At 59.9% G+C, this 43,948-nt stretch carries 41 protein-coding genes and 1 other RNA gene; 28 read left to right on the top strand and 14 right to left on the bottom strand.

Going from position 1 to position 43,948, the window contains the following annotated elements; translation table 11 throughout:
* Positions 1–74 precede the first annotated feature (74 nt).
* Positions 75–743 (bottom strand): isoprenoid biosynthesis glyoxalase ElbB, encoded by a 669-nt coding sequence (gene elbB / locus QMX93_RS13070; RefSeq protein WP_077574995.1) that lies wholly within the window; start codon positions 741–743, stop codon positions 75–77.
* Between the two features lie 115 nt (positions 744–858).
* On the opposite strand from elbB, the gene QMX93_RS13075 reads away from it, so the two are divergent.
* On the top strand, positions 859–2,094 hold the full coding sequence (locus tag QMX93_RS13075) for a sterol desaturase family protein (RefSeq protein WP_282356441.1): 1,236 nt from the start codon (positions 859–861) through the stop codon (positions 2,092–2,094).
* Here QMX93_RS13075 and QMX93_RS13080 read toward each other — a convergent pair.
* Entirely contained in the window at positions 2,075–2,725 is a 651-nt protein-coding gene (locus tag QMX93_RS13080) for a DedA family protein (RefSeq protein WP_282356442.1), read from the bottom strand. The genes QMX93_RS13075 and QMX93_RS13080 overlap by 20 nt on opposite strands.
* Positions 2,726–2,932: 207 nt before the next feature.
* Here QMX93_RS13080 and hemB point away from each other — a divergent pair, with 207 nt between their 5' ends.
* Positions 2,933–3,946, top strand: a complete 1,014-nt coding sequence (hemB, locus tag QMX93_RS13085; RefSeq protein ID WP_212550199.1) for a porphobilinogen synthase — start codon at positions 2,933–2,935, stop codon at positions 3,944–3,946.
* An 18-nt stretch (positions 3,947–3,964) separates the two neighbouring features.
* Positions 3,965–6,190, top strand: coding sequence for a polyphosphate kinase 1 (gene ppk1 / locus QMX93_RS13090; RefSeq protein WP_053124923.1), 2,226 nt, complete (start codon positions 3,965–3,967; stop codon positions 6,188–6,190).
* 253 nt (positions 6,191–6,443) lie between these two features.
* On the opposite strand, the gene ppx is transcribed toward ppk1, so the two are convergent.
* Complete coding sequence (gene ppx / locus QMX93_RS13095; RefSeq protein WP_282356444.1) at positions 6,444–7,946, bottom strand: exopolyphosphatase; 1,503 nt, start codon at positions 7,944–7,946, stop codon at positions 6,444–6,446.
* Between the two features lie 415 nt (positions 7,947–8,361).
* On the opposite strand from ppx, the gene QMX93_RS13100 reads away from it, so the two are divergent.
* The 4 genes from QMX93_RS13100 to QMX93_RS13115 all read left to right on the top strand — a co-directional run bounded on the left by QMX93_RS13100 (position 8,362) and on the right by QMX93_RS13115 (position 12,761).
* Positions 8,362–9,030 carry a DUF1120 domain-containing protein gene (locus QMX93_RS13100; RefSeq protein WP_282356445.1) on the top strand — a complete coding sequence of 223 codons (669 nt, stop codon included), beginning with the start codon at positions 8,362–8,364 and terminating at the stop codon, positions 9,028–9,030.
* Between the two features lie 133 nt (positions 9,031–9,163).
* Positions 9,164–9,871 (top strand): fimbria/pilus chaperone family protein, encoded by a 708-nt coding sequence (locus QMX93_RS13105; protein ID WP_282356446.1) that lies wholly within the window; start codon positions 9,164–9,166, stop codon positions 9,869–9,871.
* Between the two features lie 3 nt (positions 9,872–9,874).
* Positions 9,875–12,256, top strand: coding sequence for a fimbria/pilus outer membrane usher protein (locus QMX93_RS13110; RefSeq protein WP_282356447.1), 2,382 nt, complete (start codon positions 9,875–9,877; stop codon positions 12,254–12,256).
* Complete coding sequence (locus QMX93_RS13115; protein ID WP_282356448.1) at positions 12,246–12,761, top strand: hypothetical protein; 516 nt, start codon at positions 12,246–12,248, stop codon at positions 12,759–12,761. Before QMX93_RS13110 ends, QMX93_RS13115 begins: the two co-directional genes overlap by 11 nt.
* 4 nt (positions 12,762–12,765) lie before the next feature.
* Here QMX93_RS13115 and QMX93_RS13120 read toward each other — a convergent pair whose 3' ends face one another.
* The 4 genes from QMX93_RS13120 to QMX93_RS13135 are packed head-to-tail and all read right to left on the bottom strand — an operon-like array spanning position 12,766 to position 15,618.
* The gene (locus QMX93_RS13120) at positions 12,766–13,503 is read right to left on the bottom strand and encodes an amino acid ABC transporter ATP-binding protein (protein WP_159814353.1); all 738 of its coding nucleotides are present in this window, start codon (positions 13,501–13,503) and stop codon (positions 12,766–12,768) included.
* Complete coding sequence (locus QMX93_RS13125; protein WP_159814351.1) at positions 13,490–14,140, bottom strand: amino acid ABC transporter permease; 651 nt, start codon at positions 14,138–14,140, stop codon at positions 13,490–13,492. The genes QMX93_RS13120 and QMX93_RS13125 overlap by 14 nt, the downstream gene beginning before the upstream one ends.
* Positions 14,137–14,811: an amino acid ABC transporter permease gene (locus tag QMX93_RS13130; RefSeq protein WP_053124909.1), complete on the bottom strand. Its 675-nt coding sequence runs from the start codon at positions 14,809–14,811 to the stop codon at positions 14,137–14,139. The genes QMX93_RS13125 and QMX93_RS13130 overlap by 4 nt, the downstream gene beginning before the upstream one ends.
* Positions 14,812–14,832: 21 nt before the next feature.
* On the bottom strand, positions 14,833–15,618 hold the full coding sequence (locus tag QMX93_RS13135) for a transporter substrate-binding domain-containing protein (protein WP_053124906.1): 786 nt from the start codon (positions 15,616–15,618) through the stop codon (positions 14,833–14,835).
* A gap of 256 nt (positions 15,619–15,874) precedes the next feature.
* Between QMX93_RS13135 and QMX93_RS13140 the strand changes: the two genes are divergently transcribed.
* From QMX93_RS13140 to QMX93_RS13170, 7 genes are all read left to right on the top strand, one after another.
* Positions 15,875–16,582: an FCD domain-containing protein gene (locus tag QMX93_RS13140; protein WP_282356450.1), complete on the top strand. Its 708-nt coding sequence runs from the start codon at positions 15,875–15,877 to the stop codon at positions 16,580–16,582.
* Between the two features lie 120 nt (positions 16,583–16,702).
* Positions 16,703–17,032, top strand: coding sequence for a thioredoxin TrxA (trxA, locus tag QMX93_RS13145; protein WP_003206727.1), 330 nt, complete (start codon positions 16,703–16,705; stop codon positions 17,030–17,032).
* A 249-nt stretch (positions 17,033–17,281) separates the two neighbouring features.
* The gene (rho, locus tag QMX93_RS13150) at positions 17,282–18,541 is read left to right on the top strand and encodes a transcription termination factor Rho (protein WP_003229334.1); all 1,260 of its coding nucleotides are present in this window, start codon (positions 17,282–17,284) and stop codon (positions 18,539–18,541) included.
* A gap of 196 nt (positions 18,542–18,737) precedes the next feature.
* Complete coding sequence (locus QMX93_RS13155) at positions 18,738–20,735, top strand: acyltransferase family protein (protein ID WP_282356451.1); 1,998 nt, start codon at positions 18,738–18,740, stop codon at positions 20,733–20,735.
* A gap of 69 nt (positions 20,736–20,804) precedes the next feature.
* Positions 20,805–22,271 carry a 4-hydroxy-3-polyprenylbenzoate decarboxylase gene (gene ubiD / locus QMX93_RS13160; protein WP_034151998.1) on the top strand — a complete coding sequence of 489 codons (1,467 nt, stop codon included), beginning with the start codon at positions 20,805–20,807 and terminating at the stop codon, positions 22,269–22,271.
* On the top strand, positions 22,271–23,239 hold the full coding sequence (locus tag QMX93_RS13165) for a CDP-6-deoxy-delta-3,4-glucoseen reductase (protein WP_282356452.1): 969 nt from the start codon (positions 22,271–22,273) through the stop codon (positions 23,237–23,239). The genes ubiD and QMX93_RS13165 overlap by 1 nt, the downstream gene beginning before the upstream one ends.
* 209 nt (positions 23,240–23,448) lie before the next feature.
* Entirely contained in the window at positions 23,449–24,117 is a 669-nt protein-coding gene (locus tag QMX93_RS13170; RefSeq protein ID WP_282356453.1) for a gamma-glutamylcyclotransferase, read from the top strand.
* Here QMX93_RS13170 and glpT read toward each other — a convergent pair.
* A complete protein-coding gene (glpT, locus tag QMX93_RS13175) occupies positions 24,093–25,442 on the bottom strand; it encodes a glycerol-3-phosphate transporter (protein WP_053124897.1) in 1,350 nt (449 codons plus the stop codon). The two genes, QMX93_RS13170 and glpT, sit on opposite strands and share 25 nt — an antisense overlap.
* A 222-nt stretch (positions 25,443–25,664) precedes the next feature.
* On the opposite strand from glpT, the gene QMX93_RS13180 reads away from it, so the two are divergent.
* Positions 25,665–26,285, top strand: coding sequence for a phosphoglycerate mutase family protein (locus QMX93_RS13180; protein WP_282356455.1), 621 nt, complete (start codon positions 25,665–25,667; stop codon positions 26,283–26,285).
* A 187-nt stretch (positions 26,286–26,472) separates the two neighbouring features.
* A complete protein-coding gene (locus QMX93_RS13185) occupies positions 26,473–27,084 on the top strand; it encodes an energy transducer TonB (protein ID WP_282356456.1) in 612 nt (203 codons plus the stop codon).
* A 150-nt stretch (positions 27,085–27,234) separates the two neighbouring features.
* Here QMX93_RS13185 and QMX93_RS13190 read toward each other — a convergent pair whose 3' ends face one another.
* The gene (locus tag QMX93_RS13190; RefSeq protein ID WP_053124892.1) at positions 27,235–28,212 is read right to left on the bottom strand and encodes an NADPH:quinone oxidoreductase family protein; all 978 of its coding nucleotides are present in this window, start codon (positions 28,210–28,212) and stop codon (positions 27,235–27,237) included.
* 150 nt (positions 28,213–28,362) lie between these two features.
* Here QMX93_RS13190 and QMX93_RS13195 point away from each other — a divergent pair, with 150 nt between their 5' ends.
* Positions 28,363–28,770 carry a flagellar basal body-associated protein FliL gene (locus QMX93_RS13195; RefSeq protein WP_053124890.1) on the top strand — a complete coding sequence of 136 codons (408 nt, stop codon included), beginning with the start codon at positions 28,363–28,365 and terminating at the stop codon, positions 28,768–28,770.
* A gap of 92 nt (positions 28,771–28,862) precedes the next feature.
* Here the strand turns inward: QMX93_RS13195 and QMX93_RS13200 are convergent, their stop codons facing one another.
* Positions 28,863–29,312, bottom strand: a complete 450-nt coding sequence (locus QMX93_RS13200) for an EVE domain-containing protein (RefSeq protein ID WP_053124888.1) — start codon at positions 29,310–29,312, stop codon at positions 28,863–28,865.
* A 197-nt stretch (positions 29,313–29,509) separates the two neighbouring features.
* Between QMX93_RS13200 and QMX93_RS13205 the strand changes: the two genes are divergently transcribed.
* A complete protein-coding gene (locus tag QMX93_RS13205) occupies positions 29,510–29,665 on the top strand; it encodes a hypothetical protein (protein ID WP_008081430.1) in 156 nt (51 codons plus the stop codon).
* Positions 29,666–29,699: 34 nt separating this feature from the next.
* Here the strand turns inward: QMX93_RS13205 and QMX93_RS13210 are convergent, their stop codons facing one another.
* The 4 genes from QMX93_RS13210 to QMX93_RS13225 all read right to left on the bottom strand — a co-directional run bounded on the left by QMX93_RS13210 (position 29,700) and on the right by QMX93_RS13225 (position 31,117).
* Positions 29,700–30,305, bottom strand: a complete 606-nt coding sequence (locus tag QMX93_RS13210) for a 5-formyltetrahydrofolate cyclo-ligase (RefSeq protein ID WP_159814336.1) — start codon at positions 30,303–30,305, stop codon at positions 29,700–29,702.
* A 79-nt stretch (positions 30,306–30,384) separates the two neighbouring features.
* Positions 30,385–30,563, bottom strand: a non-coding RNA gene (gene ssrS, locus QMX93_RS13215) — 6S RNA.
* Between the two features lie 30 nt (positions 30,564–30,593).
* Positions 30,594–30,911, bottom strand: coding sequence for a cell division protein ZapA (locus QMX93_RS13220; RefSeq protein WP_008081434.1), 318 nt, complete (start codon positions 30,909–30,911; stop codon positions 30,594–30,596).
* Positions 30,908–31,117: a TIGR02449 family protein gene (locus tag QMX93_RS13225; protein ID WP_007911197.1), complete on the bottom strand. Its 210-nt coding sequence runs from the start codon at positions 31,115–31,117 to the stop codon at positions 30,908–30,910. Before QMX93_RS13225 ends, QMX93_RS13220 begins: the two co-directional genes overlap by 4 nt.
* 130 nt (positions 31,118–31,247) lie before the next feature.
* Between QMX93_RS13225 and QMX93_RS13230 the strand changes: the two genes are divergently transcribed.
* The 10 genes from QMX93_RS13230 (at position 31,248) to gcvP (ending at position 43,855) form a co-directional block, all read left to right on the top strand.
* Complete coding sequence (locus QMX93_RS13230; protein ID WP_053124884.1) at positions 31,248–31,808, top strand: YecA family protein; 561 nt, start codon at positions 31,248–31,250, stop codon at positions 31,806–31,808.
* Positions 31,809–31,835: 27 nt separating this feature from the next.
* On the top strand, positions 31,836–33,170 hold the full coding sequence (gene pepP / locus QMX93_RS13235; RefSeq protein WP_102901403.1) for a Xaa-Pro aminopeptidase: 1,335 nt from the start codon (positions 31,836–31,838) through the stop codon (positions 33,168–33,170).
* Positions 33,167–34,354, top strand: a complete 1,188-nt coding sequence (gene ubiH, locus QMX93_RS13240; protein WP_212550186.1) for a 2-octaprenyl-6-methoxyphenyl hydroxylase — start codon at positions 33,167–33,169, stop codon at positions 34,352–34,354. Before pepP ends, ubiH begins: the two co-directional genes overlap by 4 nt.
* Positions 34,347–34,832, top strand: coding sequence for a DUF4442 domain-containing protein (locus tag QMX93_RS13245; RefSeq protein WP_282356461.1), 486 nt, complete (start codon positions 34,347–34,349; stop codon positions 34,830–34,832). The genes ubiH and QMX93_RS13245 overlap by 8 nt, the downstream gene beginning before the upstream one ends.
* A gap of 9 nt (positions 34,833–34,841) precedes the next feature.
* Positions 34,842–36,071 carry a 2-octaprenyl-3-methyl-6-methoxy-1,4-benzoquinol hydroxylase gene (locus tag QMX93_RS13250; RefSeq protein WP_282356466.1) on the top strand — a complete coding sequence of 410 codons (1,230 nt, stop codon included), beginning with the start codon at positions 34,842–34,844 and terminating at the stop codon, positions 36,069–36,071.
* A gap of 213 nt (positions 36,072–36,284) precedes the next feature.
* Positions 36,285–37,289 (top strand): extracellular solute-binding protein, encoded by a 1,005-nt coding sequence (locus tag QMX93_RS13255; RefSeq protein ID WP_008081441.1) that lies wholly within the window; start codon positions 36,285–36,287, stop codon positions 37,287–37,289.
* Positions 37,290–37,443: 154 nt separating this feature from the next.
* Positions 37,444–39,060: an iron ABC transporter permease gene (locus QMX93_RS13260; RefSeq protein WP_282356462.1), complete on the top strand. Its 1,617-nt coding sequence runs from the start codon at positions 37,444–37,446 to the stop codon at positions 39,058–39,060.
* Positions 39,061–39,215: 155 nt separating this feature from the next.
* Entirely contained in the window at positions 39,216–40,298 is a 1,083-nt protein-coding gene (gene gcvT, locus QMX93_RS13265; protein ID WP_282356463.1) for a glycine cleavage system aminomethyltransferase GcvT, read from the top strand.
* Positions 40,299–40,346: 48 nt separating this feature from the next.
* On the top strand, positions 40,347–40,730 hold the full coding sequence (gene gcvH / locus QMX93_RS13270) for a glycine cleavage system protein GcvH (RefSeq protein ID WP_053124868.1): 384 nt from the start codon (positions 40,347–40,349) through the stop codon (positions 40,728–40,730).
* Between the two features lie 251 nt (positions 40,731–40,981).
* Positions 40,982–43,855, top strand: coding sequence for an aminomethyl-transferring glycine dehydrogenase (gene gcvP, locus QMX93_RS13275; protein ID WP_282356465.1), 2,874 nt, complete (start codon positions 40,982–40,984; stop codon positions 43,853–43,855).
* The last annotated feature ends 93 nt before the right edge of the window (positions 43,856–43,948 follow it).

Genomic DNA, 43,948 nt, shown 5'->3' on the forward strand with positions numbered 1-43,948 from the left:
CCGTCGATCATTCAACAGATATGTTGCCTGACACACCGCCATCGCGAGCAGGCTCACTCCTACAATAGACCGTGTCAGGCGTCGTTTTCGTGGGTCAGTTCGAGCACGCGATCAACCAGTTTGTTGATCCCCGAAGCCGCTTCGCTGATGTTCTGCGCCAGCATATAAGCCGGGGTCGTCACCAGTTTGCGCGCCTTGTCTTCGATGATTTCGGTCACTGCGCAATCTTCATGCGTCGCGCCCATCTTGTTCATCGCCGTGGCCGTGTCGGTATCGTTGCCGATGGTGCAGGTCACGCCCGGGCCGTAGATCTTCGCGGCCAGAGCCGGCGAAATGCACATCAAACCCACCGGTTTACCCGCTTCGGCAAACGCCTCGGCCAGCGCCAGCACTTCAGGCTGTACGCTGCAGCCGGCGCCTTCGACAGCAAAGTTGGAAAGGTTCTTTGCCGCACCAAAACCGCCGGGCACGATCAGCGCATCGAAGTCATCGACGTCGGCTTCGCGGATGTCCTTGATGTTGCCACGGGCAATCCGTGCCGACTCGACCAGCACGTTGCGGGTCTCGGGCATTTCTTCGCCGGTCAGGTGGTTGATCACGTGCAATTGCGCGATGTTCGGGGCGAAGCACTGTACCTGCGCGCCGCGTTGATCAAGGCGCAGCAGGGTGATGACGCTTTCATGGATCTCGGCGCCGTCGTACACGCCACTGCCGGACAGGATCACTGCAACTTTTTTGCTCATGGGTTTCTCTCCAGATTCATGGCGCTAAATGTCCACTAAATTGTCGCGCGTTGCCATAGGGTAAACGGGCGGCTACACCTAGGATCTGTTCATACGATTGCGAGCAGGGCGCGTCATGGACTTCATTCTGTATGCGGTGCCGCTTTTCTTCGTGTTGATTGCGCTCGAACTGATCGCCGACCGCTGGCGCGGGGTGAGCAACTATCGCCTCGCCGATGCGGTGAACAGCATCAGCACCGGCGTGTTGTCGACCACCACCGGGCTGCTGACCAAAGGTGTCGGGCTGTTGACCTACGTCTTCGCCCTCGAGCATCTGGCGCTGTTCAAACTGCCGGCAGACAGCGTTTGGGTCTGGGTGCTGGCCTTCGTCCTCTACGACTTTTGCTATTACTGGCTGCACCGCATGGGCCACGAACGCAACATCCTCTGGGCCGCGCATTCGGTGCATCACCAGAGCGAGGAATACAACCTCTCCACCGCGCTGCGCCAGACCAGCACCGGGTTTCTGCTCGGCTGGATTTTCTACTTGCCGATGGCCGTGCTCGGCGTGCCGTTGCTGGTGTTCGTCAGCGTCGCGGCGCTGAACCTGCTCTATCAATTCTGGGTCCACACCCAACACATTCCCAAGCTCGGCTGGTTCGAGTGGTTCTTCGTCACGCCATCCAATCATCGGGCCCACCATGCACAGAACGCTCTCTACATGGATCGCAACTACGGCGGAGTGTTCATTCTTTGGGATCGTCTGTTCGGCACGTTTCAGGAAGAGGACGACAACGAGCCGGTGATTTTCGGCGTGACCAAGCCGCTGGCGAGCTGGAATCCGTTGTGGGCCAACCTGCAGTTTTATGCGCAATTGTGGGACGACGCGCGTCGGGCCGAGTGCAAGTGGGACAAGCTGCGCATCTGGTTTATGCGCACCGGCTGGCGCCCGGCGAACGTCGCGGCGAAATACCCGATGAGCAAGCCGGATCTGGCGCAGTTCCGCAAATTCGACGTGCCGTTGAAGCGTCGCCAGCAATGCTACGTGGCGCTGCAGTTTTGCGTGTACATCGCGCTGGGCAGTTATCTGATGAATCTGGAGCGCAGTCTGCTGACCACCGGATTGATACTCGGCTGGGGCGCGGTGGCGTTCGGGGTGTTTGCGTTGGGCGTGAGCCTGGAGAATCGCCCGTGGGCGTTGAAGGTCGAGCTGTTGCGGCTGGGGTTGAAAGTGCCGCTGGTGTGGCTGGCGCCGCTGGTTGGATTGTGGCCGGCCAGCCCGATGATCTGGGCTGGTTTGCTCGGGTACAGCCTGCTCAGCGGCATCGGGCTGTATAGCTGCCGTCAGCGCGTTACTCGACTGGCGGTTTAGGTTCGGCGGACTTGGCTGGCTCGGCGAGTTGCAGTTGCTCAGCCTTGGCAGCTTGTTCATCCTCGTAGATCTTCTTCGCCAGACGCGCATTCTTGAAGCGGCGGCGCAGCCACAGGCCAACACCGAGCACCAGCAAGGCGCCAAGCACCCACAGCTCATATTTCTTGATGCTGCCGAGCATGCCTTCCAGCACCGCGCCGAAGTGGTAAGCCGCAGCGGCCAGCGCAGTGGCCCAGATCGCCGCGCCAATGCCGTTCAGCAGCAGGTAGCGTCCCGGCGGATAACCCGACAGGCCGATCGCCACCGGCATCACCGTGCGCAAGCCATAAACGAAGCGGAAGCTCAGCACCCAGATGTCCGGGTGCCTGCGAATGTGTTCCAGCGCGCGGTCACCCATCATCTGCCAGCGCGGTTTGCGCGCGAGCAATTTGCGCCCGTGCTTGCGCCCCATGAAGTACCACAGCTGATCACCGGCATAGCTGCCGAAGAACGCCACGACCACCACCAGGTTGATGTCCATGTATCCACGGAACGCGAGGAAGCCCGCGAGCACCAGGATGGTTTCGCCTTCGAAGAACGTGCCAAGAAACAAGGCAAAGTAGCCGAAGTCATGCAGAAATTGTTGGAGCATTGTCTGGGTGCTGGCGAAATGAACGCGCAGCCTAACCCTTCGGACACATTCATGAAAGTGTCCAAATGTGTCTCGACGTGAACAATTCCTACAATAAGAATGGAATCCGTCACCGTGCCACAGGCCTCACACAACTGTAATCTGTTCGTCATAATGGCCGTCTATAACTGTCACGCTCGCCCGTTTGCGCGGGCTCAGGAGTCCGCCGTGAGCTTTACCCCTGCCAACCGTCTGTTCCCCGCCACTCGCTTGCGTCGCAACCGCCGCGATGATTTTTCGCGTCGGCTGGTAAGGGAAAACGTACTGACGGTTGATGATCTGATCCTGCCGGTGTTCGTGCTCGACGGTGAGAACCGCCGCGAAGCCGTGGCCTCGATGCCCGGCGTAGAGCGCCTGAGCATCGACCTGTTGCTGGAAGAAGCCGCCAAGTGGGTCGAACTGGGGATTCCGGCGCTGGCGCTGTTTCCGGTCACACCTCCTGAATTGAAATCCCTCGACGCCGCTGAAGCGTGGAACCCTGAAGGCATCGCCCAGCGCGCCACTCGCGCCTTGCGTGAGCGCTTTCCGGAACTCGGCGTGATCACCGACGTTGCGCTCGACCCGTTCACCACCCACGGTCAGGACGGCATTCTCGACGAAGAAGGCTACGTGCAGAACGACATCACCGTCGACGCACTGGTGCGTCAGGCGTTGTCCCATGCCGAAGCTGGCGCACAGGTGGTGGCGCCGTCGGACATGATGGACGGTCGCATTCAGGCGATTCGCGAAGCGCTGGAAATCGCCGGCCACGTCAATGTGCGGATCATGGCCTACTCGGCCAAGTACGCCAGCGCCTACTACGGCCCGTTCCGCGATGCCGTGGGTTCAGCTTCGAACCTCGGCAAAGCCAACAAAGCCTCTTATCAGATGGATCCGGCCAACAGCGACGAAGCGCTGCACGAAGTCGGTGCAGACTTGTCTGAAGGCGCGGACATGGTCATGGTCAAACCGGGCATGCCGTATCTGGACATTCTTTTCCGGGTAAAAGATGCCTTCAAAGTGCCGACCTTCGTCTATCAGGTTAGTGGCGAATACGCCATGCACATGGCGGCGATCCAGAATGGCTGGTTGAGTGAAGCGGTGATCCTCGAATCACTGACCTCCTTTAAACGTGCCGGTGCAGATGGCATCCTGACTTACTTTGCTGTCCGTGCCGCTCAATTGTTACGAGAGCAGAAATAGCCCTCCCAGGAACATTCGATGAATACCGAAGGACTCACTGAAGTTGCAGTAAAAGAAGCTCAGCCGGTGGTGGAGCAAATCACCGAGACCCCGCCGGAACTGGAGCCAGCGCCACCCGCGCCGGTGGCCGAAACCGCTGTGGCGGTGCCGGCGATCACCATTCCGGGTCTGGATGACAGCAGCCTGTACATCCACCGCGAGCTCTCGCAACTGCAGTTCAATATCCGCGTGCTGGAACAGGCGCTGGACGAGTCCTATCCGCTGCTGGAGCGTTTGAAGTTCCTGCTGATCTTCTCCAGCAATCTCGACGAATTCTTTGAAATCCGTGTCGCCGGCCTGAAGAAGCAAATAACCTTTGCCCGTGAGCAGGCCGGCGCCGATGGCCTGCAACCGCATCAAGCGCTGGCCCGCATCAGCGAGCTGGTGCACGGTCATGTTGACCGTCAGTACGCGATCCTCAACGACATCCTGCTGCCGGAGCTGGAAAAGCATCAGGTGCGCTTCATCCGTCGCCGCAACTGGACGGTCAAGCTCAAGACCTGGGTGCGCCGCTACTTCCGCGACGAGATCGCGCCGATCATCACCCCGATCGGCCTCGACCCGACGCACCCGTTCCCGTTGCTGGTGAACAAGAGCCTCAACTTCATCGTCGAGCTGGAAGGCATCGACGCCTTCGGTCGCGATTCCGGTCTGGCGATCATCCCGGCACCGCGTCTGTTGCCACGGATCATCAAGGTGCCGGAAGAAGTCGGCGGCCCGGGCGACAACTATGTGTTCCTGTCGTCGATGATCCACGCCCACGCCGATGACCTGTTCCAGGGCATGAAGGTTAAGGGTTGCTACCAGTTCCGCCTGACCCGAAACGCCGACCTGGCGCTCGACTCCGAAGACGTCGAAGACCTGGCCCGCGCCCTGCGTGGCGAGTTGTTCTCGCGTCGTTACGGCGATGCGGTGCGTCTGGAAGTCGCTGACACCTGCCCGAAACACCTCTCGGACTACCTGCTCAAGCAGTTCAACCTGAGCGAGAGCGAGCTGTATCAGGTCAACGGCCCGGTCAACCTGACTCGACTGTTCAGCATCACCGGTCTGGATAGCCATCCGGAACTGCAATACACGCCGTTCACCCCGCAGATCCCGAAACTGCTGCAGAACAGCGAAAACATTTTCAGCGTGGTCAGCAAGCAGGACATCCTGTTGCTGCACCCGTTCGAGTCGTTCACCCCGGTGGTCGACCTGCTGCGCCAGGCCGCGAAAGATCCGCACGTACTCGCGGTGCGTCAGACCCTGTACCGCTCCGGCGCCAACTCCGAGATCGTCGATGCGCTGGTCGATGCCGCGCGTAACGGCAAGGAAGTCACGGCGGTCATCGAGCTGCGGGCGCGCTTCGACGAAGAATCCAACCTGCAACTGGCCAGCCGTCTGCAAGCGGCCGGTGCGGTGGTGATCTACGGCGTGGTCGGCTTCAAGACCCACGCCAAAATGATGCTGATCCTGCGTCGTGAGGCCGGCGAGATCGTCCGCTACGCGCACCTCGGCACCGGCAACTACCACGCCGGCAACGCCAAGCTGTACACCGACTACAGCCTGCTGACTTCCGACGACGCCTTGTGCGAAGACGTCGGCAAATTGTTCAGCCAGTTGATCGGCATGGGTAAAACCCTGCGCATGAAAAAGCTGCTGCATGCGCCGTTCACGCTGAAGAAGGGCATGCTCGACATGATTGCCCGCGAGACCCAGTTCGCCGTCGAAGGCAAACCGGCGCACATCATCGCCAAGTTCAACTCGCTGACCGATCCGAAGATCATCCGCGCGCTGTACAAGGCCAGCCAGTCCGGCGTGCGCATCGATCTGGTGGTGCGCGGCATGTGCTGCCTGCGTCCGGGGATTGCCGGGGTTTCGCACAACATTCATGTGCGCTCGATCATCGGCCGCTTCCTCGAGCACACCCGAGTGTTCTACTTCCTCAACGGCGGCGACGAACAGATGTTCCTCTCCAGCGCCGACTGGATGGAACGCAACCTCGACAAACGCGTCGAGACTTGCTTCCCGGTGGAAGGCAAAAAGCTGCTGACCCGCGTGAAGAAAGAGCTGGAGCTGTATTTGACCGACAATACCCATAGCTGGAGTTTGCAGTCGGATGGTCGTTACATCCGCAACACGCCGACCGGGAACCAGAACCCTAGGAGTGCGCAGGCGACGTTGCTGGAGCGGTTGGGTAGCCCGATTTTGCCGGTGAGCAGCTAAGGTCAAAGGCAAGAGCCCCTCACCCTAGCCCTCTCCCGGAGGGAGAGGGGACTGACCGAGGTGTCTCGCGCTATACACCGACCTGGCATATCGAGTCGAACTCAGATTTGAAAAGCACGAAGATCGGCCCCCTCTCCCTCGGGAGAGGGCTGGGGTGAGGGGCATCGATCTCACGCACACCACTAAATCCCAGCCGAACACCCAATAAAAAAGGCGATCCAGAAGGATCGCCTTTTTTATGCCCAATCGAGACTCAGTGGACGGTGAGGACGATGCCCACTCGCGTCAGCCAATCGGCTTCGAGGCCAAAATCTGCCTGAGTCAGCTGATTTTCATCCAGCCAGTTCTCCGGGAATTCCACGTCCAGGGTGTCGCCCTTGGCATGCAACACCACCTGCGGCATCGCCTGTGTGCCACGGATGTGGTGGAACAGAATCGCGAAACGCAGCAGCACGCACAGGCGAATCAGCTTGGCGCCGTCGTCACCGAAATCGGCAAACTTGTCCTTGGGAATGTTGCGGCGATGGCCGCGCACCAGCAGGGCGAGCATCTGTTGGTCTTCGCGGGAGAAACCGGCGAGGTCCGAGTGCTCAATCAAATAAGCGCCGTGCTTGTGGTAGTGATAGTGCGCGATGTCGAGACCGACTTCGTGCACTTTCGCCGCCCAGCCGAGCAATTCGCGCCAGATGCCGTCGTCCAGCTCCCAGTCCACCGCGACCTGATCAAAGGCGTGCAGGGCTTTGCGTTCAACCCGTGCCGCTTGTTCGACATCAACGTGATAGCGCTCCATCAGCGAAGTGAGGGTACGTTCGCGCACGTCTTCGTGATGATGGCGGCCGAGCAGGTCATACAGCACACCTTCACGCAGAGCGCCTTCGCAGTGATCCATGCGTTGCAGTTCGAGCGCATCGAAGATTGCTTCGAGAATCGCCAGACCCGCCGGGAAAATCGCCCGGCGATCAGGCTTGATACCTTCGAAATCGATCTTGTCGGCATCGCCGAGTTTGAACAGGCGACGCTTGAGCCAGGCCAGCCCTTCAGCATTCACTTCGCCGGTGCCATGCCCGCCAGCCTTCAACGCGAGGCCGATGGCGCGGATGGTGCCGGAGGAGCCGATGGCTTCATCCCAGGTCAGGCGATGCAGGGCGTGTTCGATGCTCATGATCTCCAGCCGCGCCGCCGTGTATGCCTGGGCGTAACGGGCCGGGGTGATCTTGCCGTCCTTGAAATAGCGCTGGGTGAAGCTGACGCAGCCCATTTGCAGGCTTTCGCGCAGCAATGGTTCGAAGCGCTGGCCGATGATGAATTCGGTACTGCCGCCGCCGATGTCGGCGACCAGACGTTTGCCCGGGGTGTCGGCGAGGGTGTGCGACACGCCCAGATAAATCAGACGCGCTTCTTCGCGGCCGGAGATGACTTCCACCGGATGACCGAGGATTTCTTCGGCGCGGTGGATGAATTCGAGGCGGTTGCGCGCTTCACGCAAGGCGTTGGTGCCGACGATACGCACGGCGCCGAGCGGCATACCGTTGATCAGTTGGGCAAAACGCTTGAGGCAATCGAGGCCGCGCTGCATCGATTCTTCGTTGAGCATGCGCTCATCGTCGATGCCGGCGGCCAGTTGCACCTTCTCGCCGAGGCGCTCAAGGATGCGGATTTCGCCGTTCTGGGCCTTGGCCACGACCATGTGAAAGCTGTTGGAGCCCAGGTCGATTGCGGCGATCAGGGACAAATTCTTGGCTTTGGATTGCGGCATGGTCAGGGGGTCTCGGTCGATAACCTCGACATCGTGCCACGATCAACGGCTGCCGCCAACGCACAGAGATCAAGGTTGATGCTGTAGATGGCTGATCGGATGCTGATCCGGGAATAGTGATTGCTGGGTTAGTTGATACAAAGAGTGACTTTATAAGCGGAATGTTTTCCTACGGCATATAAAGCTTTTTACCTAGGCGCTGTAGAACTTTTTCGGCAAGTGTTAATAACCTCTTCCTTCGCCATGTAAGTGTAATTTCCTACTGGCTTTGACACCGTGTCTTCTTCTTATTCGTAGGCAATGTCCTCAGACTGTGTAAGTCGGGTATGAGTGCTGGCGGTTGCCTGCTCGTACTCTTTTACAGGGATGAAGACTTCAACTGTGTTGAAGTCAATAAGCGTCAGGTGGACAAGTTATGAAAACAATAAGTGCTTTAATGGCGGCTGCAGTGATTGCCAGCGTTTCTATCAATGCTCAGGCGGCTATTGATCTACGGGTCAAGGGCACGATCGTGCCGGCCAGTTGTGTGCCGTTTCTGGAGGGCGGCGGCGTTGTCGATTATGGCAACATCGCGGCTGAAGATTTGAACCAGACTTCCTACACCGTGCTAGAGAAGAAGGAGCTCGTCTTCAACATCAACTGCCGGTCGCACACCAAGGTTGGGCTGAAGGCGCAGGACGGCAAAGGATTCAGTCAGGTTGCAGGCATTCTCGCCGCCACCATCGGCGCCGACTACACCGATAACTACAACTACGGTCTGGGTGCCACAGCGGATGGTGAGAATATTGGTGGTTACGCCGTTAACCTCAAGCCGGGCAGTTTCAACGCCTCCGGTACGCCAGTCAAAGTCATTACCTCGCTGGACAAAGGCACCAGCTGGATCGAAACAGCTACCGGTGCGGTCGGGCAAAACGACAATCTGGGGTCGTGGTCGCGCACCGTCGGATTGATCGTCCCTGTCTCTTTCATCACCCTGACTGGAGTGATGGAAGTACAGGCGGTCATCAACAAAGCGTCAGAACTAACCATCAATAATGATGTGCCTCTTGATGGTTTGGCCACTTTTGAACTCAGTTATCTCTGATTGCTTTTGATGTGTTTGACATGTTGCTCCCTCAGAGTGACATGTCGCACATGTTGTTACTTTTTAACTGACTGATTGCAAGTTTCTTGTCGCGAAGTTTATTTGCTCGTGAGGGTTTGGTGTGGCTGAAATAATGTTTTCAATAAGAACAGTGTCCGTTGCCTTCATTATGTTGTTGTTTGTTGCAATTACTTCGGTGCGCGCCGACGGCATGGTGCCGGAAACGACCGTGGTCATTCTTAATGAAGAGGACGGTGAAACCACCATCAATATAAAAAATACCGATGCGACGCCAGCCTTGTTGTACTCATCGATCGAGAACCTCCCGGAAGATCCCGAGTTTCTCGCGCTGGTAACCCCGCCAATCACCCGGGTAGAAGCCTCGGACAAACAATTGGTGCGGGTGATCGGGCAGTTCTCCGAACCGCTGAAAACCCAGCGCCTCAAACGCATCATTTTCGAAGGCGTACCGCCGAGAAAACCCGCAGACACGGCGTCCGTCGGCGTGACGATTCGGCAGAACCTGCCGCTGATCATTCATCCGCAGGGCCTGGCGAAAAATCCCACGCCGTGGACGCTGCTTGAGTGGTCGTTAGTGGGCGACGTCCTGCAAGTGCGCAATAAAAGCCCCTACGTCGTACGGCTATCCCAAGAGGTTGTGCTGACCCCGCAGAATCACGTCGCGGATATTGGTCGAACCTACGTGCTGCCGGGCGAAGTCCTGCAGCGCAAGCTGAATAAACAGCCGCAATCGGCCACGGGAGTCACGTTTTACCCGGCAACGGTTTATGGCTTCACCGTCGACAGCTACGACGCTCGCCTCAATGTCCAAGGGCCTTGAAGCATGGCCAGCGGGGTTGCCCGAGCGGTGTGTCTGGCGGCGCTCGGTGTCTGTGAGCACGTACTCGCTGCGCAACCCCGGACGGTGGAGTTCGACACCGATGTACTCGGCAGTCGCGGCATCGATCCGGCCATGGCCGAGTATTTTCGGCTGGCTCCGCGTTTTAGCGAGGGCCGGCGCGTGGTGACACTGTTCGTCAATGGCCGTCAGCAGGGCTGGGCCGAGGCGCAGTTCGATACTGCCGGTGAGCTGTGTTTTACCCAGGGTCTGCTGGACAAGGCAGGATTGCGCAGCCTCGATAAAAGCACCACCGACAGCCAGGGTTGTCTCGCTTTCCAGGCGCATTACCCACAGACACAAGTGACCCTGCGGCCGAATCAGCAAGAAGTGCTTCTGCTGGTGCCAACCCATGCACTGGCCGATGTGGCGCAAACGACCACAAATTTCACCCGTGGCGGCACCGCCGGGATGTTCAGCTACGACTTGTTGGGACTGGATAACGCGTCTTCGGCCGGCAGCAGTCGCTACATCTCGGCCTCCACGCTGGCCGGTTTCAACACGGCCGACTGGATCGTACGCAGTCGTCAGCAGTGGAATTCCGGGCAGCAGACTGGCGGCGTCGAACACCTCTACAGCTATGCCCAGCGCGATCTGCAACGGCTGGATTCAACGTTGCAATTGGGCCAGATCAACACCAGCAGTCCACTATTTGCCGGTGTGCCCATCACTGGCGCGCAGCTTTTTCCAGCCCAGAGCGCTGTGCGGCCAAGCGAATCCAGCGCCGCTGTCGATGGCATCGCCAACAGCCCATCGCGCATTGAAGTCCGCCAATCCGGAGCGCTGATCTACAGCACATGGGTGCCACCAGGGCCGTTCAGCCTGAACGGTTTTGCTTTGCTCAACGGCAGCGATGATCTACAGGTGAAGGTCATTGGTGAGGACGGCGCGACAAGGGAGTTTGCGTTACCAGTCTCGGCGTTCCATCAAATCACCCAGGCCCGACCCGGCTATCACCTGGCGGTGGGAACCCTGCGTTCGCGAGCGGATGAACAGATCGACAATCAAACCGTCGCCACGCTCAGCGGCAGTTTGAGCTTGGGGCCAACGTCGCTGCTCAGCAGCGGCCTGATGACAACGCCAAATTATCATGCGAGCGGCTGGGGCATCGATACCCGTCTGTTTCAGCACGCTGACCTGCGTTGGCGCACAGTTTTAGCCCGTCAGGCCGACACCGATTCGCAGGGAGTGCAGCAGAGCCTTTCCATATCGAGCGCATTTTTCGAACGGGCCAGTTTCGGCCTCAGCGCCACACTGCGCAGCGAGCAATACCGCGATGTGCTCGATAACCAGAGCTACAGCGCCGATCAATTGCAGCAGCGCTTCGCCAATCAATTCAGCGCGACGCTCGGTTGGGCGGATCCGCGGTGGGGCGGGTTCAGCGCTGCAATCAGCCGCAGCGCCTTGCACAACGGCGAGCACCGGCAACGCTTGAGCGGTTCGTGGGGCAAGGGATTCAAGCACGCCAGCGTGTCGTTCAACATCGAAGCCGAATCGAATGCCACGGCAATGCACCTGAGCATCGGCATTCCCCTCGGCGGCTCGCGCCAGTTGCGCACCTATGCCAGCCACCGCGATACGCAAACGACGCTGGGCTCGGCGCTGAGTGAGCAGGTCAACGACACGGCGAGTTATCGCTTGGGCGTGGACGGCATCGGCGAGGCGCGCGGTTCGCGGCTGAACGCCAGCGTCGGCTTGCTGCCGCGCTATGCCCAAGTCGGGCTTGGCGTGAACCGCGACGCGGCGAGCAACAGTTACATGGGCCAGCTCAAGGGAGGCGTCGCTGTGCACGAGGACGGCGTGACGTTTTCCCCTTATGCCATTCAAGACACCTTTGGCATCGCTTCCGTGGGCAATCTTTCTGCGGTGCAGTTAACGACGCCGTCAGGCCCGGTGTGGACGGACGGCGACGGGCGCGCGGTGATTCCCGGGCTGTCGGCGTACAGCCAAAGCCGCGTGCAAGTGATGACCCGGACGTTGCCGCGCCGGGTCGATCTGATCAATGGTTTCAAAGAAGTGCAGGCCGGACGCGGCTCATTCAATACGCTGGATTTCGAAGTGATCAGCGTGCGTCGGGTGCTGTTGCAAATTGTCGATGAGCAAGGACTGCCCATCAGCCGAGGCGCGTCGGTGTTGACTGAACAGGGGCAGTTGCTCGGTTCAGTCGTTGAGGGCGGCAAAGCGTTTTTGAGTGATGTGCAGGGCGCGCAGACGTTGCACGTTCAGCTGGCCAACAACCGCCGCTGCGAGCTGCAACTGGAACCGCCGCCCGACACTCACAGCGATCGCTTGTATGAAGCCATGGAGGGCGTTTGCCATGCACGCTAAATCAGCCGTCGCGCTAGTCATCTACCTGCTGATGACACCGATTTTCGCCGCTGACTGCGAATCACGATTGAGCCAGTCCGAAGTTGATTACGGCCAATTACATCGCGGCGCATTCCCCGACCAACCTCTCGGCCAACATTGGGTAAATCTGGACACTCACCGACTCACCTTGACGGTGATCTGCCAGACGCCCACGCCAATCAAACTGCGCTTCAACGGCACCAGCGCGGGCCCGAATGTTTTCCGGCTAGGCCAACAGGGCCAATTCAGCCTGCGCATCAGCGACGCGGTAATAGACGGCAGCGCGGCGATGCTGACCCGCGATACCGAGCCGCAGCCACGCGCGGAACAACTGTTCGATGCGGCGCAAACCATTCAATCGCAGCGCGCCCGGCACTTTACTGCGCAGATCGACGTTCAGGCGCAGCTGGACACCCGCCAGTTGCAGATCCACGACGAAACCCTGTTCGAAGCCGCCGGCACATTCGAGTTGCTGCACGACTGAATGCTCAGCCCGCGTGCTCCACCGTGCCGATGAAGTTGGCCAGTTCCGCCGTCTGCGGATTGGCAAACAACAGCTTCGGATCGCCCACCTCATGCACCTTGCCGTGGTGCATGAATACCAGTTTGTCGCCGACTTCGCGGGCAAAGCGCATCTCGTGAGTGACCATGATCAGCGTCATGCCTTCCTTGGCCAATTGCCGCACGACGCTGAGCACTTCGTTGACCAGTTCCGGATCGAGTGCAGAAGTAATCTCATCACAGAGCAAGACTTTCGGCGACATCGCCAATGCCCGGGCAATCGCCACGCGCTGCTGTTGGCCGCCGGACAGCCGATCCGGGAAAGCATCAAATTTTTCCCCGAGGCCCACCCGTTCGAGCATCTCGCGCGCCAGTTCCGCCGCTTTGGCTTTTGGCACTTTTTGCACCACTTGCGGCGCGAGCATCACGTTTTCACCGACGGTCAGGTGCGGGAACAGGTTGAACTGCTGAAAGACCATGCCGACTTTCTGCCGCAGGCTGCGCAGATCGGCGCGGGCGGCGTCGAGGTATTCGCCGTCGACTTCGATCACGCCGTCGTTGATCGATTCCAGGCCATTCAATGTGCGCAGCAGGGTGGATTTGCCCGAGCCGCTGCGGCCGATGATCGCCACCACCTGGCCTTCTTCGACGCTGAGGTCGATGCCTTTGAGCACGTGGTGATCGCCGTAGTATTTATGCAGGGCGGAAATTCTAAGCAGAGGCATGCAGTCTCCTTTCCAGGTAGCGCGCACTGAGGGACAAGGGGTAGCAGAGCAGGAAGTAGCCGAGGGCGACGAGGCCGTAGACCATGAACGGTTCGAAGGTGGCGTTGGCGAGCATGCCGCCGGTCTTGGTCAATTCGGTGAAGCCGATGATCGAGGTCACGGCGGTGCCTTTGACCACTTGCACCGAGAAACCCACGGTCGGCGCCACGGCAATGCGCAGCGCTTGCGGCAGGATCACGTAACGCAGTTGCTCCAGAGGATTGAGCGCCAGACTCGCCGAGGCTTCCCACTGGCCATGCGCGATCGACTCGACGCAACCGCGCCAGATCTCCGCCAGATAAGCACTGGTGAACAAGGTCAAGGCAATCGCTGCGGCCATCCACGGTGAGATTTCGATCCCGGCCAAGGCCACGCCGAAGAACACCAGAAACAGCTGCATCAATAGCGGCGTGCCTTGGAACAGCTCGATCCAAGTGCGGGCGATGTTGCTCGATAGAGGGTTTTTCGAGATGCGCATGATCAGGATCAGCAGCCCGACGAGGCCGCCGCCGATAAACGCCACCAGCGACAATGCCAGCGTCCATTGCAGGCCGATGAGCAGGTTGCGCAGGATGTCCCAGAAGGTGAAATCGCTCATGCGCGGCCCCCGCTTCGACTGATGTAGCGACGGCCGATCCAGTTGAGTAACTGGCGAATCAGCAGCGCCATGCACAGGTAGATCAACGTGGTCAGCGCATAGGTTTCAAAGGCGCGGAAGTTGCGCGACTGAATGAAGTTGGCGGCGAAGCTCAGCTCTTCGGTGGCGATCTGCGAACACACCGCCGAACCGAGCATGACGATGATGATCTGGCTGCTTAGCGCCGGCCAGACCTTGCCCAGCGCCGGCAGCAGCACCACATGGCGGAACGCTTCGAAGCGCGTCATCGCCAGTGCCGCGGCGGCTTCCAGTTGCCCGCGCGGAATCGCCTGAATGCCGGCACGGATGATCTCGGTCGAATAGGCACCGAGGTTGATCACCATCGCCAGCACCGCCGCTTGCCACTCGGAAATCTGCACGCCCAGCGACGGCAGGCCGAAGAAGATAAAGAACAACTGCACCAGAAACGGCGTGTTGCGGATCAACTCGACGTAGACGCCAAAGATTGCCGAGAACGGGCGGATGTTCCACGCCCGCACCAACGCCCCGACAATGCCCACGCCAACCCCGAGCAGCGCGCCGATGGCCGTCAGCTCAAGGGTGAACAGCGCGCCGCGCAGCAGCAGGTCAGTGTTTTGCACCACCGGCATGAAATCGAACTGATAAGCCATGAAGGTCTCCCGCGCAGTCGATCAGAGATCGGCCGGCAGCGGCTCTTTCAGCCAGGTCTGCGAATTCTTTTCCAGCGCGCCGTCAGCCTTGGCGCTGGTCAGGATGTCGTTGACCTTGGCCAGCAGCGCCGCTTCGTTCTTGTTCACGCCAACGTAAACCGGCGAATCCTTGAGCTTCACTTTCAGCGCTGGCACGCGTTTCGGGTTCTTCTCGCTGATCGCGACCATCACCACGTTGCCGCTGGCGATCAGGTCGACCTGCCCGGCGAGGTAAGCGGCGATGGTCGAGTTGTTGTCTTCGAAGCGCTTGATGGTCACGCCTTCGGGGGCGACCTTGGTCAGTTCGATATCTTCGATGGCGCCACGGGTGACGCTGATGGTTTTGCCTTTGAGGTCGTCGAGGTTGTTGATCGCAGCGTCTGGCGGGCCGAACACCGCGAGGTAGAAGGGTGCGTAGGCGCGGGAGAAGTCGATGACTTTCTCGCGCTCGGCGTTTTTGCCGAGGCTGGAAATCACCAGATCGACTTTGCCGGTGGTGAGAAACGGGATGCGGTTGGTGCTGTTGACCGGGGTCAGCTCGAGTTTGACCTTGAGCTGGTCGGCCAGCAGTTTTGCCGTGTCGATGTCGAGGCCACGAGGTTTCATGTCCGGGCCGACCGAGCCGAACGGCGGGAAGTCTTGCGGCACGGCAACTTTCAGCGTGCCGCGTTTGACCACGTCGTCGAGACCGTCGGCGTGAGCAGGTATCTGGCTGAGCAGCAGGCTGGAAAACAGGGCGGCGAGGAGGGCGCTGTAACGCTTGGTCATGGACAATCTCCGGATCGGCGGGAAGTGATTTCTGCGATCGGACAGAGCATGCGCCGTGCCAATACGTGGCTGTCGTCGCGGCAGGCCGCGGTTTCAGCGGCTTTGTTCGGTCTTACTGGTCTGAACAGTCAGGTTGTTTTTCGCACTGCGATAGCGCATCGGTCGCGATCACCGAACCCCGCTGGGGCATGACTTGCCGGACTCGGCGAATAGCTTTACAACTAGCCGCACATTGGCCTGACGCGTCTGAAAAACCATGAATTCGATTTCCCGTGCGGTACCCGAAGTGGCGCTGCAAGCGATCCGCAAACTGATCACCGAACAGGGTTTCGGCGCCGGCGATGCCTTGCCGTCGCAACGCGATCTGGCGTTGCAACTGGGGGTGAGCCGGGCGTCGTTGCGCGAGGCGTTATCGTCGCTGAGCGCGTTGGGCGTGGTCAGCATTCAGCCGGGCAAAGGCGTGTTCGTGCAGGCGCCGGTGGAGCTGTCGTCGGGCGAGAACGCGCCGGGCTGGTCATTCGCTGCGCAGGCGTCGCCGCTGGATATCTTTCAGTTGCGTTATGCGCTGGAAGGCTTTGCCGCCGGGTTGGCGGCAGTGACGTTGAGCACGTCTGATCTGGATGCGCTGGAAGATAATGTCGCGGCGATGCGCGAGCAATTGAAGGCCGGTGACTTTGAAGCGGCAGCGAAACTCGACTTCGAATTCCACCGGCGCATCCTCCTGGCCAGCGGCAATCAGGCGATGCTGAGTATCCTCACCGCCAGCGCCGAGATGTTCCTCGAGAGCCAGAAACTACCGTTCATCCGTGCCGAACGCGCCATGGAAACCTGGCAGGAACACCGCAAAATCCTTCGCGCCCTCGCTCGCCGGGCCTCGGCTGCCGCGCAAAAAGCCATGCAGGAGCACGTGCGTAACGCCGCGCTGCGCACCGGAATCGCCTTCATCGCTCCCGCTATCGCGTGACTTGAGCTATACCCAAACTCATCGAGTGCCATAGCAAGACTCAATCATCTGCGGCTTCCTGAACAGGGGAAGGGCGGCTATGATGGGCCACGTTTTTTTGCTTACAACCTGGAGAATTCCATGAGCAGCGATCTTATCAAACACGTTAGCGACGCTAGCTTCGAAGCCGACGTACTCAAGGCCGAAGGCGCTGTCCTGGTCGATTACTGGGCTGAATGGTGCGGTCCTTGCAAAATGATCGCTCCGGTTCTGGACGAGATTGCCGAGACTTACAAAGGCAAGCTGACCGTTGCCAAACTGAACATCGACGAAAACCAGGAAACCCCGGCCAAGCATGGCGTGCGCGGTATCCCGACGCTGATGCTGTTCAAGAACGGCAACGTTGAAGCGACCAAAGTCGGCGCACTGTCGAAGTCGCAGCTGGCAGCTTTCCTCGACGCCAACATCTAAGCGTCGCTGTAAAGTGCATTAAAAAAAGCCTCGCAAATTGCGGGGCTTTTTGCGTATTCAGGGCTAGACGCTCAGAAACTCAGGTGGTACATTCGGCCCCGCAGTGGTTTCTCCACTGCCCCCTGCTAGCCGTCGCCGACGCACTCCTTTTCGAATAAGTACGCGATCCTGTCGCCTTCTCTGCGGCGCGGCCTCATTAAGCCAAAAGCTTAATTTCCCCCCCTCCATAAATGATTACGTCATTCCTATATGAATCTGACTGAACTCAAGCAAAAGCCGATTACCGAACTGCTCGAATTGGCCGAACAGATGGGCATAGAAAATATGGCCCGTTCGCGCAAGCAGGACGTGATTTTCTCCCTGCTGAAAAAGCACGCTAAAAGCGGCGAGGAAATCTCCGGTGATGGCGTGCTGGAGATTCTCCAGGACGGCTTCGGCTTCCTGCGCTCCGCTGACGCTTCCTATCTCGCCGGCCCAGACGACATTTACGTCTCGCCGAGCCAGATCCGCCGTTTCAACTTGCGCACCGGTGACACCATCGTTGGCAAGATTCGCCCTCCGAAGGAAGGCGAGCGGTATTTCGCACTGCTCAAGGTCGACACGATCAACTTCGATCGTCCGGAGAACGCGAAAAACAAGATTCTCTTCGAGAACCTGACTCCGCTGTTCCCGACCGTGCGCATGAAGATGGAAGCCGGCAACGGTTCCACCGAAGACTTGACCGGTCGTGTGATCGACCTGTGCGCCCCGATCGGCAAAGGCCAGCGTGGTCTGATCGTGGCACCGCCGAAAGCCGGTAAAACGATCATGCTGCAAAACATCGCAGCGAACATCGCCCGTAACAACCCTGAAGTTCACCTGATCGTGTTGCTGATCGATGAGCGTCCGGAAGAAGTAACCGAAATGCAGCGCACCGTGCGCGGCGAAGTGGTTGCCTCGACCTTCGACGAGCCGCCGACCCGTCACGTACAAGTGGCTGAAATGGTGATCGAGAAGGCCAAGCGCCTGGTCGAACACAAGAAAGACGTGGTGATCCTGCTCGACTCCATCACCCGTCTGGCCCGTGCCTACAACACCGTGATCCCGAGCTCCGGCAAGGTATTGACCGGTGGTGTCGATGCCCACGCCCTCGAGAAGCCAAAGCGTTTCTTCGGTGCGGCACGTAACATCGAAGAAGGCGGCTCGCTGACCATTATCGCCACCGCGCTGGTTGAAACCGGCTCGAAAATGGACGAAGTGATCTACGAAGAGTTCAAGGGTACCGGCAACATGGAACTGCCTCTGGATCGCAAGATCGCCGAGAAGCGCGTGTTCCCTGCGATCAACATCAACCGCTCCGGCACCCGCCGCGAAGAGTTGCTGACCGCCGACGACGAACTGCAGCGCATGTGGATTCTGCGCAAGCTGCTGCACCCGATGGACGAAGTCGCAGCGATCGAGTTCCTGGTCGACAAGCTGAAAACGACCAAGACCAACGACGAGTTCTTCCTGTCGATGAAGCGCAAGTAACATCGCAGATTGAGCCGATAAAAATGGCGTCCCTACGGGGGCGCCATTTTTTTGCCCGTATTTTGTCCGGGCGAAGGGACGATGGCGATCTGGTAAGGTCTGTGCCTTGCAGAATGAGCAGCAACGTACGAGACCGTTTCCGCGTAAGAGAATCAGGCTGTACAAATAATAACCAACTGATTGGCATTCAAGATTTATGAGCACACTCGCTTATCGAAGGGATATCGACGGCTTGCGGGCCGTTGCGGTCATCGCCGTGGTCCTTTTCCACTTTGGCGTCCCGGGGTTTACCGGCGGTTTTGTCGGCGTAGACGTGTTCTTCGTGATTTCCGGCTACCTCATTACCTCGATCATCTGGAACCAGCGTCAGGCCGGGCGTTTCAGCTTCGTCGAGTTCTGGGCACGCCGTGCGCGGCGGATTCTGCCGGCGCTGTTTGCGATGATCGTCGCCGTGCTGGCGGTGGGCTGGTTCCTGATGGCGCCCAAGGATTACGAAGAGCTGGGGCGCTCGGTGCGTTATCAGGTGCTGTTCGTCTCGAACATTCTGTTTATGCGTCAGGACGGCTATTTCGACGTCGCATCCGACCTCAAACCGATGTTGCACACCTGGTCGCTGGCGGTTGAAGAGCAGTTCTACATTCTCTTCCCGCTACTGCTGGCCGTCATGTCGAGTCGTCTAAAACACTGGCGACTGGCGCTGTTCGCGATTCTGCTGGTGTCCTTCGGCCTGAGCGTGTGGGCGGTCAGCCACCACCCGGAAAAAGCCTTCTTCCTGTTGCCGATGCGCGCCTGGGAACTGCTCGCCGGTGCGATGCTGGCAGTCGCGCCGAAGCAGGCCTGGCGGTTGAAGCCAATGGCTGCGCAACTGCTGAGTTTGCTCGGCATGGGCCTGATCCTGCTGGCGGTGTTCGGCTACGACAAGTCCACGCCATTCCCCGGTGCGGCGGCGTTGCTGCCGGTGCTGGGTGTGGTGTTGCTGATTTTTGCCAACGGTCATCGCGAGACGGTGGTTGGTCAATTGTTGAGCAGTAAGGTGATGGTCGGTTTCGGCCTGATCTCCTATTCCTGGTATCTCTGGCATTGGCCGGTGTTCGTGTTTTCCAGCTATGCCAGCGTCGAAGACACCACTGCGCTCGATAACGCCGGGTTGATTCTGCTGACGCTGGTGCTGGGTTACCTGTCGTGGAAATTCATCGAAACGCCGTTCCGCGAGCGCCGTCTGCTCGCCGGTCGTCGGCCAATTCTGATTGCCGGCGCCCTCGGTGTGCTGGTGCTGGCGCTGGCCGGGCAAACGCTGCGCTGGACCGATGGCTTGCCTTGGCGTTTGTCCGATCAAGCCCTGCAATATGCCAAGGGCCACGACTGGCGGCCGGAGTTGATGGCGTGTCTGGCGGACGACAAGACACCTGATGACAAACTGTTCTGTCATTACGGTGTGGCCGACGTGCCCGCGCAGGCGCTGGTCTGGGGCGACAGTCACGCCACGGCACTGATTCCGATATTCGATGACGGCGCGAAAGCCCACGACGTCAGCGTGATTCTCGCCAGTTCACCGGGCTGCATCCCGGTGGAAGGTCTGGAACATGGCCCGGTGTGTGCGCATTTCAATCGCCGGATCGAGCAGGCGTTGAAAGAGAAAACCGTCAGCGATGTGGTGCTGGTCGCGCGCTGGAGTCTGTATGTCTACGGTGCAGCCAATGGCGACCTGGGCCACGTCCTGCGGACTGCGGACGGTCGTTATGATCGCGCGTATGCCGAGCAACGTCTGGCCGACGGTCTGCGTGCGCGGGTTGCGCAGTTGCGTGCCAGCGGCCATCGCGTCTGGCTGGTCAAAGAGGCGCCGTTGCAGCCCTACAGTCCGCCATATCGCCTGACGCGATTGGCGATGCTCGATCGTTCGGTTGAAGGTGTTGGTCAACAAGTCGCCATTCACCACGAGCGCCAGGTGTTTATCAGCCAGTTGTTCGCTGAGCTGGCCAAAGACCCGGCGGTGCGCATCGTCGACCCGGCGCCGCGACTGTGTGACGACAAGGGTTTGTGTCACGCCGAGCTCGACGGCTACTCGCTGTACACCGACGACAATCACCTGTCGGAAGTCGGCGCGCGTCTGGTGGCACCGATCATGGAACCGTTGTTCATTAACCTGCAACGCCAGGAAAACCTTGGCAAAGCCCAGACGAATGCAGCCAAGTAAGCAGCGACAGGCTGCCACAGGGCTGCATAGCAGGTAGGATGTACGCCTATTTTGAGGGTGCCATCGTCAATGAAATTCAAGGATCTTCGGGATTTCGTGCAGCAGCTTGAGCAGCGCGGAGAGTTGAAACGCATCCAGATTCCCGTCTCGCCGGTGCTGGAGATGACTGAGGTGTGTGACCGCACGCTGCGGGCCAAAGGCCCGGCGCTGCTGTTCGAAAAGCCCACCGGCTACGACATTCCGGTGCTCGGCAACCTGTTCGGCACGCCCGAGCGGGTGGCCATGGGCATGGGCGCCGAGTCGGTCAGCGAGCTGCGCGAAATCGGCAAGCTGCTGGCGTTCCTCAAGGAGCCGGAGCCGCCGAAGGGCTTGAAAGACGCGTGGTCGAAGCTGCCGATCTTCCGCAAGATAATCTCGATGGCGCCGAAAGTCGTCAAAGACGCGGTGTGCCAGGAAGTGGTCATTGAAGGCGACGACGTCGACCTGGCGATGCTGCCCGTGCAGACCTGCTGGCCCGGCGACGTCGGCCCGCTGATCACCTGGGGCCTGACCGTCACCAAAGGCCCGAACAAGGAACGCCAGAACCTCGGTATCTACCGTCAGCAAGTGATCGGCCGCAACAAGGTGATCATGCGCTGGCTCAGCCACCGTGGCGGCGCACTGGATTATCGCGAATGGTGCGAGAAGCATCCGGGCCAGCCGTTCCCGGTGTCCGTGGCATTGGGCGCGGATCCGGCGACCATCCTCGGCGCCGTAACACCGGTGCCGGACAGCCTCTCTGAGTACGCTTTCGCTGGTTTGCTGCGCGGTAACCGCACCGAGCTGGTCAAGTGCCGTGGCAACGACCTGCAAGTGCCGGCCACCGCCGAAATCATCCTTGAAGGCGTGATCCATCCCGGCGAAATGGCCGATGAAGGCCCGTACGGCGACCACACCGGTTACTACAACGAAGTCGACAGCTTCCCGGTGTTCACCGTCGAGCGCATCACCCATCGGATCAAACCGATCTACCACAGCACCTACACCGGCCGTCCGCCAGATGAACCGGCGATCCTCGGTGTGGCGCTGAACGAAGTGTTCGTGCCGATCCTGCAGAAGCAGTTTCCGGAGATCACCGACTTCTACCTGCCGCCGGAAGGCTGTTCGTACCGCATGGCCATCGTCACCATGAAGAAGTCGTATCCGGGGCATGCCAAGCGCGTGATGCTTGGTGTCTGGTCGTTTTTGCGACAGTTCATGTACACCAAGTTCGTTATCGTCACTGACGACGATATCAACGCCCGCGACTGGAACGACGTGATCTGGGCCATCACCACGCGCATGGATCCCAAGCGCGACACGGTGATGATCGATAACACGCCGATCGACTACCTCGACTTCGCCTCGCCGATCTCCGGCCTGGGTTCGAAAATGGGCCTCGATGCCACCCACAAGTGGCCGGGCGAAACCACTCGCGAGTGGGGCCGCGTGATCGTCAAGGACGACGCCGTCACCCAACGGATCGATGCCATCTGGAATCAGTTAGGAATAGATTGATGCGTGTAACCCTGCAGCCCTCCGGAGCAGTGCTCGAGATACAGCCCGGTGAGCGGATTCTCGATGGTGCGCGGCGCTTGGGCTACGAATGCCCGCAAAGCTGCCGCAACGGCAATTGTCATGTGTGTGCGGCGCTGCTGGTTGAAGGCCGCGTTGCGCAGGACGGCAAGGTGCACGACCACGGTGAGTTCTACACTTGCATAGCCGAGCCGCTGGAAGACTGCATTCTGCTGTGGGATGGCGTGCTCGCGCTGGGAGAACTGCCGGTGCGCAGCCTGTCGTGTCAGGTTATTGAATGCCGCGATGTCGGTGGCGACACCTGGCGCGTGCGTCTGCGTGCGCCGGCAGGCAAACCACCGCGCTATCACGCCGGGCAATACTTGATGATCGAACGCGAGAACGGCGAGAAATCGGCGTTCTCCATGGCTTCGGCACCGCATGGCGGGCGTGATCTGGAAATCCATGTGCTGGCGCGCGAAGCCAGTGCACTGAGCCTGATCGAACAGCTGCAACGCAACGCAATGGTGCGCGTCGAACTGCCATTCGGTGATACGCATCTGGCCGAGCTGCCGGACGGGCCGCTGGTGCTGGTCGCTGCGGGTACCGGCATGGGTCAGATTCACGCGTTGATCGAACACTGCCGCGCCAACGGCTTCAAACATCCCGTGCATCTGTACTGGGGCGTGCGTCGTCCGGAAGATTTCTATGAGATCGAACATTGGGACGAATGGCAGAAGTTGCCTAACCTGTTCCTGCACAAAGTCGTCAGCGATCAATGCGGTTGGGAAGGGCGCTGCGGCATGCTGCACGAAGCAGTCTGTGAAGATTTCCCCGATCTGAAACCGCTGCACGTCTACGCCAGCGGCTCACCGGCCATGGTCTACGGCACCCTCGACGCCTTGGTCGAAGCCGGGATGGACGCCCATCAAATGCGCGCGGACGTGTTTGCCTACGCTCCGCGCTCTTAAGCCGCGCTCCTGATTCGTTATAACTCTCTATATAGCCGATCGGTATTTATGTAATTGCATAAATACCGCTAGGTTATATATCAATCAGGCAATCAATTAAGAACTGTGCCATGGCACTCAAATTGCCTTAAAACATATGTGCCTTATTGTTACAGCGGTGCGTTCTATTAAGTAATTCTTTACCCGCGGGGAGCTGAACGCTATTCGCCATGAGCGCCATTGAAAACGCTTTTCTGAATCTGAATTACCCTCCGCGGCTCGATCTTGGGCCGCAGCTGACGCACGAACAACTTCTCGCTTCCATGCAATCGACCATGGCGCGCCACAAGGGCGGGCCGGTGTGGCTGTTCGCCTACGGTTCGCTGATCTGGCGGCCGGAGTGTTCAGCGGTGGAGCGCGTTCGTGGACGCGTGCACGGCTACCATCGCGGCTTGTACCTGTGGTCGCACGAGCACCGTGGTACGCCGGAAATGCCCGGTCTGGTTTTTGGTCTGGATCGCGGCGGTTCGTGCAGCGGCTTCGCGTATCGCTTGCCGGAAGACAATCTCGATGCAGCGTTGTACGCCTTGTGGAAACGCGAGATGCCGGTGCCGTCCTATCGGCCACACTGGCTCAACTGCCGACTCGCAGATGGCAGTCAGGTGCAGGCTTTGGGATTTGTCTTGGAGCGGCACCTGCCCAGCTATGCCGGCAACTTGCCGGATCACGTGCTGAGTCAGGTGTTCGAAAGCGCCAGCGGACGATACGGCACCACTCGCGATTATGTCGAGCAGACCGTACACGCCCTGCGCAGCCACGCCATGCCAGACCGAAATCTGGAGGCGCGGCTCAAGCGCTGTCAGTCACAGTGCTATCAAGCGACCGCTTCGCGGCTCTGACTGGCGACTTGCTTGTGCCATAGCGTCGGGGCGAGGAAGGCCATCGCCAGCAGGCACGCGCCGATCAGCAGGACAAAACCACCGTCCCAGCCGAAATGGTCAACGGTGTAGCCCATCGCCGCACTGGCCGCGACCGAGCCACCGAGATAACCGAACAGACCGGTGAAACCCGCCGCTGTGCCGGCGGCTTTCTTCGGTGCCAGTTCCAGCGCCTGCAAACCGATCAACATCACCGGGCCGTAGATCAGGAAGCCGATCGAGACCAGCGCGATCATGTCGACGGTCGGGTTGCCGGCCGGGTTCAGCCAGTAAACCAGCGTCGCCACAGTCACCAATGCCATGAACACCATGCCGGTCAGGCCACGGTTGCCACGGAAGATCTTGTCCGACATCCAGCCGCACAGCAGCGTGCCCGGAATACCTGCCCACTCGTAGAAGAAGTAAGCCCATGAGGTTTTATCGACGGTGAAGCCTTTGGCTTCCTTCAGGTACGTCGGCGCCCAGTCCAGCACGCCGTAACGCAGCAGGTAGACGAAGACGTTGGCCATGGCGATGTACCAGAGCATTTTGTTGCGCAGCACGTATTTGACGAAGATCTCTTTCGCGCTGAATTCGTCTTCGTGGCTGGCGTCGTAGCCTTCCGGGTAGTCGTTCTTGTACTTCTCGATTGGTGGCAGGCCGACCGATTGCGGGGTGTCGCGCATGGTGATGAAGGCAAACACCGCCACGCCCAGCGCTACCGCTGCCGGTACGTAGAACGCTGCGTGCCAGTCGTTGAAAAGGCCCATGCCGAGCAGGAACAACGGGCCGATCAGGCCACCGCCGACGTTATGCGCCACGTTCCACACGGACACCACGCCGCCGCGTTCTTTCTGCGACCACCAGTGCACCATCGTCCGCCCACTCGGCGGCCAGCCCATGCCCTGGGCCCAGCCGTTGATGAACAGCAGAATGAACATCATGGTCACGCTGGACGTCGCCCAAGGCGCGAAACCGAACACGAACATGACGCCCGCCGAAACCAACAGGCCGAACGGCAGGAAGAAGCGTGGGTTGGAACGGTCGGACACCAGGCCCATGAGGAATTTCGACAAGCCATAGGCGATGGCAATCGCCGACATCGCCAGCCCCAGATCGCCACGGCTGTAGCCTTCGTCGATCAAGTACGGCATGGCCAGCGAGAAGTTTTTGCGCAGCAGGTAATAACCCGCGTAGCCAATGAAGATACCGGCGAAGATCTGCCAGCGCAGGCGTCGGTAGGTGCTGTCTATTTGTTCTTCAGGCAATGGAGCCTGATGTGCGGCAGGGCGAAAGAAAGCAAACATTCAAGAGCTCCAGATTTCTTGTTTTGACTGCGGATGCGAATGTTACAGTTTCGTTACCGAAAATAGCACCGGTTCGCATCGGCAAAACAGCGGAAAATGTTGGAAGTCGCACGTTCCTTTACGAACCTGTCGCTCAGCTGTAAGAACAGGGCGTTTTTGTAGCGATCAGCGCGTTGTGTCTTAGACTCGCGCTCAATGAATGACTGATTGCAGAGATGAAACATGGCCCCGAATGTGCGCAGGTTATTGCCGAGGTTGCTGATGGTGGCCGTCGTCACCGTTTCGGTGCTGGTGCTGAGTTTTGCCCACGGTTCTGGCGCATCGGGGCTGCGCAACACCACCGTACTGATCGTCCGCCACGCGGAAAAACCGGACGTGGGCCGAGAGCTCAACGCCCAAGGCCAACAGCGCGCCGCCGCGTACGCTGACTATTTCACCCCGCTGAAACTGGCCGACGAAACACTCACCCCGCAACGCCTGATTGCCACCGCCGACAGCCCACAAAGCATCCGCCCACGACAAACGCTGATCCCGCTGTCGCAACGGCTGCAACTGCCGATCGAACAACCCTTCGCCAATAACGACGTCGACAAACTGGTCAGCCAATTACGCGACAGCAATCAGGCGAAAACCATCCTGATCGCCTGGCACCACGGCCACATCAACAAACTCATCGGCGCATTCGGCGGCAACGGCCCGGCACTGATCGGCCAGCCGAAATGGCCGGTGGGGGTTTATGACTGGCTGATTGTTTTGCGTTTTGACGACAAGGGGCAGTTGGTGGAGTCGCGTAGTGAGAAAGTGCAGGAGCATTTGATGCCGGGGGATGTTGTGGGCCCATAAAGTAGCTAAACATCCGTCGGAAAAATTACCTTCGCTAATTCGCTCTGCGGGTTCTCCCAGTTTCCCGACGGGATTAGAGAAACGTCCTGCACGCATTGGCGAAGCTGCGCCGTTCAGTTAAAAGCCATTGCTCCGTATCCTTTGTGCTGTTGCCGGATAGGACAACTCACTAGGGAAGGGTGCAATCATGCGGTGGTTTTTTGTGGTGTTTTTGTTGGTGATCGGTGGTTCTGCGCTGGCTTCAGAAGTGTTTTTGATACCGGAAAACAATCCCAAGCCGATTTATCCGCGAGAGCTGCAAAGGGCAGGAGTAACGGGCAAGGTGAAGGTTAGCTTCATCGCCAGCGCGGATGGTTCAGTCAGCGAGATCAGCATTCAGGAAAGCACTCACCCTGAATTTGCCGAGGCCGTTCGAGTTGCGATCGCGCAGTGGCGCTTTAAACCTTGGAACGTTGAAGGTGATAAGCCTGAGCAACAGGAAATCATTGCGCCCATGATCTTCCGCCTCGAAGACCAGTCGCTGGATATCAATCAGTGGTTAAAAACGGTCAAATGCCGGGCCGTTAACGAAAACCTCGGAAATATGAGCGAGTTCGACTGGGTCGATTCGGCTGTTTTTGAATATACACGTGCCTATCTTTCAAACTCACTCACCAGGCATCAATTGTCGGATGAGCAACGTCTGGCGATGATTGCGAAGATGAATAGACGCGTTCCAACCATCGTCAGAAACTGTCGAGACAATCCGACACGAAAATACGTGACCTATTTGCCGGCGGAAATTCGAGAGTTATTGTGATGTAAATCTAAGCAGCGCCACGGGCAATGTCGCGATACATAGTTACCGCCAAACAACTTTGTAGAGTGTGGTAGGCAGGGGTTTCAAGGTGAGAAATGAAACGGCCAGTAACGCGGCATCAGCGTTACTGGCCTGAATGACAGTGTGGTTTCAGCGAACCTGCACCACAACCTTCCCCACAGCCTTGCGCTGCCCAAGGTCATTGATCGCCTGCGCCGCATTGCTCAGCGGATAGACCTGCGACACCAACGGTTTCAACTTGCCCTCGGCAAACCAGCCGAACAGTTGCTGGAAGTTCGCCGCGTTGTCCTGTGGCTGGCGTTGAGCGAAGGAGCCCCAGAACACGCCGAGTACCGCCGCGCCTTTGAGCAGGGCGAGGTTGACCGGCAGCTCGGGGATGCGCCCGCTGGCGAAGCCGACCACCAGCAGGCGGCCGTTCCAGGCGATGGCGCGGATGGCTTGGTCGAACAGATCGCCGCCAACCGGATCGTAGATCACGTCGGCGCCCTGGCCGTCGGTGAGGCGTTTGATTTCGTCCTTGAGGCTGGCTTCGCTGTAGTTGATCAGTTCGTCAGCGCCGGCAGCCTTGGCCACCGCGAGTTTCTCGGCGCTGCTGGCGGCGGCGATGACGCGGGCGCCCATGGCTTTGCCGATTTCCACGGCAGCCAGGCCGACACCGCCGGATGCACCGAGCACCAGCAGGGTTTCACCCGGTTGCAGGTTGGCGCGTTGCTTGAGCGCGTGCATCGAGGTGCCGTAAGTCATGCTGAAAGCGGCGGCGATGTTGAAGTCCATCGACGGCGGAATCGGCAGAACGTTATAGCCCGGCACCGCGACCTGTTCGGCGAAGCTGCCCCAGCCGGTCAGGGCCATGACGCGGTCGCCGACCTTGAGATGGCTGACCTTTTCCCCAACTTCGCGCACTACACCTGCCGCTTCGCCACCCGGCGAAAACGGGAAGGGCGGCTTGAACTGGTATTTGCCCTCGATGATCAGCGTGTCGGGGAAGTTGACCCCGGCGGCGTGCACGTCCAGCAGGATTTCGTTCTTCTTCGCGACAGGACTGGCGACGTCTTCCAGCACCAGCGATTCGGCAGGGCCGAAGGCTTTGCACAGCACGGCTTTCATCAGGGCTATTCCTTTGGGAGTGATGGCCGATAAGTGTAGGTGTGTCAGTCAACGGGTCAACGAGCATGCCCGACCCTGATAGTCCGCCATAAGCTTGTGCTTGCGCGGCGGGTCGTTATGCTAGGCCGCAAACCGGATAAGGAGCGAATTGTGAAAGCGTGGATCATGTTGTTGCTGGCCCTGTCTCTGCCTGTGGCAGCGCTGGCCGAAGAAGCTAAAGAAGGCGAAGCGCCGAAGGTCAGCTACATCAGCCTGAGCCCACCGTTCGTGGGTAACTACGGGTTGGACGGCACGCCGAAACTCAAGGTCTACAAGGCCGACGTGGCGCTGCGCGTGACCGGCGATGACGCGGCCAAACTGGTCAAGGCCAACGAGCCGTTGATCCGTAATCAACTGGTGGCGCTGTTTACTCAGCAGACGACCGAGGCGATGGGCAGCATCGAAGGTAAAGAGAAGCTGCGTCAGGAAGCGTTGAAGCAGACTCAGCAGGTGATGAATGATGAGACTGGGAAGCCGGTGGTTGAAGATCTGTTGTTCAATAACCTGATCATTCAATAAGCATCAAGTCAAAAGATCGCAGCCTTCGGCAGCTCCTACAGGGAACCGCATTCCAACGTAGGAGCTGCCGAAGGCTGCGATCTTTTTGCGCGTCAGCGCAGGGCAAGCACCGCCGCCCACTGCTCAGGGGTGACCGGCATCACCGACAACCTCGAGCCCTTCTGCACCAACGGCATCTCCGCCAGCGCCGTCTGCTGCTTCAGATAATCCAGCTTCAACACCCGCGCAAACGTCTCGACGTGCTCAACGTCAATCGCACTCCACGCATTCTTCTCCGGCGTCGCCTTCGGATCGAAGTAATGACTCTCCGGCTCCAGCGCCGTCGGATCCGGGTACGCTGCTTCGATTATTTTGCCAATCCCGGCAATTCCCGGTTCCGGGCAGCTGGAGTGGTAGAAAAAGAACTCATCGCCCACCGCCATCGCCCGCAGGAAGTTGCGTGCCTGGTAGTTGCGAACCCCGTCCCAGCGCGCTTTGCCGAGTTTTTCCAGGCCCTTGATCGAGAGCTCGTCGGGCTCGGATTTCATCAGCCAATAGGCCATGTTTTGTTCTCCTGGCGGGATCAGTGGACAAGTTGTCGGGCAATTTTATGACAAACCGACAGTCGGTTGACGTCAGCGTTTGCGCAGCGGTTCACGTTGCCGCAAAATGCCGGCCTTTAAAGCTTGACGCTGCTGCACGGCCTACAAATGGAAACCGCTGCTGTCATCGTGTTGATGTGCCTTGAGGGGGGCAATCGATGAAACGCAAACCGGATTTACTATGGACTTTGGTAATTTTGTTTGGCCTGGGCGTCGTGACCACCGGTTACGCGCAGAGTCTGTGGACAACCAAAGCTGACGCTCCAATCGAAGTCGCGCAACAGGTTCAACAGTCGACCGCGTTCAAGCGCTGAAACTGCACACCCGACGCCGCTGATCTGCGGCGTCCTATCCCGCGAAATACCACGCCTTGTCGCTGACCGTGCCTTGTAACGGTACATCCCAGCTCGCCTGCGCCAAGCGTTCGACTTTCTGACATTCATGGGCCAGCCCCAATAGCGTCGGCTTGCGCCAGCTTTTGCGCCGCGCCAGATACGCCAGGCTGCGATCGTAAAAACCGCCGCCCATGCCCAGTCGCCCGCCGACATCGTCAAACCCCACCAATGGCAACAACACCAGATCCAGCGCCCAGACCTTGCGTTGCCGAGCCAGATTGGCCCGTGGCTCAAGAATGCGGAAGCGATTGGGTTTGAGTTTCTCGCCGGGACGAATGCGCTGGAAAACCATTTTGGTTCGCGGCCAGGCACTGAGCACCGGCAGATAAGTCGACTTGCCTCGATGCTGTGCTTCACGCAGCAGCAGGCGCGGATCGATTTCACCGTCGGTGGGTAAATACAGAGAGATGTGTTTGGCCCGGCGAAAGTGCGGGTCTTGCGCCAGTTGCCGGTACAGGCCTTTGGCGGCCTGGCGTTGCTCGCTTTTGCTCAGCGAGCGGCGCGCCTTGCGCAGCAGGCGGCGGAGTTGCGGGCGGGGCAGCAGCGCGGGTTCGGTCATGGTTCGGCTTCGGCAGGTTGGACGAAAACGTACGCATAAAAAATCCGATGGCGGTTTTCACCGACATCGGATTCGAATCAGGCTCCCCGGATGAACCGCTGTCAACTTAGCCCTTGAACCCGAAAGTTCAAGGTGGAAGATGCAGTAGACTTTAAGGCTTTCCGTCTAGCGGACATGCACACCAGCCCAACGTGCAACTTCCAGGGTAGTGCGAATCGGCTCAGGGACATCGTCAACTGGCAAGCACCCCAGGGAGTGCCGCGAGTATACCGCAAGCGGCCAGTCGAATCAGCCCTTGGTGTTGGTCTGATCGTCGGCGAGCACCAGATCGACACGATCGAGCAAGTCGCGCACCTGTTCACGGGTCGAACCGCTGGCCTGGATGTCCGGACGCTCTTCTTTGTGCAAGAGGTCGTGGGTGATGTTCAGCGCGGCCATCACGGCGATGCGATCGGCGCCGATGACTTTGCCGCTGCTGCGGATCTCGCGCATTTTGCCGTCGAGGTAGCGCGCGGCGCTGACCAGATTGCTGCGTTCTTCCTGCGGGCAGATGATCGAATATTCTTTATCGAGGATCTGCACGGTGACGCTATTGCTTGAACTCATGAGTCTTGCTCCAGGGCCTTGAGGCGCGAAATCATCGATTCGACCTTACGCCGGGCGATTTCGTTTTTTTCAATGAGGTGAGCGCGTTCCTCGCGCCAGGTCTTTTCCTGAGCTAGTAAGAGTGCGTTTTGACTCTTAAGTTGCTCGACTCGACCAATCAACAGTTCGAGTCTGGCCATCAGCGCTTGCAGGTCGGTGTCTTCCATTGTGTCCACTGAGTTGGAGTCTGTCTGATGGGATAGCTGGCGGACAGCCTTTAATAGTCTTGGCGAGTCTGTCGATGTAGGATACAAGGCCTTCATTCTAGACATAGCGCCGTCTGGCGCCTAGCTGCCCATGACCATTCAGAATTCCCCGTACCAAGCCTTCGCCACGCTGCTGACTTCCAGCGGCCACAACGTCTCGCCTGCCGAACTGCATGGCCTGCTGCTCGGACGCAGCTGCGCCGGCGCCGGTTTCACTGCCGAAGAATGGTTGATCGACGCTGCCGAACTGCTCGAAAGCGAGCCGCAGGACAACGTTCGCAACGCCTTGATCGGCCTGCAAGAGATGGTCAAAGGCGAACTCACCGGCGACGACGTTACCGTCGTTCTGCTGCTGCCGACCGATGACGCGCCGCTGGCCGAGCGCGCCGCTGCACTGGGCGAGTGGTGCCAGGGCTTCCTCAGCGGTTTCGGCCTGAACTGCCGCGACAGTAGCATGCTCAGCACCGAAGCCACCGAAGTGCTGCAGGATCTGGCGGCGATCTCCCAAGTGCAAGACGCTCTGGAAGAATCCGAAGACGGCGAGACCGACTACATGGAAGTCATGGAGTACCTGCGCGTCGCGCCGCTGCTGCTGTTCTCGGAAACCAAGAAAGCCGACGTGCCGCCAGCCGCCAAGCCGTCGCTGCATTAATCGCGTGCCAGGGAAAGCCATCTGCCCATGACCCATATCCCCAAAGCGGAATACAGCCGTCGCCGCAAGGCCCTGATGGCGCAGATGGAACCCAACAGCATCGCGATCCTGCCCGCCGCCGCGGTAGCCATTCGCAACCGCGACGTCGAGCACGTCTACCGTCAGGACAGCGATTTCCAGTACCTCAGCGGGTTTCCCGAGCCGCAAGCCGTCATCGTCTTGATGCCCGGCCGCGAGCATGGCGAGTACGTGCTGTTCTGCCGTGAACGCAACGCCGAACGCGAATTGTGGGACGGCTTGCGCGCAGGGCAGGAAGGCGCGATCCGCGACTTCGGTGCCGACGACGCTTTCCCGATCACCGACATCGACGACATCCTCCCGGGCCTGATCGAAGGTCGCGACCGGGTGTATTCGGCGATGGGCAGCAACCCCGAATTCGATCGTCACTTGATGGACTGGATCAATGTGATCCGCTCCAAGGCGCACCTTGGCGCCCAGCCACCGAACGAATTCGTTGCGCTGGATCATTTGCTCCACGACATGCGCCTGTATAAATCGGCGGCAGAAGTGAAGGTGATGCGCGAAGCCGCACGGATCTCGGCGCAAGCGCATATTCGCGCGATGCAGGCCAGTCGGGCCGGGCTCTACGAGTACAGCCTCGAAGCCGAACTCGACTACGAATTCCGCAAGGGCGGGGCGAAAATGCCCGCTTACGGTTCGATCGTCGCCGCCGGGCGCAACAGCTGCATCCTGCATTACCAACAGAATGACGCGCTGCTCAAGGACGGCGATCTGGTGTTGATCGACGCCGGTTGCGAGATCGACTGCTATGCCAGCGACATTACCCGCACCTGGCCGGTTAACGGCAAGTTTTCGCCCGAGCAGAAAGCGATTTACGAATTGGTCTTGGCCTCGCAGGAAGCCGCATTCGCTGAAATCGCGCCGAACAAGCATTGGAATCAGGCGCACGAAGCCACGGTTCGCGTGATCACCACAGGGCTGGTGAAGCTCGGATTGTTGCAAGGCGAGGTCGACGAGTTGATCGCCAGCGAGGCCTATAAAGCCTTTTATATGCACCGCGCCGGCCACTGGCTGGGCATGGATGTACACGATGTCGGCGAGTACAAAGTCGGCGGCGAATGGCGCGTGCTCGAAGTCGGCATGGCACTGACCGTGGAGCCGGGCATCTACATCGCCCCGGACAATCAGAACGTCGCGAAGAAATGGCGCGGCATTGGCGTGCGCATCGAGGACGACGTGGTCGTGACCAAAACAGGCTGTGAAATCCTCACCACCGGCGTACCGAAAACCGTCGCCGACATCGAAGCGCTGATGGCGCAAGCAAGGACACACGCGGCATGAGTCGAGTCAATCTGGCAATCATCGGTGGCGGTCTGGTCGGCGCCAGTCTGGCGTTGGCCTTGCAGGCCGGGGCCAAGGCGCGTGGCTGGAAAATCGTGCTGATCGAGCCGTTCGCCCCCGGCGACAGTTGGCAGCCGAGCTACGACGCGCGTTCGTCGGCGCTGTCCTTCGGCTCGCGACAGATTTATCAACGCTTGGGCGTGTGGCAGGAAATCTCTCGCCGAGCCGAGCCGATCAAACAGATTCACGTATCTGACCGTGGTCGCTTCTCCACCGCGCGTCTGTCGGCGATGGAAGAGGGCGTACCGGCACTTGGTTATGTGGTGGAAAACGCCTGGCTCGGCCATTGCCTGTGGCAGCACGTCGACAAAGACGTGATCAGTTGGCGCTGCCCGGCAGAAGTCACGCGCATGGAACCGCTGCCCGACGGCTATCGCCTGACCCTTAACGATGAAACCACGCTGGAATGCGACCTCGCCGTGCTCGCCGATGGCGGTCGCTCCGGTCTGCGCGAACAACTGGGCATCAACGTGCGCCAGCGTCCGTACAATCAGAGCGCGCTGATCGCCAACATCACCCCGAGCGAAGCGCATAACGGCATGGCCTTCGAGCGCTTCACCGATGAAGGGCCGATGGCGCTGCTGCCGCTGCCGGAAAACCGCTGCGCTTTGGTCTGGACCCGTTTGGGCATGGACGCGCAACGTCTGGCCGATTTGAGCGAGCGTGATTTCCTCAGCGAATTGCAGGGCGTGTTCGGTTATCGCCTCGGCACGTTGAAACAGGTTGGCGCGCGGCATCTTTATCCGCTGACGCTGGTCGAGGCCGAAGAACAAGTGCGCTCACACCTGGCCGTGCTCGGCAACGCGGCGCACAGCCTGCACCCGATAGCCGGGCAGGGTTTCAACCTGTCACTGCGCGATGCCGATGCCTTGGCCTCTGCATTGTTGGCCAGCGACAAACCGCTGGGCGATTTCGCCACGTTGCAGGCGTATCGCGAGCGTCAGCGTCTCGATCAGGATCTCACCGTCGGTTTCTCCGATCAGGTCACGCGCCTGTTCGGCAGCACGCAGCCGCTGGTGTCGCTGGGGCGCAACATCGGTTTGCTTGGCCTCGATCTGCTGCCACCGGCCAAGCGCTGGTTTGCGCGTCAGGCCATGGGGTTGGGGACGCGTCCGGATGCTTAAGTGGTTGACTAAAAAATTCGGCAAGGCGCGGTTGATGCGCTGGGTCATGACCTTTTACCCGCCGTACCTCGGCGCTGGCGTGCGCGTTCGCCATATCAGCGATGACTTCCGCGACGTCCAGGTGTCGATGGGCCTCGGCTGGTACAACCGCAATTACGTCGGCACGCAGTTTGGCGGCAGTTTGTATTCGATGGTCGATCCGTTCTTCATGCTGATGCTCATGGAAAACCTTGGCTCGAAGTACATCGTCTGGGACAAGGCTGCCGACATCGATTTCATTGCGCCGGGCAAAGGCCCGGTGTTCGCTCGGTTCAGCATCGACGAGACCTTGCTCGGCGAGATTCGCCGGCAGACCGCCAATGGCGAGAAATACCTGCCGCAGTTGCAGGTCGACATTCATGACGGCGCCGGCAACCTTGTCGCGCGGGTCGGTAAAACCCTTTACGTGCGGCTCAAGCCGCAAGCGAGACAGGCTTAAAGCATGGACATGCGCGCAGATCTGCTGATTGTCGGAGCCGGAATGGTCGGCAGCGCCCTGGCGTTGGCGCTGCAGGACAGCGGGCTGGAAGTGCTGCTGCTCGACGGCAGCCCGCTGAGCGTCAAACCGTTCGACGCCGAAGCCGCGTTTGAACCGCGTGTGAGCGCGTTGTCCGCCGCCAGCCAGCGAATCCTCGAACGCCTCGGCGTGTGGGACGGCATCGCCGCACGGCGCAGCAGCCCGTACACCGACATGCACGTGTGGGACGGCAGCGGCACCGGACAGATTCATTTTTCGGCGAGCAGCGTGCACGCCGAAGTGCTCGGCCACATCGTCGAAAACCGTGTAGTTCAGGACGCTTTGCTCGACCGTTTGCACGATTGCGATCTGGGCATGCTCGCCAATGCGCGGCTGGAACAGATGCGCCGTTCGGGCGATGACTGGCTGCTGACGCTGGCCGATGGTCGACAGTTGCGCGCGCCGTTGGTGATCGCCGCTGATGGGGCTAACTCGGCAGTGCGCCGTCTCACCGGGATGGCCACGCGCGAGTGGGATTACATGCACCATGCCATCGTCACCAGCGTGCGCAGCAGCCAGCCGCACCAGTCGACTGCATGGCAGCGTTTTACCGATCACGGGCCGCTGGCGTTTTTGCCGCTGGAGCGTAACGGACAGCAGGATTGGTGTTCGATCGTCTGGTCGACCACGCCGAGCGAAGCCGAGCGTTTGATGGCGCTGGATGAGGCGGATTTCTGCCGCGAGCTGGAGCGTGCCTTCGAAGGTCGCCTTGGCGAAGTGGTCAGCGCTGATCCGCGACTGTGCGTGCCGCTGCGTCAGCGTCATGCCAAGCGTTATGTGGCGGAAGGGCTGGCGCTGATTGGCGATGCGGCGCACACCATTCACCCGTTGGCGGGGCAGGGTGTGAACCTTGGTTTCCTCGATGCGGCGGTGCTGGCGGAAGTGTTGTTGCAAGCGGCCGAGCGCGGGGAGCGTTTGGCGGATGTGAAAGTGCTGAGCCGTTACGAGCGTCGCCGCATGCCGCACAACCTCGCGCTGATGGCGGCGATGGAAGGGTTTGAGCGGTTGTTTCAGGCGGATCGTTTGCCGGTGCGTTGGTTGAGGAATGCCGGGTTGAAGCTGGTGGAGCAGATGCCGGAGGCGAAAGCGCTTTTTGTGCGTGAAGCTCTCGGGTTGACCGGTGATCTTCCGGCGCTCGCCAAACCCTTAAATCTTCGTTGAGGCTGATGGCCTCTTCGCGAGCAAGCTCGGCTCCTACACAGGATTGCGGTGATGCTTCGTAGGAGCAAAGCTTGCTCGCGAAGGCGTCAGTCCAGTCACCGCGATATTCAGCCTGTGCAACATCTGGTAACTCCTTCAAAAAGAGTTCGATTGAGGTGGTAAATGTGAGTCCTTATCATTTGGCCCACATTTCCCGACCGAGAGACCACTCCCATGTTGGCACCCAAGCGTCTTCTGACCGCACTGGCCCTGACCCTGATCGGTAGCACCACGGCCCAGGCCGCTGATGAGGTGGTGGTTTACTCGTCGCGCATCGATGAGCTGATCAAACCGGTCTTCGATGCCTACACCGCCAAGACCGGGGTGAAGATCAAGTTCATCACCGACAAGGAAGCGCCGCTGATGCAGCGCATCAAGGCTGAAGGTGAAAACGCCACCGCCGACCTGCTGCTCACCGTGGATGCCGGCAACCTCTGGCAGGCCGAGCAGATGGGCATCCTCCAGCCGTTCACCTCGAAAACCATCGACGCCAACATTCCCCTGCAATATCGCTCGTCCACCCACGCCTGGACTGGCCTGAGCCTGCGCGCGCGCACCATCGCTTACTCCACCGAACGGGTGAAGCCGGGCGAGTTGACCACTTACGAAGCGCTGGCCGACAAGAACTGGGAAGGGCGCCTGTGCCTGCGCACGGCGAAGAAGGTTTACAACCAGTCGCTGACCGCGACCATGATCGAAGTTCACGGCGCGGCGAAGACCGAGGAAATCCTCAAGGGCTGGGTTAACAACCTGTCCACCGACGTGTTCTCCGATGACGTTGCAGTGCTGGAGGCGATCAACGCCGGGCAGTGCGACGTGGGCATCGTCAACACTTACTACTACGGTCGCCTGCACAAGCAGAAGCCGGAGCTGCCGGTGAAACTGTTCTGGCCGAATCAGGCGGATCGCGGTGTGCACGTGAACCTGTCGGGGATTGGCCTGACAAAACATGCACCGCACCCGGAAGCGGCCAAGGCTCTGGTTGAATGGATGACCACGCCGGAAGCGCAGAAGATTTTTGCTGACGTGAACCAGGAATTCCCGGCCAACCCGGCGGTGGCGCCTTCGGAAGAAGTGGCGGCGTGGGGCAAGTTCATTGCGGACACCTTGCCGGTGGAAGTGGCGGGCAAGCGTCAGGCTGAAGCGATCCGCATGATGGATCGGGCGGGTTGGAACTGAGTCTGCTTTGATAGCGCTATGATCGTTCCCACGCTCAGCGTGGGAATGCAGTCCCCGACGCTCTGCGTCGAATCACCGAAAGCGTGACGCGGAGCGTCACAAGATGTGTGCCCACGCAGAGCGTGGGCACAATCATTTGAGCGAGACTGTTTCCTTGGCCCACCCCGCCCAACGCCGCTGGTACCCCATCGTCTTCGCCATTGCCGCGTTGGTGCTGTTGCCCCTGAGTGTTCTGCTGCTCTCCTGGCAGACCATCGATCAACAGATCTGGTCGCACCTGTGGCAAACCCAGATGCCGCGCCTGCTCGACAACACGCTGACACTAGTACTCGGCGTCGGTGTCGGCGTGACCCTGCTCGGCGTCAGCCTGGCGTGGCTCACCAGCCTCTGCGAATTCCCCGGTCGGCGCTGGCTCGACTGGGCGCTGATGCTGCCGTTCGCCATCCCCGCGTACGTGCTGGCCTTCGTCTTCGTCGGCCTGCTCGACTTCGCCGGCCCGGTGCAAACCCTGCTGCGCGAATGGTTCGGCACAGGCCTGCGCCTACCCCGCGTGCGCTCCACCGGCGGGGTGATTATCGTGCTGGTGCTGGTTTTCTACCCGTACGTTTACCTGCTGGCGCGCACCGCGTTTCTCGCGCAGGGCAAAGGCTTGATGGAAGCCGCGCGGGTGCTCGGCCAATCGCCGTGGCAAGCCTTCTGGCGCGTAGCGTTGCCGATGGCGCGGCCGGCGATTGGTGCCGGTGTGGCGCTGGCGCTGATGGAAACCCTCGCCGATTTCGGTGCGGTGTCGGTGTTCAACTTCGACACCTTCACCACCGCGATCTACAAAACCTGGTACGGCTTCTTCAGCCTGTCGAGTGCGGCGCAACTGGCCAGCCTGTTGCTGCTGGTGGTGATGCTGGTGCTGTACGGCGAACGTCGTGCGCGCGGCGCCAACCGGGCGAGCAACGAGCGGCCTCGGGTGAAAGCGCTGTATCACCTGCGCGGATTCAAAGCCCTCGCGGCGATGAGCTGGTGCGGACTGGTGTTCGCCTGCGCCTTCGTGATTCCGATGCTGCAACTGATGGTCTGGTTCTGGCAGCGCGGGCGTTTCGATCTCGATGAGCGCTATGCCGGGCTGATCCTGCACACCCTGTATCTGGGCGGCATGGCGGCGCTGATCACCGTCAGCGTCGCCTTGCTGCTGGTCTTCGCCCGGCGCTTGGCGCCGACCCCGGCGATCAACGCCGGCGTGGGGCTGGCCAATCTCGGTTACGCCTTGCCGGGTTCGGTGCTGGCGGTGTCGATCATGCTCGCGTTCAGTTATCTCGATCGCGAATTGGTGATTCCGCTCTCCGGCTGGCTCGGTGGTGCGGGCAAACCCTTGCTGCTCGGCAGTCTGGCGGCGCTGTTGATGGCGTATCTGGTGCGCTTTATTGCGGTCGCTTACGGCCCACTGGAAAACAGTCTGGCGCGTATACGGCCGTCTTTGCCCGAAGCGGCACGTAGCCTCGGTGTCAGTGGGCCACGACTGTTTTTCAAAGTGTATCTGCCGTTGTTGCTGCCCGGCACGTTGAGCGCCGCGCTGCTGGTGTTCGTCGATGTGCTCAAGGAAATGCCCGCGACCCTGCTGATGCGCCCGTTTGGCTGGGACACACTGGCCGTGCGCATCTTTGAAATGACCAGCGAAGGCGAATGGGCGCGGGCGTCGTTGCCGGCGCTGACCCTGGTTTTGGTCGGACTGTTGCCGGTCATCGGCCTGATTCGCCGCTCGGCGCATCGAAACACTTAGTAGTGAGTCCTGAATCATGCGGCTACAATGCGCGGCATTCGGTGCGGTTCGTCTGACAGACCCGTTCGCTGGAATCGGCTGAGAGCCTTCTATTTCAAGGCTTTCGCCCGTGCAGCGGCTGTCCGCACCTTCGCCACGCCCGGAAGGAGAAACCCATGGGACAGCGTACGCCTCTGTATGACCTGCATCTCGCCCTCGGCGCGAAGATGGTCGATTTTGGCGGTTGGGACATGCCACTGCATTACGGCTCGCAGGTCGAGGAGCACCACGAGGTGCGCCGCGATTGCGGGGTGTTCGATGTATCCCATATGACCGTGATCGATGTCACCGGCAACCAGGCCAAGGCCTGGCTTCAGCATTTGCTGGCCAATGACGTCGAACGCCTGCACCGCCCCGGCCGTGCGTTGTACAGCACCATGCTCAACGAGCGTGGCGGCATCGTCGACGACATGATCGTCTACCGCCTCGACGAGGGTTATCGTCTGGTGGTCAACGCGTCCACCCGCGATCAGGATCTGGCGTGGATGAACGCGCAACTTTCCGGCTACGACGTGCATTTGCATGAGCGTTCCGAGATGGCGATGCTGGCCATTCAAGGCCCGCAAGCCCGGCACAAGATTGCCGAGCTGGTGACCCAATCCCGCGCCACGCTGATCCAGCACCTCAAACCCTTCGAAGGCTATACCGACGGCGACTGGTTCATCGCGCGCACCGGTTACACCGGTGAAGACGGTCTGGAAATCGTCCTGCCAGCCAATCAGGCTCCGGGTTTCTTCAACGATCTGGTTGGCGCCGGCATTTCCCCGATCGGCCTCGGCGCTCGCGACACCTTGCGGGTTGAAGCCGGGATGAACCTCTACGGTCAGGACATCGATCAGGACGTTTCGCCGCTGGCCTCGAACATGGCCTGGAGCATCGCCTGGGAACCGGCCTCGCGCCAGTTCATCGGCCGCGCTGCCCTGGAGGCGGAAAAAGCCGCTGGCGTGGCGCACAAACTGGTCGGTCTGGTGCTGGAAGAACGCGGCGTTTTGCGCGCTCATCAAGTGGTTCGTATCGCCGATGTTGGCGAAGGAGAGATCACCAGTGGTAGTTTCTCCCCTACGCTAAGCAAATCGATTGCCCTGGCGCGTGTTCCGATGGCAACCGCCGACCGCGCCGAAGTGGAAATCCGTGGCAAGTGGTACCCGGTACGTGTGGTCAAGCCGACCTTCGTCCGCCATGGCAAAACTTTGATCTAACCTTTTCCGGCGGGCACGACCGCTGACAATTTCTCGAGGACACCGAAGATGAGCGATATCCCTGCCGACCTGCGTTTTGCCGAAAGTCATGAATGGGCCCGTCTGGAAGCCGACGGCACCGTCACTGTGGGCATCAGCGATCACGCGCAGGAAGCGCTGGGTGATGTGGTGTTCGTCGAGCTGACTGAAGTCGGCAAAGTCTTCGCTGCACAAGATCAGGCTGGTGTGGTTGAGTCGGTGAAAGCCGCTTCCGACATCTATGCGCCGATCGGCGGTGAAGTGATTGCCGTCAACGAAGAGCTGGGTGGTTCGCCTGAACTGCTGAACTCCGACCCGTACGGCGCGTGGATCTTCAAGATCAAGCCAACCGACGCGGCTGAGCTGGACAAGCTGCTGGATGCCGGCGCTTACAAGGCTGCCATCGGCGAGTAAGCATTAAGCAATACCCAAAGCCCCGACTTGTCGGGGCTTTTTCATGGGCGATGATTTCCCCCTGTGGGAGCGAGCCTGCTCGCGAAAGCGGTCTGTCAGACACATTTGAATTGAATGACACAGCGCATTCGCGAGCAGGCTCGCTCCCACAAGGGGAAAGGGTTTCTCTGAAAATTGGCGGCGACATGGACTGCTATGCTGGTTTGACCGTGTTGCATTGACGCCGAGCGCCAGCCAAGAGAGAGCCCGTCATGTCCCAGTTGCCGTCCTTGAGCCAGTTACGCGATCCCGATGCCTTCCTGCGTCGTCACCTCGGCCCGGATGCCGCCGAGCAACAAGCGATGCTCGACAGCCTCGGCCTCGGCAGTCGCGCCGAACTGATCGAACAGACTGTGCCGCCGGGCATCCGCTTCAATCGCGCACTCGATCTGCCGCCGGCGCTGGATGAACAAGCGGCGCTGGCCAAACTGCGCGGTTATGCCGAGCAGAATCAGGTCTGGAGCAGCCTGATCGGTATGGGCTACCACGGCACCCTGACGCCGACCGTCATCCTGCGCAACGTGCTGGAAAATCCCGGTTGGTACACCGCGTACACGCCGTATCAACCGGAGATCGCCCAAGGCCGGCTCGAAGCGCTGCTGAATTTCCAGCAACTGACCATCGACCTCACCGGCCTCGAATTGGCCAACGCCTCGCTGCTCGATGAAGCCACGGCGGCGGCTGAAGCCATGGCGCTGGCCAAGCGTGTGGCGAAGTCGAAGAGCAATCTGTTTTTCGTCGATGAGAACTGTCACCCGCAGACCATTTCCGTGGTGCAGACCCGCGCCGAGGGCTTCGGCTTTGAGCTGATCATCGACGCTGTGGATAACTTGAAGCAGCACCAGGTATTCGGTGCGCTGCTGCAATATCCCGACACTCACGGCGAAGTGCGCGACCTGCGTCCATTGATTGATCACTTGCACGCGCAACAAGCGCTCGCGTGTGTCGCCACGGATTTGTTGAGTTTGCTGTTGCTGACCCCGCCGGGTGAGTTGGGCGCCGATGTGGTGTTTGGCTCATCGCAACGGTTCGGCGTACCGATGGGTTACGGCGGCCCGCATGCTGCGTTTTTTGCCAGTCGTGAGGAATACAAACGGGCGATTCCCGGGCGGATCATCGGTGTGTCGAAAGACGCTCGGGGCAACGTCGCGTTGCGCATGGCCCTGCAAACCCGCGAGCAACATATCCGCCGCGAGAAGGCCAACTCGAACATCTGCACAGCGCAGGTGCTGTTGGCGAATATCGCCAGTTTCTACGCGGTGTATCACGGCCCGGAAGGTCTGAAACGCATTGCCCAGCGGGTGCATCGGTTGACCTGCATTCTGGCTGCAGGCCTTGAACGGCATGGGCTGAAACGCCTGAACGCGCAGTTTTTCGACACGCTGACGCTCGACGTTGGTGGCGCACAAACCGCGATCATCGAAAGCGCTCAGGCTGCGCAGATCAACCTGAGGATTCTCGGCCGTGGCCGCGTCGGGCTGAGCCTTGACGAGACCTGCGATGAAACGACCGTGGCGAAACTGTTCGATGTCTTGCTCGGGGCCGATCACGGCTTGAGCGTCGACGATCTCGACGCCGAGGCGCTGACCTCGGGCATCCCCGACAACCTTCAGCGCACAACGCCGTACCTGCGCCATCCGGTCTTCAACGCGCACCACAGCGAAACCGAGATGCTGCGCTACCTCAAACAACTGGAGAACAAGGATCTGGCGCTCAACCAGTCGATGATCCCGCTGGGCTCCTGCACCATGAAACTCAACGCCACCAGCGAGATGATCCCGATCACCTGGCCGCAATTCGCCAACCTGCATCCGTTCGTGCCGCGCGAGCAAGCCGTCGGCTACACGCTGATGATCGAGGAGCTGGAGCGCTGGCTCTGCGCGATCACCGGTTTCGATGCGATCTGCATGCAGCCCAACTCGGGTGCGCAGGGCGAATACGCCGGGCTGCTGGCGATTCGCAAATATCACGAGAGCCGGCAGCAGGGTGTGCGGGATATTTGCCTGATTCCTTCGTCAGCCCACGGCACCAACCCGGCATCGGCGCAGATGGCCGGGATGCGCGTGGTGATCGTCGAGTGCGACGCGGCGGGCAACGTGGATCTGGAAGATTTGAAAGCCAAAGCCGCTGAGGCTGGGGATAAGTTGGCGTGCTTGATGGTGACGTATCCGTCGACCCATGGTGTGTACGAGGAGGGCATCAGCGAAATCTGCGAAGTGATCCACCAACACGGCGGTCAGGTGTACATGGACGGCGCCAACCTCAACGCGCAGGTCGGGCTGGCGCGGCCGGCGGACATTGGTGCCGACGTCTCGCACATGAATTTGCACAAGACCTTCTGCATTCCTCATGGCGGCGGTGGGCCGGGGATGGGACCGATCGGGATTCGTGCGCACCTAGCGCCGTTTGTCGCCAATCACCCGGTGGTGCCGATCGACGGGCCGCTGGCGCAGAACGGCGCAGTCAGTGCGGCGCCGTGGGGCAGCGCGAGTATTTTGCCGATCAGCTGGATGTACATCGCCATGATGGGCCCGCAATTGGCCGATGCCAGCGAGGTGGCGATTCTCGCGGCGAATTACCTGGCGCAGCATTTATCCGGCGCGTTCCCGGTGTTGTACACCGGGCGTAACGGGCGGGTGGCGCATGAATGCATTCTGGATTTGCGGCCATTGAAGGCGCAGACCGGAATCAGTGAAGAAGACGTCGCCAAACGTCTGATGGATTACGGTTTCCATGCGCCAACCATGTCTTTCCCGGTGCCGGGGACGTTGATGGTCGAGCCGACCGAGAGCGAGTCGAAGGCTGAGCTGGATCGGTTTATCGGCGCGATGCTGAGCATTCGAGCGGAAATCACCGAGGTGCAAAACGGTAACTGGCCGGCAGAAGACAATCCGCTGAAACGCGCGCCGCATACCATGGCGGATGTCACCGGGATATGGGAGCGGCCATACAGTATCGAACAGGGCATCACCCCGGATGCGCACACCAAGGCGCACAAGTATTGGCCAGCGGTGAATCGGGTGGACAATGTTTACGGCGATCGCAACCTGTATTGCGCGTGCGTGCCGGTGGACGATTACCGCTGAACTCGCAGAACGCACAGATCCCCTGTAGGAGTGAGCCTGCTCGCGATAGCGTAGTGTCAGCCAATATTTTTGGCGGCTGATTCACCGCTATCG

Origin of the sequence: Pseudomonas sp. PS01303 (assembly GCF_029959385.1) — a bacterium.
In the GTDB taxonomy this organism is placed as follows: Bacteria; Pseudomonadota; Gammaproteobacteria; order Pseudomonadales; family Pseudomonadaceae; genus Aquipseudomonas; species Aquipseudomonas rustica.

Excerpts from the sequence above, each read along its gene's own strand:
- QMX93_RS13120 (WP_159814353.1), bottom strand. The coding sequence starts at position 13,503 with ATGCCTCTGCTTAGAATTTCCGCCCTGCATAAATACTACGGCGATCAC.
- ubiH (WP_212550186.1), top strand. The coding sequence starts at position 33,167 with ATGAGTCGAGTCAATCTGGCAATCATCGGTGGCGGTCTGGTCGGCGCC.
- ppx (WP_282356444.1), bottom strand. The coding sequence starts at position 7,946 with ATGCCGCAATCCAAAGCCAAGAATTTGTCCCTGATCGCCGCAATCGAC.
- QMX93_RS13210 (WP_159814336.1), bottom strand. The coding sequence starts at position 30,305 with ATGACCGAACCCGCGCTGCTGCCCCGCCCGCAACTCCGCCGCCTGCTG.
- gcvT (WP_282356463.1), top strand. The coding sequence starts at position 39,216 with ATGGGACAGCGTACGCCTCTGTATGACCTGCATCTCGCCCTCGGCGCG.
- QMX93_RS13180 (WP_282356455.1), top strand. The coding sequence starts at position 25,665 with ATGGCCCCGAATGTGCGCAGGTTATTGCCGAGGTTGCTGATGGTGGCC.
- QMX93_RS13255 (WP_008081441.1), top strand. The coding sequence starts at position 36,285 with ATGTTGGCACCCAAGCGTCTTCTGACCGCACTGGCCCTGACCCTGATC.
- QMX93_RS13200 (WP_053124888.1), bottom strand. The coding sequence starts at position 29,312 with ATGGCCTATTGGCTGATGAAATCCGAGCCCGACGAGCTCTCGATCAAG.
- QMX93_RS13230 (WP_053124884.1), top strand. The coding sequence starts at position 31,248 with ATGACCATTCAGAATTCCCCGTACCAAGCCTTCGCCACGCTGCTGACT.
- QMX93_RS13170 (WP_282356453.1), top strand. The coding sequence starts at position 23,449 with ATGAGCGCCATTGAAAACGCTTTTCTGAATCTGAATTACCCTCCGCGG.
- QMX93_RS13245 (WP_282356461.1), top strand. The coding sequence starts at position 34,347 with ATGCTTAAGTGGTTGACTAAAAAATTCGGCAAGGCGCGGTTGATGCGC.
- QMX93_RS13185 (WP_282356456.1), top strand. The coding sequence starts at position 26,473 with ATGCGGTGGTTTTTTGTGGTGTTTTTGTTGGTGATCGGTGGTTCTGCG.
- QMX93_RS13190 (WP_053124892.1), bottom strand. The coding sequence starts at position 28,212 with ATGAAAGCCGTGCTGTGCAAAGCCTTCGGCCCTGCCGAATCGCTGGTG.
- QMX93_RS13205 (WP_008081430.1), top strand. The coding sequence starts at position 29,510 with ATGAAACGCAAACCGGATTTACTATGGACTTTGGTAATTTTGTTTGGC.
- QMX93_RS13105 (WP_282356446.1), top strand. The coding sequence starts at position 9,164 with ATGTTTTCAATAAGAACAGTGTCCGTTGCCTTCATTATGTTGTTGTTT.
- QMX93_RS13155 (WP_282356451.1), top strand. The coding sequence starts at position 18,738 with ATGAGCACACTCGCTTATCGAAGGGATATCGACGGCTTGCGGGCCGTT.
- gcvP (WP_282356465.1), top strand. The coding sequence starts at position 40,982 with ATGTCCCAGTTGCCGTCCTTGAGCCAGTTACGCGATCCCGATGCCTTC.
- trxA (WP_003206727.1), top strand. The coding sequence starts at position 16,703 with ATGAGCAGCGATCTTATCAAACACGTTAGCGACGCTAGCTTCGAAGCC.
- QMX93_RS13220 (WP_008081434.1), bottom strand. The coding sequence starts at position 30,911 with ATGAGTTCAAGCAATAGCGTCACCGTGCAGATCCTCGATAAAGAATAT.
- glpT (WP_053124897.1), bottom strand. The coding sequence starts at position 25,442 with ATGTTTGCTTTCTTTCGCCCTGCCGCACATCAGGCTCCATTGCCTGAA.
- QMX93_RS13225 (WP_007911197.1), bottom strand. The coding sequence starts at position 31,117 with ATGGAAGACACCGACCTGCAAGCGCTGATGGCCAGACTCGAACTGTTG.
- QMX93_RS13140 (WP_282356450.1), top strand. The coding sequence starts at position 15,875 with ATGAATTCGATTTCCCGTGCGGTACCCGAAGTGGCGCTGCAAGCGATC.
- QMX93_RS13250 (WP_282356466.1), top strand. The coding sequence starts at position 34,842 with ATGCGCGCAGATCTGCTGATTGTCGGAGCCGGAATGGTCGGCAGCGCC.
- QMX93_RS13125 (WP_159814351.1), bottom strand. The coding sequence starts at position 14,140 with ATGAGCGATTTCACCTTCTGGGACATCCTGCGCAACCTGCTCATCGGC.
- gcvH (WP_053124868.1), top strand. The coding sequence starts at position 40,347 with ATGAGCGATATCCCTGCCGACCTGCGTTTTGCCGAAAGTCATGAATGG.
- ppk1 (WP_053124923.1), top strand. The coding sequence starts at position 3,965 with ATGAATACCGAAGGACTCACTGAAGTTGCAGTAAAAGAAGCTCAGCCG.
- QMX93_RS13165 (WP_282356452.1), top strand. The coding sequence starts at position 22,271 with ATGCGTGTAACCCTGCAGCCCTCCGGAGCAGTGCTCGAGATACAGCCC.
- QMX93_RS13100 (WP_282356445.1), top strand. The coding sequence starts at position 8,362 with ATGAAAACAATAAGTGCTTTAATGGCGGCTGCAGTGATTGCCAGCGTT.
- rho (WP_003229334.1), top strand. The coding sequence starts at position 17,282 with ATGAATCTGACTGAACTCAAGCAAAAGCCGATTACCGAACTGCTCGAA.
- QMX93_RS13080 (WP_282356442.1), bottom strand. The coding sequence starts at position 2,725 with ATGCTCCAACAATTTCTGCATGACTTCGGCTACTTTGCCTTGTTTCTT.
- QMX93_RS13110 (WP_282356447.1), top strand. The coding sequence starts at position 9,875 with ATGGCCAGCGGGGTTGCCCGAGCGGTGTGTCTGGCGGCGCTCGGTGTC.
- QMX93_RS13135 (WP_053124906.1), bottom strand. The coding sequence starts at position 15,618 with ATGACCAAGCGTTACAGCGCCCTCCTCGCCGCCCTGTTTTCCAGCCTG.
- ubiD (WP_034151998.1), top strand. The coding sequence starts at position 20,805 with ATGAAATTCAAGGATCTTCGGGATTTCGTGCAGCAGCTTGAGCAGCGC.
- pepP (WP_102901403.1), top strand. The coding sequence starts at position 31,836 with ATGACCCATATCCCCAAAGCGGAATACAGCCGTCGCCGCAAGGCCCTG.
- QMX93_RS13115 (WP_282356448.1), top strand. The coding sequence starts at position 12,246 with ATGCACGCTAAATCAGCCGTCGCGCTAGTCATCTACCTGCTGATGACA.
- QMX93_RS13075 (WP_282356441.1), top strand. The coding sequence starts at position 859 with ATGGACTTCATTCTGTATGCGGTGCCGCTTTTCTTCGTGTTGATTGCG.
- elbB (WP_077574995.1), bottom strand. The coding sequence starts at position 743 with ATGAGCAAAAAAGTTGCAGTGATCCTGTCCGGCAGTGGCGTGTACGAC.
- QMX93_RS13130 (WP_053124909.1), bottom strand. The coding sequence starts at position 14,811 with ATGGCTTATCAGTTCGATTTCATGCCGGTGGTGCAAAACACTGACCTG.